The sequence below is a fragment of the Micromonospora jinlongensis genome (genome assembly GCF_013410645.1).
GTDB lineage: Bacteria > Actinomycetota > Actinomycetes > Mycobacteriales > Micromonosporaceae > Micromonospora > Micromonospora zamorensis.
This window is the reverse complement of sequence record NZ_JACCHK010000001.1, coordinates 1,140,275-1,196,865: the sequence shown is the minus strand read 5'-3', so window position 1 is coordinate 1,196,865 and position 56,591 is coordinate 1,140,275. Positions and strand designations below refer to the sequence as shown.

The following is a 56,591-nucleotide window of genomic DNA, read 5'->3' as shown; positions in this document are numbered from 1 at the left end:
AGGTGGCCATCCCCGAGTTCGACGGCCGGATCGTCAGCGTGCCGTTCTCGTTCAAGCGGATCGACGCCGACGGGCTCTCGGTCTATGCCGCCGACGCCGAGCGGGCCGCCCGGGTCGCCGGGATCGCCGTGCGCCACGCCCGGCTGCGGTACGTGCCCAACGCCGACAAGCGGGTCGCCGTCGTCCTCAGCTCGTACCCCACCAAGCACTCCCGGGTCGGCAACGCCGTCGGGCTGGACACCCCGGTCTCGGCGGTCCGACTGTTCGCCGCACTCGCCGAGGCGGGTTACGACCTGGGTGACGCGCCGCCGCCCGAGGACGGCGACGCGCTGATCCACGCGCTGATCGCCGCCGGTGGTCACGACGTGGAATGGCTCACGCCGGAGCAGTTGGCCGCCGCCGAGGCCCGGATACCGGGACGGACGTACCGGCGCTGGTTCGACCAGGTCCCGGCCGAGCTGCGCGAGCGGATGCGGGAGCACTGGGGTGAGCCGCCCGGCCAGCTCTACACCGAGAGCGGCGACATCGTGCTCGCCGGTTTGCGCTTCGGCAACGTGGTGCTGCTGATCCAGCCGCCGCGCGGCTTCGGGGAGAACCCGATCGCCATCTACCACGACCCGGACCTGCCGCCGAGTCACCACTACCTGGCCGCGTACCGCTGGTTGGCCGCGCCGGTCGCCGACGGCGGCTTCGGCGCGGACGCCGTGGTGCACCTGGGCAAGCACGGGACCCTCGAATGGCTGCCCGGCAAGGGCCTCGGACTGGCCGCCGACTGCGCGCCCGACGCGGTCCTCGCCGACCTGCCGCTGGTCTACCCGTTCATCGTCAACGACCCCGGTGAGGGCACCCAGGCCAAGCGCCGGGCGCACGCCGTGGTGATCGACCACCTGGTGCCGCCGATGGCCCGCGCCGAGACCTACGGTGATCTGGCCAAACTGGAACAACTGCTCGACGAGTACGCCACAGTGCAGGCCCTCGATCCGGCCAAGGTGCCCACCGTGCGAGCGCAGATCTGGGACCTCGTACGCGCCGCCGAGCTGCACCACGACCTGCACGCCGAGGCGATGCCCGACGCCGACGACTTCGACGAGTTCGTGCTGCACCTCGACGGGTACCTCTGCGAGGTCAAGGACGTGCAGATCCGCGACGGGCTGCACATCCTCGCCGACGCGCCCACCGGTGAGCCCCGGGTCAACCTGGTCCTCGCGGTGCTGCGCGCCCCCCAGATCTGGGGCGGTGCCCGCGCCCTGCCCGGCCTGCGGCAGGCGCTCGCCGTCGCGTACTCCCTCGACGAGCAGGCGCTGCTCGCGACACCGGGTGAACGACTGGCGGTGCCCACGGCGCTGACCGACGTGGTGGACGGGCCGGCCGGCACCGCCGCCGACGCCGTCGACCTGATCGAGGCGCTCGCCCGACGGTTGGTCATCGGCATGGAGACGCTCGGCTGGGATGCCGAGGCCGTCGGCGCGGTGGTCGCGGAGGTGACCGGCCAGCCGATCCCGGACGTCGCCGCCGTGCTGCACTTCGCCGCCACCGAGCTGGTGCCCCGGCTGGATCGCACCACCGACGAGCTGACCAACACCCTCGGCGCGCTCGACGGCCGGTTCGTGCCGCCCGGCCCGTCCGGTTCACCCACCCGGGGCCTGGTCAACGTGCTGCCCACCGGCCGCAACTTCTACTCCGTCGACCCCAAGGCCATCCCCAGCCGCAACGCCTGGGACGTCGGGGTGGCCCTCGCGGACTCGCTGCTGGCCCGGCACCTCGCGGACACCGGGGCGTACCCCCGCTCGGTGGGTTTGACCGTGTGGGGCACCAGCGCGATGCGCACCCAGGGTGACGACATCGCCGAGGTGCTCGCGCTGCTGGGTTGCCGGCCGGTGTGGGACGAGCGGTCCCGGCGGGTCACCGGCATCGAGGTGGTGCCGACCGCCGAGTTGGGCCGGCCGCGCGTCGACGTGACAGTGCGCATCTCCGGGTTCTTCCGCGACGCGTTTCCGCACGTGGTGGCGCTCCTCGACGATGCCGTGCGGCTGGTCGCCGCCCTGGACGAGCCGGACGAGGAGAACTACCTGCGGGCGCACGTCGCCGCCGACCTCGCCGAGCACGGTGACGAGCGGAGGGCGACAGCCCGGATCTTCGGCTCGAAGCCCGGGGCGTACGGCGCGGGCCTGCTGCCTCTGATCGACGCCCGGACGTGGCGCAGCGACGCGGACCTGGCCGAGGTGTACGCGGTGTGGGGCGGCTACGCCTACGGCCGGGGCCTGGACGGGCGGGAGGCGCGCGTCGACATGGAACGCTCCTTCGCCCGGATCGCGGTGGCGGTGAAGAACCAGGACACCCGCGAGCACGACATCGTCGACTCGGACGACTACTTCCAGTACCACGGCGGCATGGTGGCGATGGTCCGCCACCTCACCGGCACGTCACCGCAGGCGTACGTGGGTGACTCGGCGATGCCGCACGACGTGCGCACCCGCACGCTGGGCGAGGAGACCCGGCGGGTGTTCCGGGCCCGGGTGGTCAACCCGAAGTGGATCGCCGCGATGCGCCGACACGGCTACAAGGGCGCGTTCGAGCTGGCCGCCACGGTGGACTACCTGTTCGGCTACGACGCCACCGCCGGCGTGGTCGACGACTGGATGTACGAGCACCTGGCCGCCGCGTACCTGTTCGACGACACCACCCGGGAGTTCCTGGAGCAGTCCAACCCGTGGGCGTTGCGCGGCATCACCGAACGGCTGTTGGAGGCCGCCGACCGGGGGCTGTGGGCCAAACCCGAACTGGCCACCCTGGACCGGCTGCGCGACACGTACCTGGCCAGTGAGGGCGACCTGGAGGACCGGGCATGACCGTTTTCCCGTTCAGTGCGGTGCTCGGCATGGCGGACATGCGGCTGGCGCTGCTGCTCAACGCGGTGTCCCCGGCGATCGGCGGTGTCCTGGTCCGGGGGGAGAAGGGGACCGCGAAGTCCACCGCCGTTCGGGCACTCGCCGCGCTGCTGCCCCCGGTCCGCCGGGTGGCCGGCTGCCGCTTCGGCTGTGACCCGGCCGAGCCGGACCCGGCCTGCCCGGACGGGCCGCATCCGGCCGGTGCTGCCGCCGAGACGCGTCCCGCCCGGCTCGTCGAGCTGCCGGTCGGCGCCGCCGAGGACCGGGTGGTCGGCTCGCTGGACCTGGAGAAGGCCCTCGGTGAGGGCGTACGCGCCTTCGAGCCGGGTCTGCTCGCCGCCGCCCACCGGGGGGTGCTCTACGTCGACGAGGTCAACCTGCTGCACGACCACCTCGTGGACCTGCTGCTGGACGCGGCGGCGATGGGCCGCAGTCACGTCGAGCGCGAAGGCGTCTCGGTCAGCCACGCGGCCCGATTCCTGCTTGTCGGCACGATGAACCCGGAGGAGGGGGAGCTGCGTCCGCAGTTGCTCGACCGGTTCGGGCTCACCGTCGAGGTGGGCGCCAGCCGGGACCCGGAGGTCCGGGTCGAGGTGGTCCGCCGTCGGCTCGCCGCCGACGCCGACCCGGCCGGGTTCGCCGCCCGGTGGGCCGACGCCGACGCGGAGATCGCCGGCCAGGTGGCCGCCGCCCGACGCCGGCTTCCCGGGGTACGACTTCCGGACGCCGCGCTGCGGCAGATCGCCGACGTGTGCGCCGCGTTCGATGTGGACGGGATGCGCGCCGACATCGTCACCGCCCGTACCGCCCTGGCCCACGCCGCGTGGCACGGCCGGGATCGGGTGAGCATCGACGACGTCCGGGTGGCCGCCCGACTGGCCCTGCCGCACCGCCGCCGCCGCGACCCGTTCGACACCCCCGGGCTGGACGAGAAGCGCCTGGACGAGGCGTTGCAGCGTGCCCAGGACGCCCACCCGGACGAGCCGGACGACAGTGGACCCGACGATGGCCCGAACGGCGGTGGCCCGCAGGGCGGTGGTGGTCCGGCTGGCGGTGGTGGCCCGCAGGGCGGCCCCGACGGGAGCGGCTCTGCCGGCGGCGATCCCGGCGTCAGCGGCGACGGAGCCGACCAGGGTGAAGCCGGTTCGGCCGAGCACTCGGCGGCCCGCGACGACGCCGGCCCGGCCGGGAGCGCCGAGGGACCAGGCAGCATTGACGACGGGTGGCCGCAGGGCCCGGCCGATGATCGGGACGGACACGGTCAGAACGCGGGCCGGCCAGCGGGCGACGGTGGCGACGACGACCCGCACCGGCGGCGCAACAGCGATCAGAACGCGCAGCCGGTGGCCGTACCCCGAGGTGGTCTGAAGGCGCGGGTGCTCACCGCGCCCGGCGTCGGTGACGGCGTGCCGGGCCGGCGTTCGCGGGCCCGCACCGGGCGGGGGCGCACGACCGGGGCCCGGGTGCCGACCGGCCGGGTCGGGGCGTTGCACCTGCCGGCGACGGTCCGCGCCGCCGCGCCGCACCAGGCATCCCGGGGACGGCTGACCGGCCCGCTGCGGTTGCGCCCGGACGACGTGCGGGAGGCGGTCCGGGAGGGGCGGGAGGGCAACCTGGTGCTGTTCGTGGTGGACGCCAGCGGCTCGATGGGTGCCCGGCAGCGGATGACCACCGTGAAGGACGCGGTGCTCGCCCTGCTCACCGACGCGTACCAGCGGCGGGACAAGGTGGCGGTGATCGCCTTCCGGGGCGCCGAGGCGCAGACGTTGCTGCCGGCCACGTCGTCGGTGCTGGCCGCCTCGACCCGGCTGGCCGAGTTGCCCACCGGTGGGCGTACGCCGCTGGCCGAGGGGCTGCTCGCGGCCGCCGACCTGCTGCGGGTGGAGCGCCTGCGCGACCCGAGGAGGCGTCCGCTCGTCCTTGTCGTCACCGACGGCCGGGCCACTGCGGGCACCCGCCCGCTGGACCGCGCCGCGGCAGCCGCGGCAGTGCTCGCGGCGACCGGTGCGCCCTGCGTCGTCGTCGACTGCGAGACCGGCCCCGTACGCCTCAACCTGGCGCGTCGACTGGCCACCCAGCTGGGTGCCCCGCACCACCCGCTGGCCGCCCTCACCCACCCCGACACCCGCGGCAGCGCGCTTCCCGTCGCGGCCTGACGACGGGCACCGATGACCGACCGCAACCGCAGGACCGCCCGAAGGGAACAGTGCTGATGCCGCAGGGACAGCCGAGCGTGGTGCCCGCCGACGGGTTGACGACCCGGCAGCGGCGGCACCGCCCACTGCTGATCGTCCACACCGGACAGATGAAGGGAAAGTCGACGGCCGCCTTCGGGTTGGCGTTGCGAGCCTGGACGGCCGGTCTGCCGATCGGCGTGTTCCAGTTCGTCAAGAGCGCCAAGTGGCGGGTGGGGGAGGAGAACGCCTTCCGGGCGCTCGGCGAGGTGCACGAGCGCACCGGCCAGGGCGCGCCGGTCGCCTGGCACAAGATGGGTGAGGGCTGGTCCTGGATCCAGCGCGGCGGCGACGCCGACCACGCCGCCGACGCCCTGGAGGGCTGGCGGCAGATCCAGCGCGACCTGGCCGCCGAACGCTACGGGCTGTACGTGCTGGACGAGTTCACCTACCCGATGAAGTGGGGCTGGGTGGACGTCGACGAGGTGGTCGCCGCCCTGGCCGACCGGCCCGGCTTCCAGCACGTCGTCATCACCGGACGGGACGCCGACCCGCGCCTGGTCGCCGCCGCCGACCTGGTGGCCGAGCTGACCAAGGTCAAGCACCCGATGGACGCCGGCCAGAAGGGCCAGAAGGGCATCGAGTGGTGACCACAACCACCGACCCGTGGCCGCTGCCCCGGGTCGTCGTCGCCGCACCGGCCAGTGGCCACGGCAAGACGACCATCGCCACCGGGCTGCTCGCCGCGCTGCGCCGTCGTGGCCTGATGGTCAGCCCGCACAAGGTCGGCCCCGACTACATCGATCCCGGCTACCACGCCCTCGCCGCCGGCCGGCCCGGGCGCAACCTCGACCCGTTCCTGGTCGGGGCGGAACGGATCGCCGGTCTGCTGCGCCACGGAGCGAGCGTCCCCACGCCCGCCGACATCGCCGTGGTGGAGGGCGTCATGGGCCTGCACGACGGCGCCGTCGGCCGCCGGGACTACGCCTCCACCGCGCACGTCGCCCGGCTGATCGAGGCACCCGTCCTGCTGGTGCTGGACACCACGGCGCAGGGTCGGTCGGCCGCCGCCCTCACCCTCGGCATGGCCGCGTTCGACAGGGCGGTCCGGATCGGCGGGGTGATCCTCAACCGGGTCGGTTCACCCCGGCACGAGACCCTGCTGCGCGATGCCCTCGCCGAGGTGGGCGTACCGGTGCTCGGGGCGGTCACCCGCGCCGCCGAGGTGGCCGCGCCCGCCCGGCACCTCGGGCTGGTGCCGGTCGCCGAGCGGGCTCCCGAGTCCCTGGCGATCGTCACCGCGCTCGCCGAGCTGGTCGAGGCCACAGTGGACCTCGACGCCGTGCTCGACCTGGCCCGGACCGCCGCGCCGCTGACCGCCCCCGCGTGGGACCCGGTCACCGCCGTCGGTGGGCCGGCCGGCGTCGAGCGGCCAGTGGTCGCGCTCGCCGGTGGTCCGGCCTTCACCTTCTCCTACGCGGAGACCGCCGAGCTGCTCACCGCGGCCGGCGCGGACGTGGTGACCGTCGACCCGCTGCGCGACCCGGCGCTGCCCGCCGGCACCCGCGCGCTGGTCATCGGCGGCGGCTTCCCCGAGGCGTACGCCCAGGCGCTGGCCGGCAACGCCACGCTCCGCGCCGAGCTGGCCGACTTCGACGGGCCGATCGTGGCCGAGTGCGCCGGGCTGCTCTATCTCGGGCGGTCCCTGGACGGCGTACCGATGTGCGGACGGCTGGACCTGACCGCCCGGATGACCGGCCGGCTCACCCTCGGCTACCGCGAGGCCGTGGCGGTGACCGACTCCCCGGTGGCCCGCGCCGGCGAGCCGGTACGCGGACACGAGTTCCACCGCACCACCACCGACCCGGGGCACGGCGACCGGCCGGCGTGGCGCTGGGACGACACCCCGCACGGCTTCGTGAGCGGTCGGGTGCACGCCTCCTACCTGCACACCCACTGGGCCGGTCAGCCCGACGCGGCCCGCCGGCTCGTCGAGGCGTGCCGATGAGCGCCGACGCCACGCTGACCGGGGTGGGTGTCGGCCCCGGCGACCCGGAACTGCTCACCGTCAAGGCGGTGCGGGTGCTGCGCGAGGCCGACGTCGTCTTCGTACCCGTGATGGCGGACCGGGTCGAACCCACGGTGACCGTCGCCGCGACGCCGCCGGGTGCGGACGCCGGGCGGGCCGAGGCGACTGTTCGGTCTCACGTCGCTGTGGACCGGCTGCGCCGGCTGCCGTTCGCCCTGGACGACAGGGGCGGGGTGACCGCCCGCCGGGCGGCCGCGTGGGACGACGCGGCCCGGGTGGTGGTCGAGGCGATCGACGCGGGCGCGCGGTCCTTGGCGTTCGCCACCATCGGTGACCCCAACGTCTACTCCACCTTCGGTTACCTGGCTCAGAGCGTGCGCGCCCTGCGCCCGGCCGTGTGGGTGACCACCGTTCCCGGCATCACCGCGATGCAGGAGCTCGCGGCGCGCAGCGGCACCCCGCTCTGTGAGGGACGCGAACCGCTGACCCTGCTGCCCGCCACCGCGGGTCTGGCGTTGTTCGCCGACGCCCTCGCCGGGCCGGGCACCGTGGTCGCCTACAAGGGCTGGCGGCGGCACCCGGAGCTGCTCGCCGAGCTGCGCCGACAGGGCCGGCTTTCCGACGCGGTGCTCGGGCGCAGCCTGGGGTTGCCCGGTGAACGGATCGGCCCGGTCGACGACGCCGAGCACGACCTGCCGTACCTGTCGACGCTGCTGGTCCCGGCCCGCCGCGACCACCGAGGAGGAAAGCTGTGACCAGCGACGGAACTGTGTGGTTCGTCGGTGCCGGGCCGGGGGCGGCGGACCTGCTGACCCTGCGGGCCGCCCGGGTGATCGCCGAGGCGGACATCGTGATCTGGGCGGCCAGCCTGGTGCACGCCGACGTGCTCGACCACGCCCGCCCCGACGCGGAGGTGATCGACTCGTCGCAGCTGCCCATCGAGGGGGTGCTGCCGCTCTACCAGCGTGCCGCCGAGCAGGGGCTGACCGTGGCGCGGATCCACTCCGGCGACCCGGCGCTGTGGGGTGCGGTGCAGGAGCAACTGGAGCTGTGCCGGGCGCTCGGCCTGGCCGTCCAGATCGTGCCCGGGGTCTCCTCGTTCACCGCCGTCGCGGCGATCGTCGGGCGGGAGCTGACAGTGCCCGAGGTGGCCCAGTCGGTGATCCTCACCCGCCTGGAGGGTGGCAAGACCCCGATGCCGCCCGGCGAGCGGGTGCGGGACTTCGCCCGGCACGGCACCACGATGGCGCTGTTCCTCTCCGCCGCCCGTTCCGGGCAGGTGCAGGCCGAGCTGCTGGCCGGCGGCTACACCGACGACACCCCGGCCGTGGTCGCGTACCAGGCGACCTGGCCCGACGAGCTGGTGGTGCGCTGCACTGTCGGCACCCTGGAGGCGACGGTCAAACAGCACAAGCTGTGGAAGCACACCCTGTTCCTCGTCGGGCCGGCCCTCGCCGCCGAGGGCACCCGCTCGCACCTGTACCACCCCGGGCACTTCCACACCTTCCGGCGGGCGGAGCCGGCCGCCCGCGCCGAGCTGCGCCGCCAGGCCGGCGGTCGCGCCGGAGGAACAGGCACACCTTGACGTACGCCGAGCCGCCGCTGCGTGAGCCGGACCTGCCACGGACCGCGAAGGTGCGGCCCACCGCGCTGCGTACCGGCTGGACCACCGGCGCCTGCGCGACGGCGGCGGCCAAGGCCGCGGTCACCGCGCTGGTCACCGGGGAGATTCAGCCGGACGTGGAGATCGGTCTGCCGGCCGGGCGGCGGGTGCGCTTCGGAGTGGAACGCTGCGAGGTGACCGGCACCCCACCGGTGCGCGCCGAGGCGGTGGTGGTCAAGGACGCCGGCGACGACCCGGACGTCACCCACGGGGCCGAGCTGACCGCCACCGTGGACTGGACCGACGTCCCCGGCCTGCGGCTCGCCGGTGGTGCCGGCGTCGGCACTGTCACCAAACCCGGTCTGGGGCTCGCGGTCGGCGGCCCGGCGATCAACGACACTCCCCGCCGGATGATCGGCGACGCGGTGGCCGAGGTGGTCGACCTCAGCGAGGTCGGCGTACGCGTGGTGATCAGCGTGCCCCGGGGCGAGATCATGGCCCGCAAGACCACCAACCGGCGGCTCGGCATCCTCGGTGGGATCTCGATCCTCGGCACCACCGGCATCGTCCGCCCGTTCTCCACCGCGTCCTGGCGGGCCAGCGTCGTGCAGGCCGTGCACGTGATGGCCGCCCAGGGCGAGCCGACGGTGGTGCTCTGCACCGGTGGGCGTACCGAGCGGGCCGCCCGGGCGCTGCTGCCCGAACTGCCCGAGGTCTGCTTCGTCGAGGTCGGCGACTTCACCGGCGCCGCGGTGACCGCCGCGGTGGGTGACGGCATGACTGGGGTGGTCTTCGTCGGCATGGCCGGCAAGCTGGCCAAACTCGCCGCCGGGGTGCTGATGACGCACTACACGCGCTCCACTGTGGACCTGTCCCTGCTCGGGTCCGTGACTGCCGAGGCCGGTGGCGACGCGTCGCTCGTCGCCGCCGTGACCGAGGCGAACACCGGACGGCACGCGTACGAGCTGTGGGAGGCCGCCGGGCTGCTCGCCCCGGCCGGTGACCTGCTCTGCCAGCGGGTCCGCCAGGTGCTGCGGCGCTTCGGCGGCCCGACGGTCACCGTCGACGTGGCGATGGTCGACTTCGCTGGTGCGCGCGTCGTCGCGTCGTCCGGCCGGTGGCCCCGATGACCCCGGTGAGCGTGGTCGGTCTGGACGCCGCGGGTGCTCCCGCGCACCCCGCGCTCGCGCCGGTGCTGGCGGCCGCCGGGCTGGTCGTCGGGGCCGCCCGGCACCTGGCGGCGGTGCCCGTACCGGCCGGTGCGCAGACCGTCACCCTCGGACCGCTCGCCCCCGCCGTGCGCCGATTGGCCGACGCGGTCGCCGCCGGGGTGCCGGCCGTCGTGCTGGCCAGCGGCGACCCCGGCCTGTTCGGCATCGTCCGGCGGCTGCGCGCGGCCGGGCTGCCGCTGCGGGTGGTGCCGGCGGTGTCCAGTGTGGCCGCCGCGTTCGCCCGTGCCGGCGTGCCCTGGGACGGCGCCGCAGTGGTCACCGCGCACGGCCGTGACCTCCGACCGGCCCTGAACGCCTGTCGGGCGCTGCCGCTGGTCGCGGTGCTCACCGCACCCGGCGCGGGCGCGGCCGAGGTGGGCGCCGGCCTGGTCGGATGGTCCCGCCGCCTGCTGGTGGCCGAGCACCTCGGCACCGACGCCGAACGGATCCGCGAGGTGACCCCCGCGCAGGCCGCCGCCGCAGCGTGGGCCGACCCGCACGTTCTGCTCAGCCTCGCCGACGCCGAGACCGTCCCCGACGCCGAGACGGCCTCCGACGCCGCGCCCGATCCGGTCACCGCTGCCGGAATGCGCGCGGACAACCAGCCGGCCGCCGCGCCGCCCGGCGGATGGGCCCTGCCGGAGACCCGGTACGTCCACCGCGACTCCATGATCACCAAGTCGGAGGTGCGGGCCCTCGTCATCGCCCGGCTGCGACCCCGACTGGGCCGGCTGGTGTGGGACGTCGGCGCGGGCAGCGGCTCGGTCGGCATCGAGTGCGCGCTGCTCGGCGCGGCCGTGCTCGCCGTCGAACAGGACCCCGCAGCCGGCGCGGCGATCCGGGCCAACGCCGCCGCGCACGCCGTGCACGTCCGGCTCGTCACCGGGCGAGCCCCGCAGGCGCTGGCCGGCCTCCCCGAGCCGGACGCGGTCTTCGTCGGCGGTGGCGGCGCCGACACCCTCGCCGCCGTGGTGGCCCGCCAACCCGAGCGGGTGGTGCTGACCCTGGCCGCACTGGACCGGGTCGCACCGGCCGTTGGCCTGCTGCGCGCCGCCGGTTACACGGTCGAGGGCAGCCAGCTCTCCGCCGCCCGCCTCGCCGACCTGCCCGGCGGGTCGATCCGCCTCGCGGCCACCAACCCGGTGGTCGTCCTCACCGGGGAGCGCCCGTGACCGACCAGAACCCGCCCGCCCGGATCGGCCTGGTGGCGGCCACCGCCGCCGGCCGACGGCACGCCGACACCCTGGCCACCGCCTGGCCACACGCCCGACTGGTCGAGGGGGAGAGCGCGGCCGACGCGCTGCGCGGCGCCTGGGCCGAGTGCGACGCGGTGGTCGCGTTCCTGGCCACCGGCGCGGTGGTGCGGATCCTCGCGCCGCTGCTCACCGACAAGCGCAGCGACCCTGCCGTGGTGGTCGTCGACGAGGCCGCCCGGCACGCCGTGGCGCTGCTCGGCGGGCACGCCGGCGGCGGCAACGACCTCGCCGAGCAGGTAGGCGCGATGCTGGACGCCCGACCCGTGATCACCACCGCCACCGATGCGGTCGGCCTGCCGGGGCTGGACACCCTCGGCTGGCCCGTGCAGGGCGCGGTCGCCGCGGTGTCCCGGGCCATCCTGGACGGTGAGCCGGTCCGGCTGGTCGCCGACGCCGACTGGCCGCTGCCCGCCCTGCCCCCGAACGTCCGGACCACCGACGAGGACGCCGTGGACGGCCGCTACCGGCTGCTGGTCACCGACCGGGTGGTGCCACTCGACGCGCGGACCGCCGTGCTGCGGCCACCGTCGCTGGTCGCCGGGGTGGGCGCGAGTCGGGGCGTACCGGCCGCCGAGGTGACCGAGCTGCTGCACCGGGTGCTGGCCGAGGCCGGCCTCGACCCGGCGAGCCTGCGCTGCCTGGCCAGCGCCGACGTCAAAGCCGACGAGGCGGGCATCCTGAGCACCGCCGACGCGCTCGGCGTACCCCTGGTGACCTGGCCGGCGACGCGGCTGGCCACTGTCGACGTGCCGCATCCCAGCGAGGTGGTCCGCGCCGCGGTCGGCACGCCGAGCGTGTCGGAGGCGGCGGCGCTGCTCGGCCCGGACGGCCGGGCCGACGACTCGACGCTCCTGGTGGGAAAGACCGCGACGGCGATGGCCACTGTGGCGGTGGCCCGGCACGCGCCGCGTGGCCGCCTCGCCGTGGTCGGTCTCGGACCGGGTGCCGCCGACCTGCGTACCCCCCGCGCGGTGGCCGAGCTGCGGCGCGCGGCCGTGGTGGTCGGGCTGGACCAGTACCTCGACCAGGTCCGCGACGTGCTCCGCCCCGGCACCCGGGTGCTGTCCAGCGGCCTGGGCGCGGAGGAGGAACGGGCCCGCGCCGCCGTCGCCGAGGCCGTCGCCGGCCGGGCGGTCGCGCTGGTCGGGTCCGGCGACGCCGGGGTGTACGCGATGGCCAGCCCCGCCCTGGAGTACGCCGACGAGCGGATCGACGTGGTGGGTGTGCCCGGGGTGACCGCCGCGCTGGCCGCCGGGGCGCTGCTCGGTGCCCCGCTCGGCCACGACCACGCCTACCTGAGCCTGTCCGACCTGCACACGCCGTGGGAGGTCATCGAGCGGCGGGTGACCGCGGCCGCCGAGGGTGACTTCGTGACGGTGTTCTACAACCCGCGCAGCCGGGCACGCGACTGGCAGCTCGGCAAGGCGCTCGGCATCCTCGCCGCGCACCGGCCACCGGACACCCCCGTCGGGGTGGTACGCAACGCCAGCCGCCCCGGCGAGCGGCTGCACCTGGCCACGTTGACCACAGTGGACCCGACAGTGGTCGACATGTACAGCGTCGTGGTGGTCGGCAACAGCGACACGAGGCTGGTCGCCGGCCGGATGGTCACACCCCGGGGGTACCGGTGGCGCTCGTGACGATCGGCGCCTGCCAGGGCTGCGGCGCCTGCCTGCTCACCTGCCCCACACACGCGATCCGGCCGGTCCCCGGCGGCCTGACGGTCCGCGCCGACCGCTGCACCGGCTGCCTGGAGTGCCTGGAGATCTGCCCGGTCGACGCGATCCGCGTCGTTGAGCCCGACCCTTGCAAAGGAGCCCGATGAGCCGGGTGGTGCATCCCATCGAGGTCGAGTCGTACCGCATCCTGCGCGAGCGCGTCGACCTGTCGCACCTGCCGCCGCTGAGCCGGGCGGTCACCGAACGGGTGGTGCACGCCAGCGCCGACCTCGCGTACGTCGACGAGCTGGTCTGCGACGAGGCGGCACTGGAGTCGGGGCTGGCGGCGCTGCGCGCCGGGGCGCCCGTGGTCACCGACGTGGCGATGGTCGCCGCCGGCATCACCCGGGCCGGCCTGCAGCTGGTCTGCCCGGTCGCCGAGCCGGCCACCGCCGAGCTGGGCCGCTCGGCCGGCATCACCCGCTCGGCGGCGGCCGTGCGGATCGCACTGACCCGGGTCGGCCCGGGCGCGGTCTGGGTGGTCGGCTGCGCGCCGACCGCGCTTGTGGAACTACTCACAGTGGACGCCGCCCCAGCGCTGGTCGTCGGCCTGCCGGTCGGCTTCGTGGGTGCCGCCGAGTCGAAGGCGGCGCTGCGGGCCAGCGGCCTGCCCGGGGTGTCCAACGTGGGCGAGAAGGGCGGGTCGGCGGTCGCCGCCGCCGCCCTCAACGCCCTGCTCTACGTCGAGGAGAAGTCATGACCGGGTTGGTCATCGTCGGGCACGGCACGCGCAGCGCGGCAGGAGTCGACCAGTTCGCCGCGCTCGTCGAGCGGGTCCGCCGTCACGGGGACGTCGGGGACGTCGAGGGCGGCTTCATCGAGCTGTCCCGCCCGCCGCTCACCGAGGCGGTCGGCGCACTCGTCGCGCGCGGGCACCGGGCCCTCGTCGCGCTGCCGCTGGTGCTCACCGCCGCCGGACACGGCAAGGGCGACATCCCCGCCGCCATGGCCCGTGAGCAGGAGCGTCACCCCGGGCTGAGCTACCGCTACGGCCGCCCACTCGGCCCGCACCCGCTGCTGCACACCGCCCTCGAAGAGCGCATCGACGCCGCGCTGGCCGACGCCAACCGGGTCGGCACTGGGCCGACCGACGCCGACCGGGCCGGCACGTGGGTCGCGTTGATCGGGCGGGGTTCCACCGACCCGGACGCCAACGCCGAGGTCGCGAAGGTCGCCCGGCTGCTCTGGGAGGGGCGCGGTTACGCGGGCGTCGAGCCGGGGTTCATCTCCCTCGCCCAGCCGTCGGTCCCGGCGGTGCTGGAGCGGCTGCGCCGCCTCGGCGCGCGGCGGATCGTCGTCGCGCCGTACTTCCTGTTCGCCGGGGTGCTGCCGGACCGCATCGTGGCCCAGTCGGCGGAGTTCGCCGCCGCCCACCCGGACCTGGACGTGCGGGTGGCCGAGGTGATCGGCGACTGCGACGCCCTCGCCGACCTGGTGCGGGAACGCTACGCCGAGGCGCTGGGCGGCGACATCCGGATGAACTGCGACACCTGCGCGTACCGGGTGCTGATGCCCGGCTTCGCCGACAAGGTCGGCCGCCCGCAACGCCCGCACGACCACCCCGACGACCCGGTCGGCCACCACCATCACCACCACGGGCACGACCACGACCACGGTTCCGTCGCTGTGGTCGGCGGCGGGCCGGGCCCCGACGACCTGATCACGGTACGCGGAAAGGCGCTGCTCGACGCCGCGGACGTCGTGGTCGTCGACCGGTTGGCCCCGCAGGGGCTGCTCGCCGGGCTGCGCCCCGACGTGCTGGTGGTCGACGCCGCCAAGGTGCCCCGCGGCCCGTCGATGGCCCAGGAGGCGATCAACGCGGCCCTGGTGTCGCACGCCAGAGCCGGTCGCCGGGTGGTCCGGCTCAAGGGCGGCGACCCGTACGTCTTCGGGCGCGGCCACGAGGAGGTGCAGGCCTGTACGGCGGCCGGGGTGCCGGTGACAGTGGTCCCGGGGGTGAGCAGCGCCATCGCCGCACCGGCCCTCGCCGGTGTACCGGTGACGCACCGCGGCGTGGCGCACGACGTCACCGTCGCGTCCGGACACCTGCCGCCCGGGCACCCCGACTCGCTTGTCGACTGGGCGGCGCTGGCTCGGGCCCGGGGCACCGTCGTGTTGCTGATGGCCGTCGACACCATCGCCAAGATCGCGTCAGTGTTGATCGAGCACGGCCGTGCCCCGGAGACTCCGGTGCTCGCCGTGCAGGACGCCGGGCAGGCCGACCAGCGGTCGGTGCCCGCCCGGCTGGACGAGATCGGCGCGGTCGCCGCCCGCGAGGACATTCGTCCGCCCGCCGTCTTCGTCCTCGGCCCGGTGGTCGCGCTGCCGACCACCGGGCCCACGGCCTGACGATCACTCGCTGCGGGCGGTCTCCGGACCGGTGATCCGGTCCAGCAGCGGCAGGGTGGAGGCGATGACACCGAGGCAGGCGGCCAACCCGACGACGACGATCACGTAGAAGCGTGGCTCCGGCGCGATCAACGTGTAGCCCATCTGTGCCCGCAAGAACAGGTGGGCGGCGAGGAGGCCCATCCCGATGGCGACGGCGGCGACGGCGAGCATCGGCACGGCACTCTCCAGCGCCACCACCCGGCGCAGGACCCGCACCGGCGCGCCGCTGAGGCGCAGCAGGCTGAACGGGCGGCGGCGTTCGGTGAGACCGCCGATCACGCTGACCGCGAGACTGCACCCGCCGAGCGCCAGGCTGGCGACGATGATGACGTTCGCCAGCTGTTCCCAGCCGCGCAGCGTGTCGGCGAAGTCCGACTCGAAGTCACCGGGCACGTTCGGCGCCACCTGGAAGGCCGGCAGGGCGGTCTCGAGCATGGTGCGCGAGCGCTCGATGGTGGCGGCGGAACCGTCCGTGTCGACGAGGATCGACATCACCGGCAGCTGGTGGAGTTCACCGAGTGGAACCGATGCGGCGGGCCAGACCCTGGTGGACGACGCCGATTCCCGGAAGGGGATGAGACCCGTCGCCACCTCGGCGACGGTGGCGCCCTCGGCGCACCGGCCGTACGCGCTCGGGATCTCGGCGCACGAGATCAGCCCGGGCTCGCTGGCGCTCATCCAGTCCGGGTTCTCACGCACCGCAAACGCGGACCGCACGCCGTTGATCGAGCGCAGCTCGGTGAAGAGCGAGTCGGGCGTCGCCGGTGCATCCTCAGGAAGGTAGAGCGACACCTGTCCCGCCTCGGTCGAGCCGACCGGTGCCGGGCCGCGGTTGGCGACGATCGTGGTGATCACGCCGACGGCCACGCTCGTCACGAAGAGCGCGAGCATGATGCCGCTGATCGCCCGGAAGCCGGCCTTCGGGTTGTCAGCGAGGCGTCGCGCGGCGATGAGGGTGGCGGGGCGGCTGGCGTACCGGGCCATGACCCGGGCGCCGACCATCGTCAGCCAGGGGCCGGCGAGGATCAGGCCGGCCATGATGAGCAGCAGGCCGGGTAGGAACACTGCGGCCTGGCCATCGGATGTCGGGGGCCGGAACCCGATGGCGAAGAACAGCACGGCGACACCGAGCAGGATCGGAATCAGCCGGTACGCCCGCGGGGCGCGGGGAGTGACCCGCCGGGTGACGCCCAGCGGCGAGATCCGTACGCGGCGCAGCGAGACCTGGGCCGCCACCGCCGCGCCGGCCGGAACGCCGAGCGCCACCAGCAGGACGTCCAGCACGCCCAGCGACATGTCGCTGGGGAAGAACGGCATGCCCGTGAACGGGATGCCCGCCATCGGGCCGCGGAAGGCGTAGAACAGGCCGAAGCCGAGGGCGGTGCCGGCGACGGCGGCGGTAGCCGCCTCCACCGCAGCGACCACCGAGATCTGCTTCGGGGTGGCGCCAACCAGGCGCATCGCGGCGAAGCGCTGCTCCCGGCGGGCCGCGTTGAGCCGAGTGGCGGTGCCCACGAAGATCAGCAACGGGAACAGCAGCCCGCCGGCGATCACGCCCAGGATGAGGTTCATCGTCGTCTCGGGCAGCGCGGGAGTGTCGCCGACGGTGGTGAGCTGCTTGGCGAGGGGCAACGTGGCCACCTCGTCGGGGGTGCCGCCCCGGATGACGAGCAGGGTGTCCGGTGAGGTCAATCCGGCCGGACCGACGGTGCCGATGTCGCGCCCCGGGTAGCGGTCACCCAATTGGTCGGCCGGGTGGGCGGCCAGCAGCTTCCGCAACGCGGGCGAGGCGTAGTACTCCCCGGGCCCCGGCGTGCTCGGGACGCCGGTCGGGGTGGGCGCGTCCGGGCCGGTCGCGGCGACGTCGATCCGAATGATCTGCTTGCCGTGGAAGTAATCCTCGCGCGTCGACCACCACAGGGGATCGGCGTCGCCGCCCGTGGAGGCGTTGGGATAGACCGACGCGTACCGGGTGAGCTGGGCGTTGACCGCGTTGACCCCGGCGAGGGTGGTCAGCAGCAGCCCACTGCCGACCGCGACGGCGGCGGCGATGACGAGCAGGCGGGTGAGCGCCTCGCGACCGCCGGCCACGGCGAGGCGGAGCCCGAGGCGGATCATGAGGCGATCCGGTCCGGCGCGTTCACGCGCCCGTCGCGGACCATGACCTCACGGTCCGCGTACGCGGCGATCCTGGCCTCATGGGTGACGAGGATGACCGTGGTGCCCAGCTCGCGGGCCGCGCTGACCAGCAGGTCCATCACCTGCTCGCCGGTGAGCGAGTCGAGCGCGCCGGTCGGCTCGTCGGCGAAGAGCACCTGCGGCTCGGCGACCAGGCCCCGGGCCAGGGCCACACGTTGCGCCTGCCCGCCGGACAGCTCACCCGAGCGACGCTGCTCCAGGCCGTCCAGGCCGAGGCGCGTGAACCAGGCACTCGCCTTCGGCAGTGCCTGCTTCCGGTGTACGCCGCTGAGCAGGAGCGGCAGCGCGACGTTCTCCACGGCGGTGAGCTCGGGGACGAGCTGGCCGAACTGGAACACGAAGCCGAAGCGGTCCCTGCGCAGGCTGCTGCGCTGGGTCTCGGCCATGGCGTCGACCCGAGCCCCGTCGAAGAGGATCTCGCCGGAGTCGGGCACGAGGATGCCGGCCAGGCAGTGCAACAGGGTGGACTTGCCCGAGCCGCTGGGGCCCATCACGGCGAGGATCTCGCCCGCGTCCACGGCCACGCTCGCGCCGCGCAGGGCGGGGGTCTGGCCGAAGGAGAACTCCACGTCGCGTGCTTCGATCACGACGCTCATGGCCGCACCTCTTTCCGTAGGGCGTCCAGCCGGGCGCCGGTCATCTCGATCCACCGGAGGTCCGCCTCCAGGTGGTAGAGGCCGTGGTCGGCGAGCAGCGCGTCGACCAGGCCGCCGGCGCGCTTGATCTCGGTGAGCTCACGCATCCGGTGCAGGTGCGCGCTGCGTTGGGTGTCGAGGTATTCGGCGGCCGGCCGGTCCAGCATCAGCGCGAGCACGACCTTGGCGAAGAGCACCGTCTGCAGGTGCGGTTCCGGGTCGACCGGCTGGGTCAGCCACTGCTCGACCTCGGTCGCGCCGACGTCGGTGATGATGTAGCGCTTGCGGTCGGGGCCGGAGCCGGGAGCGACGTCGCTGATCACCACCTTGCCGTCGCGGGCCAGTCGGCTGAGGGTGGAGTAGACCTGGCCGAACGGCAGTGGCTTGCCCCGGCCGAAGAAGGCGTCGTAGTCACGCTTCAGGTCGTAGCCGTGGCTGGGCTCTCGTTCGAGGAGGCCGAGAAGGGTCAGTGGCACGCTCATGGGAGGAGACTACACCGAGGGTATACCTCGCGTATATACCCTCGGTGTCTTCTCGGTTGGTCCCCTGGTCGGGGGCGGCGTTCGGAGGTCAGCCCAGCAGGACGCGGGTGAGGGCGTAGCCGGCGGCGGCCGCGGCGAGCCCGACGGCGACGCTGCCCACGACGTTCGCCAGCGCGAGGAGCCGGTGACCGCCCTGCGCCAGCCGCAACGTCTCGTAGCTGAAGGTGGAGTAGGTGGTCAGCGCGCCGCAGAACCCGGTGCCGAGCAGCGCGGTGACCGCCGGGCCGGCCGGCCACCCGACGAGCACGCCGAGCAGCAGCGAGCCGACCACGTTGACGGTGAACGTGCCCCAGGGAAACGCCGAGTCGTGCCGGGACTGGACCGCCCGGTCGGTGAGGTAACGCAACGGCGCGCCGACGGCCGCGCCCAGGGCGATGAGCAGCACGGTCATCGGGCCACCCGCCGCCTCAGCAGCGAGGCGGTGACGGCGTCGCCCAGCCCGACCGCGACGAGTGCCCCGAGCAGCGTCGCCGCCAGGTACGCCAGCGCGGTGCCCGGCGCGCCCGCGACCAGCGCCTGCTGGATGTCGACCGCGTAGGCGGAGAACGTGGTGAACCCGCCGAGCACCCCGACCCCGAAGAACGGACGAGCCAGGGGGTGCCCACCGCCGAGGTGCCCGAGCACCGCCATCAGCACGCCGATCAGCAGGCAGCCGGACGTGTTGATGGCGAACGTCGCCCAGGGGAAGCCGGTTGGCGGGTGCGGGGCGGCGTGTTGCAGGCCGGCCCGGGCCAGCGCACCGAGCACCCCGCCGGCCGCGATCGCGGCGAGGATCGTCGCGGGGCGCACGGTCAGCTCGCGGCGGTCGGCGGGGACGCGCAGGTCGACGTCGGGGTCGCTACGCGGCTCGGATGGTTCTGGCACGGCTTTTCAGCGTAGTGCCGGCGACGGCGGCGTCAGCGTACTGCCGCGACGGCGGCGTCCGGGCCGCCGCGCCACACCGTGCCGACCTCGGTGAACCCGGCGGCGGTGAGTGCGGCGAGGTGCCAGGAGACCGGCGGATTCCACTCCGGGCTGTGCCCGGTCGGGTAGATGTCCTGCCGCTGGGTGACCAGTGGCGCCAGCGCCGGGTCCGCCCCGGCCTGCTTCCACCAGTCCGACCAGGACAGCAACGAGCCGGCCGCGTACCGGGCGTTGCGCCGGTCCCTCGCCCGGTCCATCAGCCGCTTGGTCAGCTCCGGCAGGCCGTCGTCCGGCATGTGGTCGGCGTTGACGAAGACCCCGCCCGGTCGCAGCACGTCCCGCAGCTCGGCGTAGAGCTGCCCGAGCCGGTCGGCCGGCAGCCAGTGCAGGGCGGTGGCGGTGAGGACGGCGTCGTACTCGCGGTGGGGGAGCGCGTCGCGCCAGTCGGGGGTGCCGAGGTCGGCCGTGACGATGGTGGCCCGGTCGGCCAGCGACGAGCGGGCGATGGCGAGCAGCGCCGGGTCGAGGTCCAGCAGTGTCGCCTCGGCGCCGGGGAAGCGGGCCAGCGTGCGCAGCGAGATGCTGCCGGTGCCGCCGGCCAGGTCGAGCACGCGTGGCGGCCGACCGTCGAGGACCGCGTCGACGGTGTCGAGCATGGCGGTGAACCGGTGTTCCCGGTCCGGTAGGTAGGCCTCCTGCTGACGGTCCCAGCTCTCCTGCCAGGCCCACGCATCCGTGATGTAAGGACTCATGACGGGAAGGCTAGTTACCGCTCGGCCACGCTGTCCAGACCTTGTTGCACATTATTTGCAATAGCTGCCGCCTGTTTGATCAGATGCGAATAGGCGGTCGCTGGCGCGCCGACCGGGGCCTTGCCGAGCGGACGACGCTTGCGCTGATCGGCTGGTCCGGCATCGATGCACCGAACGTGAGGATCAAGGGCGCGGCCGCTCTCGATGCGGCTGTCCACGCCAGTCGTGTGGCTCTCATTTGGCCTGCGCGCCGGGCCTCGCTCCAGAGCGGGGAGAGGCTCAAGAGGGGTTTGCTCGGCTCGAAGTTGCGCTGCCCTCCCATGCTCGACGGCCCAGGTGGATCGAGCATGGGAGGGCCTGTTGAGCGTCATGTCGGCTCGCGTGATCACCGGTGTGGAACCGCACAAGCGTTCCGCCGCGCACCTCGCCACCCGGCTGCTCGCCGCTGGCGAACAGGTCGTCGACGTGGTCGGCCCCCGCATGGCTGGCCTGCGCCCGCTGGTCAACGAGGAACACCTCGCCCTGCTGCGGGATCCTGCTCGACCGCCGCCGTTCACTCGCGTCGACTCCCACGCTTCGCGGCTCGGTGGCGAACGTTTCCGACTCTGGGCCATGACTGCCGGGGCCGCATCACCGAGGTACGTGACGTTCAAGCCAGGGGAGATCCGGCGACCGCGGAGATCTTGACGCATGCTCGGCGTTGCGCGGTGGTGCTACGCCCCTGTGCCGGCTGCCTTGGAGGCCTCGATTGCCGAGTTGAAGTCGGGGTTGGCCCCGATTTGAGCGAGCAGCACGTTCGCTGCGTTGTAACAGTTGAACCTTTCGATTTTTCCGTCACGGAGATACCAGAGATCCGCCGTCGGCACGTCGATCCGGTTACCGGTCGGCGGAATTTCGCCGACCGCGGTCGGGAACCCGCCGAGATGCGTTCCCTGAATCCGGAGTTCGACGGCAACGACATCACCGAGCGCATGCACTTCGAGTAGCTCACGGTGGACGTCGGGAAAAACGCTGGCGAAACCCGTCAGCGCCAGAGGAATCTGGTCCCCGCGGAAGGTTAGCGAATTCGGCATGTCGTTGAACGCCCCATTCTCGGTGAACAAGGCGCGAAAACCGTCTCCATCGAGGACGTTCCCCTCCGCAAGCCGGTATGCCTCGCGAACAACCTCTTCGTTACTTTTCACTTCTGCTCTTCCTTGGTGCTTGGTGTCGACGGCAGTTGAGTTGCTGCCGCACGGCAGGAGTCAATTGGCGACGGGTCTCCCGGGTCGACGACGGCTCCGTCGTGGTCTCACTGAGGCGCGCTCCACGAAGCTAGCAGGTTTTTGACCATATGGTCAATAACGTAGGCTTGCTCACATGCCTCGTCCCCGCAAGTTCCTCGAGAGCGATGTCGTCAGCAGCGCCAGCGAGGTGTTCGCCGTGCACGGCCTTGCCGCTGCGACACTGGATGACCTGGTGCGGGCGACTGGTCTGGGGAAGCAGAGCTTGTACAACGCGTTCGGCGGCAAGCGGGAATTGTTTCTCCGGGCGCTCTCCGAGGATCGGGACGAAGCGACGCGGGCCGTCTCGGAAGCGCTGGGACACGATGACGCTTCGCCGCTGGAACGCATTCGGGGTCACATGCTCGTGATGGCGATCGAGTTCAGTGGCAGTGATCGGCGGGTCTCGCTTACCACGCGTGCGCTGGTCGAATCGACCGGTGCGGAGGATCCACTCTCGACGTCCGCGAAGGCCGGCATCGAACAGCTCGCCGGGGTCTACGCTCAATGCCTGGAACATGCGCGGGAAAGCGGGGAGATCCCGGAGGACGCGAACGTGCAATCGCTGGCGGTCTACTTCGTCGCCATCACTCGAGGGATGGAGCTGCTCGGCCGCGCCGGTGTCGGTCGAGGCGTTCTCACCGCGGTCGCACTCGACTCGCTTCGCGTGCTCCACCGTCAGCCGATGGAAGAGGCCGATGATCGACCGTCGGTGCGGGATTGACTGCCCGACGTCTGGACACTGCCAGGGCGGACTCTCCTCAGTAGGTCCGCACATCCGCACCCGGGGCGCGACCACTGCGGGCGTACGGTACCCGCAGCCCCATTGGGACCGCCGCGCCAAGGAGGCACGCGATGCAGGACCGCACCCCTCGCGCGGAGGAGCTGGAGCCGATCGAGCGCGCCGGCATCGACGAGCTGCGCGACCTGCAACGCGAACGGCTGCGCTGGTCGTTGCGGCACGCGTACGACAACGTGCCGCACTACCGCCGGGCGTTCGACGCGGCCGGGGTGCACCCCGACGACTGCCGGGACCTCGACGACCTGGCCCGCTTCCCGTTCACCGGCAAGGCGGAGCTGCGGGAGAACTACCCGTTCGGCATGTTCGCCGTCCCCCGCGAGCGGGTGGCCCGGTTGCATGCCTCCTCCGGCACCACCGGCCGACCGACGGTGGTCGGCTACACCCGCGACGACCTGCGCACCTGGGCGCGACTGATGGCCCGGTCGATCCGCGCCTCGGGGGGCCGTCCCGGCGACCGGGTGCACGTCGCGTACGGCTACGGGCTCTTCACCGGGGGTCTGGGCGCGCACTACGGCGCCGAGGAGCTGGGCTGCACCGTCATCCCGGTCTCCGGCGGCATGACCGAGCGTCAGGTCATGCTGATCCGCGACTTCGAACCCGAGGTCATCATGGTCACGCCCAGCTACATGCTCGCCATCGCCGACGAGATGCAGCGCCAGGGCGTCGACCCGCGCGCCACGTCGCTGCGGGTGGGCATCTTCGGGGCGGAGCCGTGGACCGAGGACATGCGCCGGGAGATGGAACAGCGACTGGACATCCACGCGGTGGACATCTACGGGCTCTCCGAGGTGATGGGTCCCGGCGTGGCCACCGAGTGCGTCGAGACCAAGGACGGGCTGCACGTCTGGGAGGACCACTTCTACCCCGAGATCATCGACCCGGTCAGCGGGGCGGTGCTGCCCGACGGTGAGCGGGGTGAGCTGGTGTTGACCTCGCTGACCAAGGAGGCGATGCCGGTCGTGCGCTACCGCACCCGCGACCTGACCCGGCTGCTGCCCGGCACCGCCCGGCCGATGCGCCGGATCGAGAAGATCACCGGTCGGACGGACGACATGATGATCGTGCGCGGGGTGAACATCTTCCCCACCCAGATCGAGGAGCTGATCCTGCGGACGCCGCAGTTGTCGCCGCACTTCCAGTGCGTACTCGATCGGCAGGGCCGGTTGGACACCCTGACCGTGCGGGTGGAACGACGGGCCGGCGTTGGTGTGGACGCCGCCGAACGGGCCGGGGCGACACTGGTCCAGCTGGTGAAGAACACCATCGGTGTGAGCGTGGCGGTCGACGTGCTCGCCCCGGACGCCGTGGAGCGGTCGATGGGCAAGATGCGCCGCATCGTCGACCAGCGGGCGGCCGGCTGACCCACGGCCGACACTCGGTCTCGTCCTGGACCGGGCCGCAGTTCTGTCTCCTGTAGAGCTGCCCCGGTTGTGGGGCAACTGGTGTGGTCAGAGGGCGTCGCGGGTTCTGTCGGCGGTTCCCGGGGCGTCGTGGACATAAGATCCTGCCCATGCGTGTGCTGGTGGTCTCCGCGCCCCTGGTCGGGCACGTCTTCCCGCTGGTGCCGCTCGCCGTCGCGTTACGCGACGCTGGCCACGACGTGCTGCTGGCCACCGGCGGCGGTGGCCTGGCCGCCGCCGGCGCCGGTCTGCCCGTGCACGACATCGCACCCGGCTTCGACTTCGGCCGGATCGCGCTTCGGGTCTTCCCCCGCCATCCGCTGATCGCGCGCGCCGAGCTGGCCGGCACCGCCGGCACCCGGGGCGCCGGTCTGCTGTTCGGCGCGCTCAACGACCAGCTCACCGACCCGGTGGTCGCGCTTGCCACCCGGTGGCGGCCGGGTCTGGTGCTGCACGAACCGTTCGCGGTGGCTGGCGCGGTGGCCGCCGCGCGGCTCGACGTGCCTGCCGTACGCCAGGAAAACGCCCTGTTCGACGGCCGGGACCTGGTCCGCGCCACAGTGGCCCGACTCGGCGGCGCACTGCGCCGGCACGGCCTGAGTGAGCTGCCGCCACCCGCCGCCGCCCTCGCCGTGGCCCCGCCCAGCGTGGCCGCACAGGGCGGTTGGCCGATGCGCTACACGTCCTACGTCGGCGGTGGCGAGCTGCCGGCCTGGCTGCGCGAGCCGGGTGACCGGCCCCGGATCCTGGTCACCCGCAGCACCCTGACCGGCCCCGGTGACCGGGGGCCGATGCCCGCCGTGGTGGCCGCCGCCGACGACGTGGACGCCGAGATCGTGCTCGTCCGCCCGGACGAGCGGTCGGCGCGTTCACTGCCCGCGAACGTGCGGGTGGTCGACTGGATTCCGCTCGACGAGGCGCTGCCGGCGAGCGCGGCACTGATCCACCACGGAGGGGCGGGCAGCGCACTCGGAGCCCTCGCCGCCGGCCTGCCCCAACTGGCCACTGTGGGTCCGGGGGACCGACGGCACAACGCCGAGCTGGTGGCCCGGCGGGGCGCCGGCCTGGCCCTGCGCCCCCGGGACATCACCGCGCAGGCGCTGACCCAGCTGCTCACCGACGACAGCCTGCGTGCCGCCGCCGGGCAGGTCAGCCGGGAGATCGCCGCGATGCCTCCACCCGCCGACCTCGTCGCGCGCCTGGCGGCACTGGTCTGAGACTCGCCCCGCGTGGCCACACCGGGTGCGCGGTCGGCTACGGCAGGATGACGTGATGCGACACGTCGTGCTGTTCCACTCCGTGTACGGCCTGCGGCCCGCCGTGCGCGCCGCCGCCGACCGGATGCGCGCCGCCGGCCATCAGGTCACCATCCCCGACCTCTACGGCGTACCGGCCACCGACACCGTCGAGGAGGGCTTCGCGCTGCTCGACAAGATCGGCCAGGAGGTGGTGCTCGACCGGGCCCGGGCAGCGCTGCGCGACCTTCCACCGGAGACGGTGCTCGCCGGCCTCTCGATGGGCGCCGGTGTGGCCGGGGCGCTGCTGACCGAGCGCCCCGACGCCGCGGGTCTGCTCCTGTTGCACGGCACCGGCGGCGCGCCCCACGCGGTCCGGCCCGGGTTGCCGGTGCAGCTGCACCTCGCCGACCCGGACCCGTACGACTCGCCGGACGAGGTCGAGGAGTGGCAGCAGGCGCTCACCGACGCTGGGGCCGACCTGATGGTCTTCCGCTACCCCGGGGTGGGGCACCTGTTCACCGACCCGGGCCTGGCGGAGCACTCCCCGGACGCCACCGCGGCGACCTGGCCCCGCGTGCTGGCCTTCCTGGCCGCCTGCTGAGGGTCAGGTCCAGCCACGGTCAGTGGTTGTGTCGCCGCCGTAGCGTGAGGACAGGCGGACTCTCGCAATCGAAAGGCGTGCCGGCGTGAACGAAACGGTCCTGAGCGTCGTTGGTCTGGTGCTGGTCGCGGTGTCGCTGTGTTTCTCCGCGCTACAGACCCGGGAGGTGGCGAGGCAGAGCCGTATCAACAACGGCATCGGTTCGGCTACCGCGCTTGTCGAGGTCAACAACCTCATTCGGTCCTGGCACGAACGTCTGCTCCAGGACCCGTCGGCGCGGCCGTACTTCTTCGAGGGGAAGCCCTGCACGCCGGACGACGCGGAGCGGGCGAAGCTGTTGACCTTTGCGGAACTGCTCGGCGACGTGCTGGAGTGCAATCTTCAGATGGCCTCGCTGCTGCCGGCCTTCAACTTCGCCCACTCGTGGCATCACTGGCCGGCCGAGATGCTGCGGCACAGCCCGATCCTCGACGAGGTGGTGGAGAGCCACCCCGAGTGGTGGCCGACGCTGCACCTGCTTCAGCAGCAGATCCGCGCCGGCGCACCGCAGGCCCATCCCCTCGTCACGGGGCACAGAGCCCGATGGCGGCCGTCGCGCTCCAGCGTCGGGGGAGAGGTTCGCCCCAAGCCCGACGCCGACGCCGAGACGACGACCTCGGCAGGCGACAGGGCGGCGATCCCTCCGCAGCGATGAGGCCCTGGGCCGTTTCCTGCGGGTTGTGCGACCGCAGCCCTCAGACGCACCTTGTTCGATATCGTGGCGCCACCTCAAGATCCGTGAGCGGGGGTGTGGCGATGACGACGACGGCGTTCGACGATCACGAGCGGTCGCGCTGGGCGGGGCGCGCGGCGGCGTACGACCGTAGCCTCGCCGCGCTCTGTGCCCATCCCGCGCCGTCGTTGCTGGACGCCGCGAACGTCGGCGCGGGCACCCGCGTACTCGACGCCGGCACCGGCTCCGGGACGGTGGCCAGGTTGGCGAGCGCCCGCGGCGCCACCGTCGTGGCCGTCGATGCCGAGCCCAGCATGGTGGAGCTGGCACGCAGCCGCGTCCCGTCCGCCGAGGAGGTCCGCCTCGCCGCCCTGCCCCGGCTGCCGTTCTCCTCGGGGTCCTTCGACGCGGCCGTGGCGAACTTCGTGATCAATCACGTGGGCGACCCGCTCGCCGCGATCGGCGAGCTCCGACGGGTCGTCCGGCCGGGCGGACGGATCGCGGTGACGATCTGGCCCGACCCGCCGCCCGAGGCGCAGAGCCTCTGGGGCGAGGTCTTCGACGCCGCCGGGGTCGACCGTCCGACGTCGGTGCCGAGGGTGGACGCGGAGAGGGACTTTCCCCGTACCCCCGAGGGGTTCGCCGGGTTGCTCGACGCCGCCGGTCTCGTCGACGTGCGCTGCGACACGATCACCTGGGCGCATCGCACCGACCCCGAGGCGTGGTGGGGCGGCCCCGCCAACGGCATCAGCAGGCCGGGCCTGCTGATGGAGACCCAACCAGCGGCCATGATCGTGCGGATCCGTGCCGCGTACAACGAGCTGACCGCCCCCTACCGCGACCCGGACGGCCTGCTCGCGCGGCCCACCGCGGCGCTGCTGGCCTCGGCGTCCGTGCCGTAGGACGACCCGGCTGCGCCCGGCCCGCTGCGGGTGCACCGCTGGCAGTTCGGCGGGCGACCGTCCTGACTCGCTCCCGAGACCTGCTGGGGACGGTTGTGCCGATCGGTGGCAGCTCAGCAGGCGGGTGCTCGGCGTGTCGAGTTGCTCAGCTGCCAACGTCACGGGACGAGTGACGACGCCGGTCCCTCAGGCGGAGGCGGCCAGGCCAGTCGGCCAGCGGATCAACGGCAGGCGCCCTCCGGTGCGCACCACGTCCGGTGGAGCCCCGGCACCGGCAGCCGCCGCGCGTCCGGGTGGCCCCGGCACGGCAGGCACCGCGCGGATCGTTGTCGGGGACCGGTCGGGGGCCGCAGGCCAGTGACCGCCCGCATTGTTCGGTGTCGCGGACGCCCGGGTCGGCGGCACGTCACCAGCCGGCGCAACGGCCCGGAGCCGGCGGAAGCCCAACGGTCGGTTGGCTCCGCGGGTCGGCGCGGTCGGTGAGGTGGCCATTGTCGGGCTGGCGAGGCCTCGGCGCAGCGGGTCGGTGGCGCCGGAGGGCGGCACCGCGAGGACGCCGTCGAGGCGGCCGTCCCGGGCGCGAACGACGTCGAGGGGCACGACCTCGGCGCGCCGCACACCCGAGCTGCTGACGGCAGCTCGATCGGACCCAGCTCGGTCGGCCGCAGCGCGGTCACGGGCAAGGACGGCGTCCGGGCGGACGGGGTCGAGGCGCGGTGCTTCGGCGGCTCGGCGGCCGAAGACGGCCCGCAACGCGCGGGGCAACCGTTCGGCGGCGACCTGGCGCAGCGCGGGCGTGACGAACGCGTACCCGTCGGCGCGCCGGGGGAGCAGCAGCCCGGCCGCGACCAGCCCGCGTAGGGCCGGCGCGGACCGGCCCGGCGCCCAACCGAGGGCCCGGTCGACGGCAGCACTGGCGACCACACCGCCGATGGTGGCAGCGGCCATCAGCACCGCCCGCCGTTCACCGTCGAGGTGGTCCAGCTCCGCGCAGACGGCCCGGCGGACCGCGTCGGGCAGCGGGAGCGTCACCCGGTCGGCACCGTCCACGATCGACCGCACGTACGCCGCCGCGTGCCCGGGACGGCCCCCCACCAGGGGCAGCAGCCGGTCGGCCAGGGTCACGGGTTGCCCGGCGCGGGTGAGCAGGTGGCGCAGCAGCCGCCCGGACTGCACCGTGGCCAGCGGCCCGATCGTCACCCGTCGGGCCGGGCTCGGCCGCGTGTCGGCCCACTGCGGCTGGTGCAGGGTGATCAGGGCCAGTGGCAACCCGCGCGCCGTCGCCGTGCTGAACAGCGCGTGCAGGAAACGGCTCATCGCCGGCGCCGCCCGGTCCACGTCGTCCACGGCGACGATCAGCGGCTGGTGCGCGGCCAGACGCAGCAGGACGTCCCGGCAGATCGCCGCCCCCGCCAGCGCCGCCGAGGAGCCGTCCGGGGTGGTCAGGAACCGCTGCAGGGCCGGGATCGCCGCCGCGACGCGCTCCGGCGGGAACAGCGACGCCAGGGCGGCCACCAACCGGTCGTGGACCACCGCCGGGCCGTCACCGTGCCGTACCCCGGCGAGGCCGCGGAGCAGCTCGGCTGCCGGCGCCATGACCTGATCGGGGTACGGCTGGCAGGTCGCCACACACCAGCGCACCGGCATCCCGTCCACCGTGGTCAGCCCACGGGTCAACTCGTGCAGCAGCCGGCTTCGCCCACTGCCGGTGGGGCCGACCAGGGAGATCCAGCGCGGGTCGTGCTCGCGGATGGCCCGGCTCAACTGGTCGCGGATCGTGGCCAGCTCGCGGCGGCGACCGATCAGCGGACCGTCGTGCCGGTCGTTGCCCGGACGGACCGGACCGACGGCGTGCCAGACCGGCATCGGCGGCACCCGGCCAGCGACCGGCACCGGCGTCAGCTGACGCTGGGTGATCAGGCCGGCGGTGGCACGGGCGGTGGCCGCGCAGAGCGCGACGGCGCCGGGTGGCGCGTACTCTTGCAGGCGGGCCGCGGTGGTGATCACCGCGCCGCTGGCCACGCCGTGCCCGCCACTGACGGCGCTGCCCAGGTCGACCACGACCTCGCCGGTGGCGACGCCGACGCGGACCCGCAGTCTGCTGTCGCCGACCATCGGTCGGCGGTCCAGCGCGGCCTGGATCTCAAGCCCGGCGCGCACCGCCCGGTACGCGTCGAAGCCGTCCGAGTGCCGGGCGCCGAAGAGCGCCATCACCGCGTCGCCGACGTACTTCTCCACCACCCCCTGCCAGCGGTGCAGCACACCGGCCACGGTGTCGAAGTAGGCCCGTTGCAACGCGCGGACGTCCTCCGGGTCGAGTCGGTCCACCAACGCGGTGGAGCCGACGATGTCCGCGAAGAGCACCGTGACTGTGCGTCTCTCCTGGGGCACCGGCCAGTGCGGGGTCGAGGTCCGCTGCGCGTCGACGATGGTGGTGGTCATGGGTATCGCACCGGCCCTTCTCCCCGCTCATGCCTGATGACCTCCGGAGATTGGCATTCCTGGGCTCACGGGGGATCTGCCGAACGACGTATGTCGGCCACCCGCAACCTTTAGTCGCAAAGTCGACGCGAGGAGTACCACAAGCGACGTATGGCCGTAGAACGGTGAGGGGCCCTGTGATTAGGCTGCGTGCCATGGCCAGCGATGTGGACACCGCACCGCTCGTGGGTCGGGCCGAGCTGGTGCAGACGGTTCGGTCCGCGTTGCTCGGTGACGGCGCGCACGGGCAGACCGCCGCCGTCTTCCTGACCGGCGAGAGCGGTGTGGGCAAGACCCGGCTGCTGGGCGAGATCGGCGACCGGCTGCGTGAGCAGGGCGCCGTGGTGCTCACCGGCAGTTGTCTGGACATCGGCGACGCGTCGCCTCTGCACCCGCTGTTGCAGGCGCTGCGGCGTTTCGACGCTGATCTGTCCACGCGCGCCCGCACATCCTCGGCGGTGCGGGGGCTTTTGCAGATGTTCGCCGACGAGACCGCCGGCCCGGACGGCGCGGGAGCGCTGCTGGAGCGGGTCTCGCGCGGGCTGCACCTGATCGCCGAGGGTCGACCGCTGGTGCTGATCCTCGACGACCTGCAGTGGGTCGACCGCAGCACCCGGCAGCTGCTGCTCTACCTGTTGGCCGGGCTCGGTGACCTCCAGCTCTCGGTGCTGGCGGCGGTGCGCGCCGAGTCGTTGCAGGGCGCACACCCGCTGCGTCGGGTGCTCACCGAGTTGCGCCGGCTGCGCACGGTGCGGGTGCTCGACCTGGCGCCGCTGGACCGGGCCGACACCGAGGAGCTCGCCGCCGCCGTGGTCGGCCGGACACTGTCCGCCGAGGCGGCCGAGCAGGTGTGGCAGCGCAGCGGCGGCAACCCGTTCGTCATCGAGGAGCTGGCCCGCGACCTGCGCGACGGCCGCGACGGTCTGTCCGAGACGCTGCGGGAGATCTTCCTCGACCGGGTCGACGCGCTGCCCCAGCACGCGCACGCGGTGGTGCACGCGGTGGCCGCCGGTGTCGAGCCAGTGCAGCACTGGCTGCTGGCCCAGGTGCTGCGCCTGCCGGAGGACGAGCTGATCGACGCCGCCCGCGCCGCTGTGGCACACCGGCTGCTGGTCGGCGCCGACGACGGCTACCGCCTGCGGCACCGCCTCGTGGCCGAGGTGCTGGCCCACGAGTTGCTGCCGGCCGAGCGTTCCGGGCTGCACCGCCGCTACGCCGAGGCGTTGACCGCCGCGCCGGGTGAGCTGCACCAGGCGCGACTGGCACACCACTGGCGGCTGGCCGGTGAGCCAGCGCGCGCGTTGCCGGCGGCGGTCGCCGCCGCGCAGGAGGCCGAGCGGCTGCACGGTTACGCCGAGGCGCACCGGCACTGGTCGGCGGCGTTGCAACTGGCCGCCGACCCGGGCCCGCTGACGGTGGACCGCGTCGAGCTGCTGGAGAACGCCGCCGAGGCCGCCCACCACTGCGGGGAGCACGCCCGCGCGTTGGCCCTGCTGGAGGAGTTGGCCGCGCTGCGGGGCGGCGAGCCGAGCTGCGCGCTGCACATCCGTCGGGCCCGTTACCTGGCCGCCGCCGGCCGCTCGGCGCTGGCCGAGGAGGAATACCAGCGGGCGCTGAAGGCGGCGGACTGTTCCCCGCGTGACCGCGCCGCCGCGGCCGCGCGCCTGGCCGAGCTGCTGCTGCACCTGGGCCGCTACGCCGACGCCGGCGAGCGGGCACGCGAGGCGCTGGCGCTGGCCGAGGACGTGGAGGGCTCCGCCACCGAGGTCGTGCTGGCCAGCTCGGCGCTGGGCTTCAGCGACGCCTGTCTGGAAGACCCGGACGCCGGTCTGGCGGTCATGCGCGACGCCCTCGACACCGCCGAGCGCGCCGGCCAACCGGAGGACGTGGCCTGCGCCTACCTGCACCTGGCGGAGCTGCTGACCGGGCCGCTGAACATCCTCGAAGAGGGCGTGGTGGTGGCGCGGCGCGGCGCCGAGCGGGTGGCCGAGCTGGGGCTGGGCCGCACCTGGGGCACCCGGTTGCTGGCCATCGCCATCAACGGGCTGTTCCGGGTGGGCCAGTGGGCCGAGGCCGAGAAGGTGGTCGCCGCGGCCCTGCGGCACCGACCCTCCGGCGCGGACGCCGTCGAGTTGCTGCTCGCCCGGTGCCGGCTCTCGGTGGGCTACGGGGACATCGAGGCCGCCGGTCGGGACCTCGACGCGGTGGCGACCCTGCTCGCCGGCGGCGGGGCGCGCCACGTCATCCCGCTGCTCACCCTGCGGTCCGGGCTGGCCATGTGGGAGGGCCGGCACGACGTGGCGCGGCTGGCGGTCCAGCGCGGCCTCACCGAGAGTCGCTCCGACGACGTGATGATCCTGTCCGCCCTGGTCTGGCACGGGCTGCGCGCCGAGGCGGAGGCGCACGCCAGCCGCACCGTGGACGTGGACCCGACCGCCGTACGCCGGTTGCGGGACGTCGCCGACCGGGTGGCGCGCAAGAGCGCCGGCGCGGCCCGACCGGTGCGCTCGGTGGTGGAGGGCTTCCTTGCGCTCTGTGCCGCCGAGGTGAGCCGCCTCGACGGCAGCGACCCGGAGCTGTGGGCCGTGTCGGCCGCCGAGTGGGACCGACGTCATCACCCCTACCCGGCGGCGTACTCCCGGCTGCGGCAGGCCGAGGCGCTGCTGGCTCGTCGCAGCCGGGTGGCCACCGCCGGCAAGCTGTTGCGGGAGGCGTACCACGTGGCGCAGGGGCTGGGCGCGGTGCCGTTGACCTCGGAGATCCGCGAGCTGGCCGGGCGGGCCCGGGTGTCGCTGGAGGAGCGGGAGCCCAACGGCGCCACCCGCGGGGTGCCCACCGAGGAGTCCGACGACGAGTTGGCCGCGCTCACCGCACGGGAGCGGGAGGTGCTCGCGCTGGTCGCCGAGGGGCTGACCAACAAGGAGATCGGTCAGCGGCTGTTCATCAGCGAGCGGACCATCGGGGTGCACGTGTCGCACATCTTCGACAAGCTCCAGGTCCGCACCCGCGTCCAGGCCAGCGCGATCCAGCTGCGCAACCACCGGGGCTGATCGACCCCGTCGTACGTAGGCCCGTGCGCGCGCCGGGATACGTCGTTCTACTGATCCGTCGCACGGGTGTCGGCTGAGAGGCTGGGCCGCGTCGACGACGGCACGGGGGATGCCGCCGACCACCATGGAGGAGAGATGACCGAACCGGTCTGGGGGCCCGTGCACCGGGACATCGTCGACCTGCTCGCCGACCATCCCGCGGACGTGCCGGCCGTGGTCGATCACCTCACCAAGCTTCAGGACATGCTGGTGCGGCTGCCTCCGTTGGAGGCCAGCTGCCCACTGGCCGACTTCAACAGGCTCTACCTGACCATCACCAGCAGTGTGCTGGACGGGCTGTACGACGACCGCTTCGTCGACCCGGCGTTCCTCTCCCGGCTCGACGTCGAGTTCGCGGCGCGCTATTTCGACGCGATGCGGATGTGGACCGACTCCAGCCCGGGCACGCCGAAGGCGTGGTCGTGTCTCTTCGAGCGGATGCGGGGGCCGGACGCCCGCCCGTTGCCCTCGGCGGCGGCCGGGGTCAACGCGCACATCAACTTCGACCTGCCGTTCGCCCTGGTGACCACGTTCGACCACCTGGAGTCGGAGCCGGTCGACGGCAGCGACCAGCACCACGACTACCTGGAGATCAACAAGATCTTCGCGGACAAGATCCCCGGCCTGCGCCGCGGCTATCTGGAGCGGTGGCAGCTGCTCATCGACATGCTCAACGGCGACATCGACGACTGGTACCAGGGGGAACTGGTCGAGTACACCCGCGATGTCGCCTGGCGTAACGCGCAGAAGATCTGGCGGTGCCGGCACGACCCGGACGCCCGCGAGTGTGAGCGCATGCGGTTGGACGACAACGCCGCGGCGCTCGGCCGGCTGCTGCTCTCGCCCCTCGGGGCGTTCCTGCAGTAGTCGGGACGGGGGGTCCCCGCGCTCCGCCCCGTGGGGGGCGGCGGAGCGCGGGGACGCGTTCCACCAGCTCCACCCACCTCGCGTGGTCGCCCGACGTTCGGTCGGCCCCCGGGGAGAACAGCCGGTCGGCCCGGGGGGTGTCGACCGTCTGCCACCGTCGGCCGGCCCGGGGGGTGCCGGCCGGCGGTGGGGGAGGGGCGGCGACGGTGCGAGATTCGGGGGTGTCGGCGGGCGCGCAACGGGTACGCCCGCGCCATGACCGTCCTGGCCCGGCACCGTCCCGCCGCCCGACCCCGGCCGGCGCGGCCCGGGCCCCTGCGGCCGGGTGGCCCGGTGTCGCGACCCACCGCCCGGCCCGGTGCGCGATGACCGAGGCCGCGACGCGGTTTCCGTTCCGCTTCGATCCGGCGTTCCGCCCGGCGCTGGCGCTGCTGGGGATCCGCCCGGCGACGGCCTGGGTGGCCGTGACCGACCGGGACCTGACGATCCGGTACGGGCCGTGGCGGCTGCGGACCCGCCGGGACAACGTGACCGGCGTCGAGTTGAGCGGCCCGTACCGCTGGTGGCGGGTGATCGGGCCGCACCTGTCCTTGGCCGACGGGGGCGCGAGCTTCGGCACCAGCACGGCTGGCGGGATCTGTCTGCGCTTCGGCGAACCGGTGCCGGCCCTGGTGCCCGGCGGGCGCCCACGGCACCCGGCGGTCACGGTGACCATCACCGACCCGCCGGCGCTGGCCCGGCTGCTCGCCGTCCCGGACCTGTCCTGAGCAGGCCGTCCACGTCCCCGTTTCCGCCGGCCGGGCCCCCGGCCACCGCCTACCGTCGGATCAGGACCTGTGAGGGTGGGACGGACGATGGGTGACGAGCACCGGGCGAAACCACGACGCTGGAGTGGACGCCGGCACACACCGAACGGGCCCGACCCGGCGCTGCGGGCGGCCCGCGACCCGGCCCGCCCGCACCGGAGCGGCCGGCAGGGCGTCGTGGTGCCCGAACGCGTGCCCACCCCGGTCCGTTCGGGGCCGCCGGCGAGCCGACTGCGCCGGTGGCTCTTCCAGCACCAGGTGCAGCCCCCCGGCCCGGAGGCGACCGAGGGGCAGGAGCGCAGGCACGCCTGGTGGCAGGTGATGTGCCTGACCGGCGTGGACTACTTCTCCACCCTGTCGTACCTGCCGGGCATCGCGGCGGTGGCGGCCGGCGCGCTCTCCCCGCTGGCGACCCTCCTGATCGTCGCGCTCACCCTGTTCGGCATGCTGCCGATGTACCGGCGGGTGGCCCACGAGAGCCCGCACGGCCAGGGGTCGGTGGCGATGCTGGAACGGCTGCTGCCGTTCTGGCGGGGCAAGATCTTCGTCCTGGTGCTGCTCGGCTTCGTGGCCACCTCCTGGATCATCACGATCACCCTCTCCTCGGCCGACGCCACAGTGCACCTGCTGGAGAACCCGTACCTGCCGGACGCCCTGCACGGCCCCCTGGTGCCGGTCGTGGTCACCGTCGTGCTGCTGCTCATCCTCGGCGGGGTGTTCCTGCTCGGGTTCCGCGAGGCGGTGGTTGTCGCCATCCCGCTGGTCGCGGTCTTCCTGGTGCTCAACGCGGTGATCGTCGTGGTCGCGGTCGTCCGGATCGTCGGCGACCCGAACATCGTGTCGGACTGGACCGCCGCGTTGACCGAGACCGGTGGCGGGCCCGGCGGTGTGCTGCTCACCGCCGTGCTGGCGTTCCCGCTGCTGGTGCTGGGGCTGTCCGGTTTCGAGACCGGGGTCAGCATGATGCCCCTGGTCTCGGCCGACGGTCCGGACAAGCAGGCCCGACTCGCCGCACGGATCCGCAACACCCGCCGGCTGCTCACCACCGCCGCCCTGATCATGTCGGTGTACCTGATCTCGACGACCTTCGTGACCACGGCGCTCATCCCGGAGGAGGAGTTCCGCCCGGGTGGCGCCGCGAACGGGCGGGCGCTGGCGTTCCTGGCGCACACCTACCTGGGGGAGGTGTTCGGCACCGTCTACGACGTGAGCAGCGTGCTCATCCTCTGGTTCGCCGGCGCCTCGGCGATGGCCGGGCTGATCAACATCGTGCCGCGCTATCTGCCCTCGTACGGCATGGCGCCGGAGTGGGCGCGGGCGGTGCGCCCGGTGGTGATCGTCTACACCGTGGTCAGCGTGGCCATCACCATCGCCTTCCGGGCCGACGTCAACGCCCAGGCCGGGGCGTACGCCACCGGCATCCTGGCGATGATGGTCTCCGGCGCGGTGGCGGTGACGATCTCCGCGGCCCGCAGCCACCAGCGTGCCGCCGCGATCGGCTTCACGGTGCTCACCCTGGTGCTGCTGTACGCGCTGCTGGAGAACGTCGTCGAGCAGCCGGACGGGATCACCATCTCCGCGCTGTTCATCCTCGGCATCATCGCGGTCTCGCTGGTCTCCCGGGTCACCCGGACCACCGAGTTGCGTGCCGAGCGGATCGAGTTCGACGAGCCGGCCCGTCGGTTCATCACCGAGTCGCTGGCCCACGACGGGCAGCTGCACCTGATCGCGAACAAGCGGCAGCAGGGCTCGGTGAAGGAGTACACGGTCAAGGAACGGGCGCAGCGGGGGATGAACCCGGTGCCCGGGGCCGCGGACGTGCTGTTCCTGGAGATCGACGTGGTCGACCCGTCGGGGTTCAGTCAGGTGCTGCGGGTGCACGGGATCGAGGTGGGGGGCTTTCGCGTGTTGCGGGCCAGCAGCCCGGCCGCGCCCAACGCGATCGCCGCGATCCTCCTGGCCCTGCGCGACGCCACCGGGGTACGTCCGCACGCGCACTTCGAGTGGTCGGAGGGGAGCCCGATCGCGCACCTGGCGCGCTATCTCATCCTCGGTCGTGGAGACACCCCACCGGTGGTACGGGAGATCATCCGTCGGACCGAGCGGGACCCGCTGCGTCGGCCGGGGATCCACGTCGGCGGGTGATCGGGTGCCCTTTTGGTGGGTTCCAAAGATGAATAAGGGCACTATTCACGTTCACACCTTCTTGTCCGTATTACGGACTTATCGTGACGTCTGGTGGTCGGCGGTACGTCGAGCGCCCCGCGCCCGGATCGGCGCGCGGTCACGGTAGGCAGGCAGGAAGGTAGGCATTCTTGATGTCCACGTACCCAGGAGGAGACCGCGCGACCCGACCCAGACGGCGGTCCCGATGGTTCCTCGCCAGCGGCTTCCTGGCGGGGAGCCTGGTCGTGGGAGCGGCCGGAGTGGCCGGCGTGGCCGCCGCCGCGGACCGGGCCCTCTCGCTCCCCGGTCTGGGCCGGCTGAGCGCGACGGCCGGAAGCGACGACGACCGCCGAGCCGACGACCAGCGTGGGGAGGGGCGCGACAAGGACGGTGCCGAGCGGGCCCGTCCGGCCACCCCGGGCACCGGCAAGCGCGGTGTGGTGTCGGTGCCCTGCGACGCCGCGAAGCTGGTGGCGGCGCTGGTGGCGGCCAACGCCGAGGGCGGCGCGGAACTCCGCCTCGCGCCCAAGTGCCGCTACACCCTGACCGAGGCGTTCCACGAGACCGACCAGTACGACGGCGGGATCCGCGACGCACGGGAAGCGGCCGACGCCGCGGAGACCCCTGGTGACGCCGAGGCGCCGCCGCACAACCCGGCCGACGACACCGCCGGCCTGCCGGTGATCTACCAGCCCATCACGATCGACGGCGCCGGAGCCACCATCGCCCGGGACGCCCAGGCCGCCGCGTTCCGGTTCTTCACCGTCCGCGACGGCGGCGAGCTGACCCTGCGCGACGTGGAACTGCACAACGGCCGCTCGGCCATCGAGGGCGGCAGCGTGCACGTGGTGCACGGCGCGACCGCGGTGGTGGAGCGGGTCACCGTCTCCCAGAGCACCTCGCTGTCCCCCGAGGGCGGCGGCGGAGGCATCTTCAACGACGGCAACATGGTGGTCAGCGACTCCACGTTCATCGGCAACAGCGCCTCCGGCGCCGCGGGCAAGGGCGGGGGCCTGCTCAACGGTGGCGTGCTGACGCTGAAGCGCTCCGAGTTCCACCGCAACAGCGCCAACGGGTACGGCGGCGGGCTCGGCAACTACCGTGGCGCGGCCGACGTGGAGAGCGTCTCCTTCACCCAGAACAGCGCCAGCCAGGGCGGTGGGCTGGCCAGCTTCTCGGCCCGGACGAAGGTCTCCGACACCGAGCTGCTGAACAACACCGCGCAGGTCGGCGGCGGCGCCGCGAACTCCGACGCGGTGCTGGTGATGCGCACGATGACCATCCGCGGCAACACGTCCACCGTCAACGGCGGCGGCATCTCGACAGTGAAGGGCCTGACGCCACTCGACGACAGCGTGGTCGACGGCAACACCACCCACGGGCTCGGCGCCGGCATCTACGCCGAGAAGGCGAACCTACTGGTACGCGGCAGCGACGTGACCCGCAACGAGGCCGTCGGCGCCGCCTCCACCGGCGGCGGCATCTACGCGACGGCGGGTTCGGTGGCCATCTACACCAGCAAGGTCACCCACAACGCGTCGACGGTGAAGCCCGGCGGCGTCTTCGCCTCGCACGCCCAGGTCAAGATCGACGATGAGAGCGTGGTCGTCGAGAACGAGCCGACCAACTGCGAGGGCAGCCAGGTGCCGATCGCGCACTGCTTCCGCTGAGCGGTTCAGCGCTGAGCGGACCCGCGCACCCGTCTTCACTGCGCAACCGGCCGCCCCGACGATCAGTCGGGGCGGCTCGGCGCGTCCCGCTCGCCGTGCGGCGCTTGGTGCGGTCGCGGTGTCAGGTGCGGCGGCCGTCAGCCCATCGCCCGGAGACGGCCGGCGAGGTCGCCGGCGAAGAAGTCGAGGAAGCCGTCCGGGTCGGGGCCGGCGTTCTGCAGCACGATGTGGTCGAAGCCGGCGTCGACGTACGACCGGACCTTGGCGACGTGCGGCTCCGGGTCGGGGCCGATCGCGAAGAGCTGGCGGATGTGCTTCTCCTCGACGTACGCGCTGGCCGCGTCGAAGTTGACCGGGTTCGGCAGCTCGCTCATCACCTTCCAGCCGGTGACCATCCATCGGCTGGTCTGCAACACCGCCTGCACCGCCTGCTGCTCGTCGGTGGCCCAGGCCAGCGGAACCTCGGCGTAGCGCGGGCCCGACCCGTGCGCGCGTCGGTAGTGCTCGACGATCGACGCCTCCGGCTCGGTGGCGAACAACCCGTCGCCCAGTTCGGCGGCGAGCCGGGCCGACGCCTCGCCGCTGGCCGCGACCGCGATCACCGGCGGGGTGTCCGGCAGATCGAAGATCCGGGCGTCCTCCAGTTGCAGGTGCCGGCCCTCGTACGACTGGTATCCGCCCTGCCAGAGCAGCCGGATGATTTCCAGTGCCTCGCGCAGCCGTTCGTGTCGGCCCCGCACGCTGGGGAAGCCCTGGCCGACGACGTGCTCGTTGAGTCGCTCGCCGGCGCCCACCCCGAGGGTGAACCGCCCGTCGGAGACCAGTGCCATGGTCGCCGCGGCCTGCGCGATGATCGCCGGGTGGTAGCGCACGGTCGGGCAGGTGACCCCGGTGGCCAGGCGTAGCGTGCTGGTCCTGGCCGCGATGGCGCCGAGCACGCTCCAGGTGAACGACGAGTGGCCCTGCGTGTCGAGCCAGGGGTGGAAGTGGTCGCTCATCTCGACGAAGTCGAAACCGGCCTGCTCGGCCATGACGGCCTGCCGGATGATCTCCTGGGGGCCGTAGCCCTCCGAGGCCAGCTTGTAGCCGATCTGCATGGCACGCTCCGATTCCGTCCGCCGGTCGACGCCGGGTGGGCTTCCCGCCGCTGGCGTCGACAAACGCCGCGGCCCAGGCCTGCAGACCAGCCTCCTAGGACGCCGTACGGGCTGTGTGGTCTCCGCCGCCCATGATCCACTCGGGTTTCCGGAAATCGGGCTGTCGCCGAGCCTCGGACACCGCGGCTTCCAGGAACCCGAGTGGATCAGCGCTCGGAACCCGCGCGTCACAAACGTCGGCGCGGGGGCGGCGAACCGTCCGTCGAACAACTCCGAACACGCCGCTGACCAGGTTGAACCATCGATCGCCTGTTCGGAACCGGAGTCGTCTCTTTCGTCGGTCGCCGTCGGGCCCCGAGACTCTTGTCGGCACAGGGCGCGTGCACCTCGCCGCGACCTCACCCAGCGCGGTGCGACGGGGGACCAGCGGCTGGGCGGAACAGGTACCGATCGATGTTGGCGGCCGGACTGGTCGCGACAGTGAGCTCCTGGAGGTAGGGGAATGACCAACCGACTGTCTCGCCGAGCCAGCGCCCTCGCGGTGGCTGCCGTCCTCGGGGGCGGCGCAGCCCTCGCCGTCGCGTCACCGGCCCACGCGGAGGGCTGCCTCACCGGCACCGGCAACGTGCCGAGCCCGACGGGCGGGGCGGGAGCCAGCGCGACGGCAACCCTCTGCGTCAACAGCGCCGGCTACGCCTGGCTGGACACGAACCGCACCAACACCGTCACCGACAAGAGGGCGGACGGGTACGCCGCCCGCGTGTACGTCTACTGGGCGCAGCAGTACACCGGTGCGATCGCCGTCGACGACACCAGCAACGCCGGAAGCGTGCGGCTGCGGTGGGAGTCCGGCGTGGGCACCTCGTATCGCTGGACCGAGGTCTTCGTCTGCTTGGGCTACGCGAGGCCTGAGGACTACAACGGCCGCTGCGCCTCGGTCGTCTACAACAACTGAACCCGTTCCTACCGAACGTGCGCCGGCCCGTGCCCCGGTCAGGGGGCACGGGCCGGAGTGCGTTCGACCTACTTCGAGGGTTCGGGCAGCTTGCAGTCGACCTTGGGGTTGGCGCCGATGTAGTTCAAGGGCCCGGCCACGATGGTGACCAGGATCGTGCCGGCCTCGGCGCAGTTGGTGTCGTCGCCGCTGTAATAGCCTCGCTGGCCACCGGCGATCGCGCCGATCACCAACCAGATCACGACGATGACTCCGAGTATCGAGGTGCCGCGCATCGCTGCCTCCTGGGGGAATGTGGTGGATCTGAGGTGCAGGCGTTGTACCCAATCGGGTCGCGCGGCTAACGGTCGCCCGCCACGACCCCCGGGGGATCGGCCGTCCGGCCGATGCCGTCCGCCGTTGAGTACCGCCCGCGCATCGGCCGCCCGCACCGGGTCACACTAATCGGCTATCGGATCGCCGACCGACCTCGCCGTCGTACGGGCCGGTGGACGTAGAACTGCCTCAGCGCCCCGCCGAGGAGGACTCATGGACGCCCCGTCACCGCCCCTGTACATCGACCGCCCCGAGGACGTCGCGGTCGCGGCCCGCGCGCTGGCTGGCGGCGCGGTCGTCGCGGCGGCGTTCGCCAACTTCTACGTCATCGTCACGCGTCCCGACGCGGACACCGTGGGCCGGGTCAACCTCGCCAAGGGGCGTCCGGTCCACCAGGTCGGCAGCGTCACCACCGCGATCGGACGGATCCCGGGGATGTTCGACTGGACCCGGATCTCACCCCGGTTGCCGGTCGGTCGGGTGCGGGCGTTGATGGACGCCCTCTACGGGGCCGGGCCGTTCGGCTTCCGGGGCCCGGCGGCGGAACGGCTCCCCGAGCACCTCGTCCAGGTCGACCAGGGAATACGAACCACCCAGGTGATCGCCCCGGGCCTGACCTGCCCGTCCAACACCTTCTTCGAGCGGGCGCTCGCCGAGACCGGGTCGGACCACCTCTACATCACCTCGGCGAACCGGTCCCGCCATCTCACCGGCGCGGCCGAGGAACCGGCGCACTGGAAGGCCGGAGCCCTCGCCGCCGACTTCGCCCACCTCGACGACCTGGTGGTGCTCCTGCACCGGAACGAGGCGGCGGCCCGCGCGGCGTACCCGGGCTACCTCACCACCTCGGTCACCCTGCTCTCCTTCCACGCGCCGGAGGGTGAGCTGGAGGAGCCGCCCGTGCTCACCGTGGACCGGCACGGGTCGCTGCACCTCGACGACGTCCGCCGCGCGGCCGCGCCGCTCGGCCTGCAGGTGCGCCTGGGCGGCACTGCCCGGCAGCGGTTGCGGGTCCGGGGGTACGCCGGGGCGCTGGTGTGAGCGACTACCGGGTCGGCCTGGTGGTGCCCAGTTCGAACACCACCATGGAGGCCGAGATCCCGGCGATGCTGCGCCGACGCGAGATCGTCGACCCGACGGTCCGTTTCACCACGCACTCCAGCCGCGTACGGCTGCGCCAGGTGACCCTCGACGAGCTGGTCCGGATGAACCGCTCCGCCGTCCGGTGCGCCGCCGAGCTGGCCGACGCCCGCTGCGACGTCCTCGCGTACGCCTGCCTGGTGGCGGTGATGTGCGAGGGCGCCGGGGCGCACGAGCGGGCCGAACGGCGGTTGGGCCGCGCGGCCGGTCGTGCCGGGCACGACATGCCGGTGGTGACCAGCGCGGGCGCACTGGTCACCGGGCTACGGGCGCTGGGTGCCCGGCGGGTGGCCCTGATCGCGCCGTACCTGCCACCGTTGACCGCGACCGTCGCCGGCTACCTTGCCGCGCACGGGGTGCAGGTGACCGACGCGGTGAGCCTGAGCGAGCCGGACAACGTGGCGGTGGGGCGCATCCCCACGTCCCGCCTGGTCGAGCTGGCCGACCGGCTGGACGTGACCGACGTGGACGCGGTGGTCCTCTCCGCCTGCGTCCAACTGCCGTCGCTGGCGGCGGTGCCGCAGGTGGAGGCCCGCCTCGGCCGCCCGGTGCTCACCGCGGCCACCGCCACGGTGCACCAACTGCTGACCGGTCTGGGCGTCGAGCCGTACGTACCGGACGCCGGCCTCCTGCTGGCCGGGACGACCCGCTGACCCGCCGACGCCGCGGTGCGCCGGCTCAGTGCGGCGGGCTGGCTCAGTGCGGTGGGCTGGGAGCCTCCGGCGGCTTCCCGTAACTGCGTCGGAAGTCCGCGTACGCCACGCCGGCCAGCACCAGGAGGGCGCTGAGGGAGGCGAACACCGGTGGCAGGTACAGCACGGCGGGCGCGACGGTGAGCAGCGCCAGCACCCCGCCGGGGCGGGACCACGACACCCGGCTGAACACCTCGTACTCGAAGGAGGCCCGTCCGGCCAGGAAGAGTGCCGGACCGCCGAGGATCACCGCCGCCCAGGCCGGTGGCGTCCGTCCGCTCGGTTCGAGCAGCACGAGGTGGAACCCGGAGGCCGTGGTCACCACCCCGGCGACCATCAGCAGATGGGTGTACGGCGCGGTGAACAGGAACTTGCTCGGCGACGCCGATCCCTTGATGGCCATCGGTAGGAGCTGGCCGGACTTGTGCACGTAGATTCGCCAGAGCAGCAGGGTGGTCAGGAACGCCACCGCGAACGCGCCGATGTTCTCCGTCTCGCTGTGCTGTGCACTGAACATGGTGCCAATGGTCAGGATCGCGTCGCCGAGGGCGATGATGAAGAACTGCTGGTAGCGCTCGGAGAGGTGCTCCGCCGTCACGTTGCGCTGGGGTTCCGGCACCATCCCGAGTCCGGGCACCGGGTACGCGAGCCGGAAACCGATGTAGTCGATGGCGAGCGCGACGACCCAGCACACCAGCCGGGCGTCGTCGCTGACGAACCCGCCGGTGATCCACGGGATCGCGGACACCGCGAACCAGATGAAGATGCGTGCCGCCCGACGCTGGGTCTGCGGTTCTCGGCGTACCGCCGGCATCAGGAACAGCCCGCGTCCCAGGTGGATCGCCACGTAGGTGCCGGCGAAGACGAGCCCACGGTCCTTGAACGCCTCCGGGATCGCCGTGGTCATCAGCAGCGCGCCGAACATCACGGCGCTGATCAGCAGCTTGATCTCGGTGCGTTCCGGGTTGTACAGGTCGGTGACCAGGGTCGTGATCACCCAGGTCCACCAGACGGCCGCCAGGATGATCAGTGCCTGACCGGCCCGGTGCCAGTCGAGCTGGTCGACCAGTCCCCGGGAGATGAGGGCCAACGCGACCACGTACACCAGGTCGAAGAAGAGTTCGAGAAGGGTCACCCGGCGCGGGGCCGCCGGATCACGCACCGGAGGGCGGCGGGGCCCAGGTGACCCGGGCTCCGGCGCGGCGAGGTTCACGGGATTCTCCTGCGGAACCGGTCGACTCGACGGACCGGTCCGGTCCACCTCCCCGGACGGTAACGATCGGTCGACGGCACGGCCCCGGATTCGTCGGCCCTTCCCCCGACCGGGGGTGATCGACTCGGGTTCCTGGAAGTCGGGGTGTCCGGGTCGGTCGGATGGCGCGGATTCCTGTAAGGCGAGTCGATCACCGTGCGCCTTGTCGGTCTGTTCCGCGCCTGGCCCTGCGGGTCTTCCGACCAGCACGGACGAGCCCCCGGCCTACCGTCGCGCTGGACGGTGGGCCGGGGGCTCAGTGTCGGGCGTCAGGCCTGGTTGCTGTTCGGCAGCATCGCGGCCATCTCCGCACCAGCTCCGGCGAGCACGCGGGCCTGCTGCGGCCAGCTGGCCAGCCCGGGTGCGGCGCGCAGACCGGCGGCACGGATCAGGTCGCGCAGCGCCGGCTCGTCCAAATCGCCGAGCTGGCCGTACGTGCGCACGCCGGCGTCCTGCAACGCCGCCGCCATCTTCGGCCCGATCCCCTGGATGCGGCGGAAGTCGTCGGCCGGGCCCGTCGGGTCGCCCTCGTAGGTGCTGATCGCGGTGTCGGCGGTCGAACGGACCGGAGGGGTCGCGCTGACGGTAGGCCGGACCGGAGGCGTGGCCACCGCCGCCCGCTCCGACTCGGCGTCAGCGTCGGTGCTCACCGCGTTGGTGTGCACCGCGTCCGCGTCCGCCGACTCCGCGTCCGCTGAATCCGCGTCCACCCGGTGAGCGTCCACCGGGTCCACGTCCGCCGCGTCGGTGGTCACCGGTGCCTCCGCCGGATCGGCCACCGTGGCCCGGTTCTCCGCATCGTCGGCCGGGCTGGCCGCGAGCGGCTCGTCGGCCGAGGTGACCGCGACCGGCTCGTTGGCCGGGGTGACCGGGAGCGGCTCGTCGGCCGGAGCGCTGTCGAGCGGGGTGCTGTCAACGGACGGGAGGTCGTCCGCGGGCTGACGGGGGGCGACCACGGCCGCCGGGGCGGGCTGCTCGTCGACCGCCACCGGCTCGGGGGTCGACTCCACAACGGGCTCCGACCGCAACTCGGCCGGGTCGGACTGCTCGGCGGCCGGTACGGGCGGCGGGGGCTCGGTCAACGCCATGTCGGCCGGGTCGATCGTGCTCGGGGCTTCCGTCGGGACGGGTACCGGGGTGGGACCGTCCGCCGCGGTCACCGCGGCTGGTGCGCTGACCGTGTCCACCGGCACCGGCTCGTCCGCGACGGCGGTCGGGGCCGGGTCGACGGCGGCCGCGGGCTGGACCTCGTCGGTGGTGGCCGCCGGCGTCGGCGTGGAGATCACGGCCAGGCCGGCGACGGGGTCACCTTCCACAATCGACTTGCCCTGCACGCCCCGCCGGCCGCGCAGCAGCCATCCGGCGGCCAGTCCCAGCAACAGTGCCAGTACCACTATCAGCGAGTGTCCGATAGACCACGCCACGGCGAACCTCCCTCTCAGCTCGTTGGATAAGTCACGAGAAAAACTCGCCGCAGCTTCGCACACGCGTATTGCGGGCGACAGACAGGATCGGCCAGGGGCGTTGTGCGCCGGGCGGCCACCTCAGCCGGTGCCCGCCGAGTGACACAGCGTCGCGTCAGGCAGCACAAAAGGCCAGACCCGACGAGAGCCAGCGCCGCGGAGAAAGCCAGCGCGAAGCCAGTGCCGCGACGAAAGCCAGCGCGAAGCCAGCGCCGCGACGAAAGTCAGCGCGAAGGCCACCGACGCGACGAGGGCCAGCGACCCGACGAGATCAGCACGGACAGGACGAGACCCGGGCCCGGCGCGGAACGCCGAGCCCGGGTCTAGCGGGCTGTTGCCCGGGTCAGTCCTGATCGCCCTCGTAGGTGTGGAAGTCGTCGACGAACCGGCGGTGCAGTCGCGGCACCCGGCTGGTCACTCCGAAGTAGCCGCGCGCCCCGAGCAGCGCGAGTCGGCCCACCACCGGCCGGTACATCCGGTCGTCGCCGCTGGTGCCGCTGCGGTTCAACGATTCGGCCACCCGCGCGAAGCCGTACGGCGCCATGGCGGCCTCGTAGTCCGCCACCGCCTGGAGCAGCGTCTTGTCTCCGGCGGTGGCCCGGGTGAGCTGCTCGCAGAGCAGGCGGGCGTCGCGTAGGGCGGTGTTCGCGCCGACACCGCGACCAGGGGTCATGGTGTGGATGGCGTCCCCGAGCATGGTGACGGTGCTGCTCTTCCAGGGAGGAACCGGTTCGGACGTCGACACGTTGATCGGGAGGACGCTGGCCGGGTCCGCGCGGGTGAGCAGCTCCCGCAGGTTCGGGTGCCAGTTGGTGGTGAGGTCCAGGGCGACCCGTACGAGGTCCTCGCCTCGGCGTTCCATCACGTCGGCCGGGAACCGGCGGGCGGCACTCCAGATGATCAGGTTGATGTTGTCGGTGGTGGTGTCGTCGGACAGGCCGGGCCACCGCCGCAGCAGGGCGGCGTCCGCGTCGCTGACGCCGGGCTTGATCGCCCGCTCGGCGTCCCACTTGAAGTCCATGACGTGCAGCACGCCCATTATCCCGCCGATGCCGAAGATCAGTGAGATGCCCTGGCGGACGCGCTCCGGGACGAGGTCGCGGGTGTGCGCGGTCAGTGGGATGCGGGTGGCGATGTTGATGGTGCCGGCGTCGCGGGTGACGGCGTGCGGCAGGTACTGCCGGCGTACCGCCGAGTGTGTGCCGTCCGCCCCGACCAGCAGGTCGCCGGTGGCGCTGGTGCCGTCGGCGAAGTACGCGGTGACCGTGCCGTCGTCGCGCTGCTCGTAGCGGGTGAAGGTCTTGTCGAAGTGCACCACGTCGTCGAGGCCGGTCAGCAGCACGTGGCGCAGCACCATCCGGGCCACCGAGTGTTCGGTGTGCACCGGGTCGGCGCTGGGCCGTAGTGCGAACGACGCGGTCTGGCGCAGTCCCTGGGTGACCACGTTGAAGTAGTGCGGTGGCCGCGCGCAGGTGGCCAGGAAGGTGGCGAACAGCTCCGGCGGCAGGCACTCGCGCAGTGCGCGGCTACCGGTCGGGCCGATGCCGACGCGGTAGCCGAGCAGCCCGTCGGTGCGGTCGCGGTGCCGTTCGTAGACGGCGACGGTGACCCCGGCCCGGCGCAGGCCGTGCGCCAGGCACAGCCCGCCGGTGCCGGCGCCGATGATCAGTACGTGCGGTGGGGCGGCGGACATCTCAGCCAGCCGGGTGCGCGGCGGGTGTGTCGGTGGTGGCCGGGCGCGCTGCGGGCGCATCGGCGCTGGTCGGGCGCACGGTGGGCGCGTCCCACCGGTAGAAGCAGGCGGCGATGGCGTCGCGGGGGGAGCGCCAGGTCGGCAGGTACGGCGACGTGTGCGCGGAGAGCCGCTCGTTGACCTGCTGGAAGAGTGGGTGGTTGCGGGCCGCCGCGAGGGCGTCCGGGTCGACGTCCGAGGTCTCCATCAGGTGTACGCACAGGTCGTGCAGGCAGTAGAGGGATCGGTGCGTGACGCCGGTCAGACCGGGCAGTTCGGTGGCGTCGGATTCGGCGAAGATCTGCGCGACCCGCCCCTCCGCGCCCGGGATGATCCGGCTGACGATCAGTAGACGACTCATGGGACCCCTTCCGCCGGTGGCTTTCCGACCCTCGGACCGGCGCCACGTGCTCTGTGCGCCCACCGTGCCGCAGCGCCTGTCACGTCACCGTCACGTACGTCGGCCGGCCGGTGACGGGCGATCGGTGACGGCGTCCCGGCTGGCCTGGCGGATCGGGGCGAGCGTGTCGTCGAGCAGGGCGCACATCGCGGGGCTCGGCTCCAGGCGCAACTCCCTGCGCAGCAGGTCCCGGTAGACGTAGAAGGCGTGGACGGCTTCGAAGGCGTTGCCCTCGGCGAGGTGGATGCGCACGACCAACCGGTGTGGTGTCTCGCGCAGCGGTTCGGCGGCCATCGCCTCCAGCGCGGCTTCGAGGGCCTCGCCGTGTCGTCCCGCGGTCAGGTGGTGCCCGGCGACCTGTTCCAGCATGTGCAGGCGCAGTTGGCGCAGTCTTTCCCGGTCCAGCAACACCCAGTCGTCGTACCAACCGGGGAGCAGGTCGTGTCGACCGGCGGCGAGCGCGCCGGCGGCGGTGCGGGGGTCGTCGCCGTCCCGGACCCGGGCCGCGGTGCCGACCAGGTCGTCGACGTCGAGCCGGACCGCCGCGCCGAGTCGTACGGTGTCGCTGGCCACGGTCATCGGGCAGCACGGGTCCTGACGGAGTCGCCACAGCGCCGTGCGCAGGGAGGACAGCGCGCGTTCCTCGGAGGCGTCGGGCCAGAGCAGCCCGGCGAGCTGGCTGCGGGTGGCGCCGGGGCGCAGCCCGATCAGCGCGATCACCCGTTGCAGCCCGCGCGGCACCACGACCGGTACGGCGTCGCGCAGCAGGCGGAAGCCGCCGAGCAGGTGGAGTGAGACGCCCTCCTCGGGCGGTGCTCCGGCGGTCGGCACGGACGGATCAGCGGCCACGGCGGCACCCCCTGCGGGACGCTCGTCCCGACTGTCTGCTGTGTCCCGGATCGGTTGCCCGTGACGCCACTGTCGACCTCACCCCTGACGGCGGGCCGGGCGCGGCCCCGCCCGCTGAGGCCGCCGGGCTGACCACCGTGAAGATTATCAATAGCAGTAACGGTGAGTCAACGCCGACGTGGACCTCCTATTCGCGACAGTCAACCTGAGATCGGTTCTGAACTGGGCAAACATCCGATCGATGCGTCGCCTCGGGCCCGTTCGGCGCATAGCTGATACACAGGTTGCGTCAACGCAGCGTCACCGTCATGCGTAGCTGACCATCCCCTCGCGGTGACGCCACCGTGACGAGGATTGCCGCATCGTGTGGCCAGTCGTCCAGCGCGTCCGGGGCGACCCGTCGCCGGCCGGACGCCGTGGGGGGAGGCCCAGTATGGACCGATCGCTGATCGTCGCGAAGGTGGATCCGACCGCCGAGGAGCGGGTCGCCGAGATCTTCGCCGAGTCGGACGCGACGGAGCTGCCGCGCCTGGTCGGCGTTCGGCACCGTTCGCTGTACCGCCTGCACGACCTCTACGTGCACCTGCTCGAGACGGAGCAGCCGGCGGAGGGCGCTGTGGAGTCCGCCCGTGGTCACCCCGAGTTCATCCGGGTCAGCGACCGCCTGCGCCCGTACGTCTCGCCGTACCTGTCGACCTGGCGTTCGCCGCGCGACGCCATGGCGCAGTGCTTCTACCGCTTCGACGCCCCGGACCCGGGACGGCGGTCGTGACGGCCGTCGCGCGCCGCGAGGAGCAGCTCTGGTCCCGCTGCGCCGGCTGCGCGAGCCTGCTCTACCGCAAACGGTTGCGCCGCAACCTGGACGTCTGCCCCGAGTGCGGCGAGCACGCCCGACTCGGCGCACCGGAACGGCTGCGCCAACTCGTCGACCCGGGATCGTTGCGCCCACTGTCCGACCTGCTGCCGGAGGCGGACCCGATCGACTTCGTCGACGTGCTGCCGTACCCGCACCGGCTCACCGCCGCGCGGGCCAGCACCGGCCTGGCCGAGGCTGTCGTCTGTGCCACGGCCACCATCGGCGGGCACCCGGTCGCGTTGGCGGTGATGGACTTCCGTTTCCTCGGTGGCAGCCTGGGCTGCGCGGTGGGCGAGTTGATCACTCGGACCGCCGAGCGGGCGCTGGACGACCGCATCCCGCTCGTCCTGGTCACCGCCTCGGGCGGGGCGCGGATGCAGGAGGGCGCGCTGTCGTTGATGCAGATGGCCACCGTCAGCCAGGCCATCGCCGCGCTGCGGGAGGCGGGTCTGCTGACCGTGAGCGTCCTCACCGATCCGACCTACGGCGGGGTGGCCGCGTCGTTCGCCACCAACACCGACCTGGTGCTCGCCGAGAGCGGCGCGCGGATGGGCTTCGCCGGCCCCCGGGTGATCCGTCAGGTCACCGGCCGGGCGCTGCCGGAGGGTTTCCAGACCGCCGACTTCCTGCTCCGGCACGGTCAGGTCGACATGGTGGTGCAGCGTCGGTCGCTGCGCGGGCGGCTGGTGGCGCTGCTGGCCGCGACCCGCGCCGGCCGTGCGGCCCGCGCCGGCCACCCGCCCGTACCCCGGCAGGAGCCGGCGTCGCGCCGCGAGCGCCTCGCCGACGACGATGCCCTTCTGGCGCGGCCAGCGGGCCCGGCGGCGGCCGTGGCGCCGTCGCCCACCTCGGGAGCGGGCCAGACGCTGGCGGTACGCGACGCGTGGGACACCGTCCGGATGGCGCGTCACCCCGCTCGACCGACCACACTGGACTACCTCGACTCGGTCTTCGACGGGTTCGTGGAGCTGCACGGTGACCGCCTCGGCGGGGACTGCCCGGCCATCGTGGGCGGTGTGGCCCGGCTGGCCGGCCGGCACGTCATGGTCATCGGCCACCAGAAGGGGCACACCACCGCCGAACTGGTCGCCCGTAACTTCGGCATGGCCAGCCCGGCCGGGCACCGCAAGGCGTTGCGGCTGATGCGCCTGGCCGCCCGGCTCGGTCTGCCCGTGGTGACCCTCGTGGACACCCCCGGCGCAGACCCCGGCGTGAGCGCCGAGGAGCAGGGCCAGGCAGCGGCCATCGCGGAGAACATCCTGACCCTCACCGTGCTGCCCACCCCCGTGCTGGCGGTCATCACGGGTGAGGGCGGCAGTGGCGGCGCCCTGGCGTTGGCGGTCGCCGACCGGGTGCTGATGCTGGAGAACGCCGTCTACTCGGTGATCAGCCCGGAGGGCTGCGCCGCCATCCTCTGGCCGGACCGGTCCGCGGCGCCGCAGGCCGCCCGCGCGCTGCGACTGACCGCGCCCGACCTGTGCCGGCTCGGCGTGGTCGACGAGGTCGTGCCGGAGCCGTCGGCCGCCGCGCACGGCGACCCGGCGGAGACCGCCCACCGGTTGCGGGCCGCCCTGCTGGCCAACCTGCTGCCGCTGCTGGACGTGCCGCCCGCCATGCTGGTCCGCCTCCGTCGGCAGCGCTTCCGACGGTTCGGGACGACCCGTGGCGTCAACCGGGCAGGTGTCCGGTGACCGCCGGCGACGGGGCGGTGTCGACCGTCGAGGCGCCCGACGACACCGAGGTGGTCGGCGAGGAGGCACTGGCCGGGCTGCGCCGGCAGGCACAGCACCTGATCGCCGAGCTGGCCGGCCCGGTGCGCCGGGTCCGGCTGCGCAGCGGGCCGGCGGTGCTCGAAATTGAGTGGCACCCCGAAGAGGTGACCCGACCGGACGTACTCCCTGCTCCGGTGCAGGCGGCGGCGCCGCCGGTCGCGCCGGCGCCCGGCCCACCGGCGGCGCTGATCCGGCCGTCGGTGCCCGGGCGCGCCGTGGTGCGGGCGCCGATCGTCGGCACCTTCTACCGCTCGCCGGAGCCCGGCGCGAGGCCGTTCGTCGCGGTGGGTGACCTGGTCCGCCCGGGCCAGCCGGTCGCCATCGTCGAGGCGATGAAGCTGATGAACGAGGTGACCGCCGACCGCGCCGGCCGGGTGGTCGCGATCCTCGTCGAGGACGGTCAGCCGGTGGAGTACGACCAGCCGCTGGTCGAACTGGACCCGGCATGACGGCGCGGGGTGGCTGACCATGTTCGAGACCGTCCTGATCGCCAACCGGGGTGAGATCGCGCTGCGGGTGCTGCGCGCCTGCAAGGAGCTGGGCGTGCGGACGGCGGTGGTCTACTCCGCCGCGGACGCCGACTCGGTGGCGGTCCGCCTCGCCGACCAGGCCATCCGGATCGGGCCGGCGTCGAGTCGACGCAGCTACCTCAACGCCGCGGCGATAGTGGAGGCAGCCCGGCAGGTGGGCGCGCAGGCCGTGCACCCCGGCTACGGCTTCCTCTCCGAGGACGCCGACTTCGCCGAGATCTGCGCGGACAACGGCCTGATCTTCATCGGCCCACCGCCGGCGGTGATGGCCGCGCTGGCCGACAAGTCCTCGGCGCGGGCGCTGATGAGCCGCGCCGGCCTGCCCCTGTCGCCGGGCAGCATCGCGCCGGTGCCGAACGCCGCCGAGGCGGCCGAGGTGGCCGAGGCGGTCGGCTACCCGGTGATCGTGAAGGCCGCCGCCGGGGGTGGTGGCCGGGGGATGACAGTGGTGCACACCCCGGGCGAGCTGCGTCGGGCCTACGCCCGGACCCGGGCCGCCGCCCAGGCCGCCTTCGGCGACGACCGGGTGTACGTCGAGCGGTACCTCACCGAGGCGCGGCACGTCGAGGTGCAGGTGCTCTGCGACTCCCACGGCAACGGCGTGCACCTGGGCACCCGGGACTGCTCGGTGCAACGCCGGCACCAGAAGCTGGTGGAGGAGGCGCCCGCCCCGGCGCTGCCCGCCGCCGTTCTCGACACCATCGCCGAGACGGCGCTGCGGGGTGCCCTCGACGTCGGCTTCGTCGGTGCCGGCACGTTGGAGTTCCTGGTCGACGCCGAGGAACGGTTCCACTTTCTGGAGATCAACTGCCGGATCCAGGTGGAGCATCCGGTCACCGAGATGGTCACCGGGATCGACCTGGTGCACGAGCAGCTGCACATCGCCGCCGGGGTGCCGCTGCGCTGGCGGCAGGAGGAGATCCGCCTGCACGGTGTCGCTGTGGAGTGTCGGGTCAACACCGAGGACCCGGAGCGCGGTTTCGCTCCCACTCCCGGCCGGTTGGAGCGTTTCACCCCACCCGGTGGCCCGTTCACCCGGGTGGACACCCATGCCAGCGCCGGCTACCTGGTCGGCCCCTGGTACGACTCGCTGCTGGCGAAGGTGATCGTCTGGGCGCCCGACCGGGAGCTGGCCCTCAACCGGCTGGAGCGCGCCCTCGACGAGTTCGACATCGCGGGGCCGGGCGTGCACACCACCATCCCGTTCGTCCGGCGGGTGCTCGACGACGCCGCGTTCCGCAAGGGCCGCTACACCACCGGCCTGGTCGACCGCCTGCTCGGCGTGCCCGGCGCGGCGCCAGCGCAACGGCCGACGGCCACCCCCGCACCGCGCCCCGCGCCCGCCGCAAAGCCCGACGCAACCCACAGGAGGACCCGATGACCGTCACCCATGGTCGCCCGATGACCGCCGAGATCACCGACATCCTGGTGGCGCACTGCGGGCTGGACGCCGACGCCGCGGCCCGGGCGCCGGCCGCGTCGCTGGAGGAGCTGGGCATGGACTCCCTCGCCCTGCTGGAGCTCTCCGCAGTCGTCGCCGACCGGTGGCAGGTGACCATTCCCGAGCAGGCCGGGCAGCTCAGCATCCCTGCGGTGGCCGACCTGGTCACCCGCCGCGCCGACCCACCCGGGCACACCGAGAACAGCGTGGTCATCGACGCGCCGCTCGCGCTGGTCTGGGAGGTCACCAACGACGTGGCGAACTGGACGGAGCTGTTCACCGAGTACGCCGTGGTGGAGATCCTGCACCGCGACGGGCACACGGTGCGGTTCCGGCTCACCATGTACCCCGACGAGAACGGGGTCGCGTGGAGCTGGGTCAGTGAGCGCACCGCCGACCCGGTGAGCCGCCAGGTGCGGGCACACCGGGTGGAGACCGGGCCGTTCGAGTACATGCGCATCCACTGGCGCTACACCGAGGAAGCTGGCGGCACCCGGATGACCTGGACGCAGGACTTCGCGATGAAACCGACCGCACCTGTCGACAACGCCGCGATGACCGAGCGGATCAACACCAACAGCGTCATCCAACTCGCAGTGATCAAGGACCGGGTGGAGCGGATCGCCCGGCAGCGCGCCGACCAGGGTCACCCGGCGGCCACCGACGAGCCGACGGAGGCCGACGATGAGTGACCTGAGCACCCGGCCGATCGCCGCCCGGGACGTACCCGCCGACCGGCGTCGCGGCGGTGAGCTGCGGGTGCTGCTCGGCCCCCGCACCGTCGGCAGCACCTCGGGCTTCCTCGGGGTGGCCGCGCTCGCGCCGGGGGAGCGGATCGCCGAGCACTACCACCCGTACAGCGAGGAGTTCCTTTACCTGGTGCGTGGCGCGATCACCGTCGACCTGGACGACCAGCCGACGCTCCTGGCCGCCGGAGAGGGATTGTTCGTCCCGGTGAACGTGCGGCACCGACTGCGCAACACCGGCGTCGAACCGGCCGAGGTCGTCTTCCACCTGGGCCCCCTCGCCCCCCGCCCCGAGTTGGGGCACGTCGACACCGAGTTGGTCGAGCAGCGGGGCGGGTCATGACCGGTCGTCGCACGGTGGTGACCGGCGTCGGGGTGGTCGCTCCGGGCGGTGCGAGCCGGGACCGCTTCTGGAAGACCATCACCGAGGGGCGGACCGCCACCCGGCGGATCAGCTTCTTCGACCCGTCGCCGTTCCGGTCCCAGATCGCGGCGGAGTGCGACTTCGACCCGGTCGCGGCGGGGCTCACCGAGCAGGAGCGACGCCGGGCCGACCGGTACGTGCAGTTCGCGCTGGCCTGCGCCGCGGAGGCCGTCGCCGACGCCCAGTTGGTGCTCACCGACGCCGAGCGGAACCGGGCCGGGGTGGTGCTGGGCACCGCCGTGGGCGGGACGATGGCGCTGGAACAGGAGTACGTCACGGTCAGCGAGCACGGCAGCCGGTGGTTGGTCGACGCGGCGCGCGGAGGCCCGTACCTCTACCAGGCGTTGGTGCCCAGCAGCCTCGCCGCCGACGTGGCCTGCCGGTACGGGCTGCACGGCCCGGCGCAGGTCGTGTCGACCGGGTGCACCTCCGGCATCGACGCGATCGGCTACGCCCACCAGATGATCGTGGACGGTGAGGCGGACGTGATGCTGGCCGGGGCGGCCGACTCGCCGATCTCGCCGGTCACCGTCGCCTCGTTCGACGCGATCAAGGCGACCAGCCCGGACAACGACGACCCGGCGCACGCCTCCCGCCCGTTCGACGCCGACCGGCACGGGTTCGTGCTGGCCGAGGGTGGGGCGGTGCTGGTGCTGGAGGAGGCCGGGCACGCGCTGCGGCGGGGGGCGCACATCTACTGCGAGGTGGCCGGCTACTCCAGCCGCAGCAACGGCTTCCACATGACCGGGCTGCGCCCCGACGGGCTGGAGATGGGCCTCGCCGTCACCGACGCGCTCAAGCAGGGGCGGATCCTGCCCGAGCAGGTCTCCTACATCAGCGCGCACGGCTCGGGGACCCGGCAGAACGACCGGCACGAGACGGCCGCGTTCAAGCGGGCGCTGGGTCAGACCGCGTACCGGGTGCCGATCAGCTCGATCAAGTCGATGGTCGGGCACTCGCTCGGCGCGATCGGGTCGATCGAGATGGCCGCGTGCGCGTTGGCCATCGAGTTCGGCGTGGTGCCCCCGACGGCGAACTGGAGCACCCGGGACCCGGAGTGCGACCTGGACTACGTGCCGAACGAGGCACGGGAGGTCCCGGTGGACGTGGCCCTCTCGGTGGGCAGCGGGTTCGGCGGCTTCCAGTCGGCGATGGTGTTCCGCCGGCTGGCCGGAACGGTGGCGGCGTGAGCACCGCGCAGCACCGTGGCGCCCCACACACCGACGGCGTGAGCACCGCCCGCGCGGTGGTGACCGGCATCGGTGTGGTGGCGCCCAGCGGCATCGGCGCGGACGCCCACTGGCGTACGGTGCTGGCCGGCACCCGCCGGACCGGGCCGATCACGCTGTTCGACCCGTCCGGCTATCCCACCCGATTCGGCGGGGAGGTGCCCGGCTTCACCGCCGACTCCTACGCGGACAGCCGACAGTTGGTGCAGACCGACCGGTGGACGCACCTCGGCTTCGCCGCCACCCGGCTGGCGTTGGCCGACGCCGGGCTGCCCGAGCGGGCCCCCGACCCGTACGGCTACGCGGTGACCCTGGCCAGCTCGTCGGGGGGCAACCTGTTCGGCCAACGGGAGCTGCAACGGCTGTGGGGCGGGGCGTCGCGGACGGTCGGGGCGTACCAGTCGATCGCCTGGTTCTACGCGGCGAGTGTCGGGCAGCTCTCCATCCACCACCAGTTCAAGGGCCCGAGCGGGGTGTTGGTCGCGGAGGCGGCGGGAGGGCTGGACAGCCTCGCGCACGCGGCCCGCGCGGTGCGCCGGGGCACTCCGGTGGTGATCGCCGGGGCCACCGAGTGCCCGCTGAGCCCGTACGCGCTGGCGTGCCAGTTGCGCTCCGGGCTGCTCAGCGACGTCGCCGACCCCGAGCGGGCGTACCGGCCGTTCGACGCCACGGCCAGCGGTTACCTGCCGGCGGAGGGGGGAGCGGTGTTCGTGGTGGAGGAGTTGGGGCACGCGCTGGCCCGGGGAGCCCGGGTCTACGGCGAGGTGAGCGGTTGGGGCTCCACCCACGACGCCGCGCATACCACGGCGGACAGTGCCGGCGATCCGGCCCAGTACGCGCGGGCGATGCGGCTGGCCCTGGACCGGGCGGGCGTCGCGGCGGCCGGGGTCGACGTGGTGCTGCCCGACGCGCTCGGTGTGCCCCGCTACGACCGCAGCGAGGCCGAGGCGCTGCGGGCCGTGTTCGCCGACCGGCCACCTCCGGTGACCACCCAGAAGCCGCTGACCGGGCGGGCGTACCAGGGCGGCTCGGCGTTGGACGTGGCGACGGCGCTGCTCGCCTTCGCGCACGACACGCTGCCGGCGTCGGCGGGCCCGGACGAGGTGGCCGACGGGTGCGAGCTGGACTTCCTGCGGGAGCACCGCCGCCCGCGCAGCCGGCTCGCGTTGGTGTGCGCGCGGGGCTTCGACGGGTTCAACAGCGCGCTGGTCCTGCGGGGGGCCGCACCGACGAGGGGAGAGGCGTCATGAGTGAGCAGCGGGCCCGGGTGGTCTTTCTGGTGCGGGTGCCGGTGCCGCGCACCGAGCAGTTCCTTGCCGCGTACGAGCAGGTGCGGCATCTGGTGGCCGGCGGCGTGCCCGGGCACCTGGTCGACCAGGTGTGTCGCTCGTCGACCGACCC

51 protein-coding genes and 1 pseudogene (2 of these 52 running past the window's edge) are annotated in these 56,591 nt (G+C 73.3%); 36 read left to right on the top strand and 16 right to left on the bottom strand.

Going from position 1 to position 56,591, the window contains the following annotated elements:
* The 12 genes and pseudogenes from cobN to cobA form a co-directional block, all read left to right on the top strand.
* On the top strand, nt 1-2,849 hold the 3' portion of the coding sequence (gene cobN, locus HNR22_RS05040) for a cobaltochelatase subunit CobN (protein ID WP_179779300.1). It extends 820 nt beyond the left edge of the window; the window shows 2,849 of its 3,669 coding nt (coding positions 821-3,669); the start codon falls outside the window, past its left edge; the stop codon is at nt 2,847-2,849.
* Nucleotides 2,846-5,044 (top strand): VWA domain-containing protein, encoded by a 2,199-nt coding sequence (locus HNR22_RS05035; protein WP_179779299.1) that lies wholly within the window; start codon nt 2,846-2,848, stop codon nt 5,042-5,044. Before cobN ends, HNR22_RS05035 begins: the two co-directional genes overlap by 4 nt.
* Before the next feature lie 56 nt (nt 5,045-5,100).
* Nucleotides 5,101-5,712: a cob(I)yrinic acid a,c-diamide adenosyltransferase gene (gene cobO / locus HNR22_RS05030; protein ID WP_179779298.1), complete on the top strand. Its 612-nt coding sequence runs from the start codon at nt 5,101-5,103 to the stop codon at nt 5,710-5,712.
* The gene (locus HNR22_RS05025; RefSeq protein ID WP_179779297.1) at nt 5,709-7,070 is read left to right on the top strand and encodes a cobyrinic acid a,c-diamide synthase CobB; all 1,362 of its coding nucleotides are present in this window, start codon (nt 5,709-5,711) and stop codon (nt 7,068-7,070) included. The genes cobO and HNR22_RS05025 overlap by 4 nt, the downstream gene beginning before the upstream one ends.
* On the top strand, nt 7,067-7,846 hold the full coding sequence (gene cobI / locus HNR22_RS05020) for a precorrin-2 C(20)-methyltransferase (protein ID WP_179779296.1): 780 nt from the start codon (nt 7,067-7,069) through the stop codon (nt 7,844-7,846). The genes HNR22_RS05025 and cobI overlap by 4 nt, the downstream gene beginning before the upstream one ends.
* A complete protein-coding gene (gene cobM, locus HNR22_RS05015; protein WP_179779295.1) occupies nt 7,843-8,676 on the top strand; it encodes a precorrin-4 C(11)-methyltransferase in 834 nt (277 codons plus the stop codon). Before cobI ends, cobM begins: the two co-directional genes overlap by 4 nt.
* Before the next feature lie 50 nt (nt 8,677-8,726).
* Nucleotides 8,727-9,743 (top strand): annotated as a pseudogene (locus HNR22_RS05010) (cobalt-precorrin-5B (C(1))-methyltransferase); the annotation flags it as partial.
* Nucleotides 9,704-11,077 carry a precorrin-6y C5,15-methyltransferase (decarboxylating) subunit CbiE gene (gene cbiE, locus HNR22_RS05005; RefSeq protein WP_425488091.1) on the top strand — a complete coding sequence of 458 codons (1,374 nt, stop codon included), beginning with the start codon at nt 9,704-9,706 and terminating at the stop codon, nt 11,075-11,077. The pseudogene HNR22_RS05010 and the gene cbiE, both read left to right, overlap by 40 nt.
* Nucleotides 11,074-12,801, top strand: a complete 1,728-nt coding sequence (gene cobJ / locus HNR22_RS05000) for a precorrin-3B C(17)-methyltransferase (protein WP_179779292.1) — start codon at nt 11,074-11,076, stop codon at nt 12,799-12,801. The genes cbiE and cobJ overlap by 4 nt, the downstream gene beginning before the upstream one ends.
* A complete protein-coding gene (locus tag HNR22_RS04995) occupies nt 12,789-12,986 on the top strand; it encodes a 4Fe-4S binding protein (RefSeq protein WP_179779291.1) in 198 nt (65 codons plus the stop codon). The genes cobJ and HNR22_RS04995 overlap by 13 nt, the downstream gene beginning before the upstream one ends.
* Nucleotides 12,983-13,579 carry a precorrin-8X methylmutase gene (locus tag HNR22_RS04990; protein WP_179779290.1) on the top strand — a complete coding sequence of 199 codons (597 nt, stop codon included), beginning with the start codon at nt 12,983-12,985 and terminating at the stop codon, nt 13,577-13,579. The genes HNR22_RS04995 and HNR22_RS04990 overlap by 4 nt, the downstream gene beginning before the upstream one ends.
* On the top strand, nt 13,576-15,228 hold the full coding sequence (gene cobA / locus HNR22_RS04985; protein WP_179779289.1) for a uroporphyrinogen-III C-methyltransferase: 1,653 nt from the start codon (nt 13,576-13,578) through the stop codon (nt 15,226-15,228). Before HNR22_RS04990 ends, cobA begins: the two co-directional genes overlap by 4 nt.
* Before the next feature lie 3 nt (nt 15,229-15,231).
* Here the strand turns inward: cobA and HNR22_RS04980 are convergent, their stop codons facing one another.
* The 7 genes from HNR22_RS04980 to HNR22_RS04950 all read right to left on the bottom strand — a co-directional run bounded on the left by HNR22_RS04980 (nt 15,232) and on the right by HNR22_RS04950 (nt 20,519).
* Nucleotides 15,232-17,388 carry an ABC transporter permease gene (locus tag HNR22_RS04980; RefSeq protein ID WP_179779288.1) on the bottom strand — a complete coding sequence of 719 codons (2,157 nt, stop codon included), beginning with the start codon at nt 17,386-17,388 and terminating at the stop codon, nt 15,232-15,234.
* Nucleotides 17,385-18,065: an ABC transporter ATP-binding protein gene (locus tag HNR22_RS04975; RefSeq protein ID WP_179779287.1), complete on the bottom strand. Its 681-nt coding sequence runs from the start codon at nt 18,063-18,065 to the stop codon at nt 17,385-17,387. Before HNR22_RS04975 ends, HNR22_RS04980 begins: the two co-directional genes overlap by 4 nt.
* The gene (locus HNR22_RS04970) at nt 18,062-18,586 is read right to left on the bottom strand and encodes a PadR family transcriptional regulator (RefSeq protein ID WP_099853936.1); all 525 of its coding nucleotides are present in this window, start codon (nt 18,584-18,586) and stop codon (nt 18,062-18,064) included. The genes HNR22_RS04975 and HNR22_RS04970 overlap by 4 nt, the downstream gene beginning before the upstream one ends.
* An 88-nt stretch (nt 18,587-18,674) precedes the next feature.
* Complete coding sequence (gene crcB / locus HNR22_RS04965; RefSeq protein WP_179779286.1) at nt 18,675-19,037, bottom strand: fluoride efflux transporter CrcB; 363 nt, start codon at nt 19,035-19,037, stop codon at nt 18,675-18,677.
* Nucleotides 19,034-19,510, bottom strand: coding sequence for a CrcB family protein (locus HNR22_RS04960; protein ID WP_179779285.1), 477 nt, complete (start codon nt 19,508-19,510; stop codon nt 19,034-19,036). Before HNR22_RS04960 ends, crcB begins: the two co-directional genes overlap by 4 nt.
* Nucleotides 19,511-19,542: 32 nt before the next feature.
* Nucleotides 19,543-20,301 carry a class I SAM-dependent methyltransferase gene (locus tag HNR22_RS04955; RefSeq protein WP_179779284.1) on the bottom strand — a complete coding sequence of 253 codons (759 nt, stop codon included), beginning with the start codon at nt 20,299-20,301 and terminating at the stop codon, nt 19,543-19,545.
* Between the two features lie 14 nt (nt 20,302-20,315).
* The gene (locus tag HNR22_RS04950; RefSeq protein ID WP_179779283.1) at nt 20,316-20,519 is read right to left on the bottom strand and encodes a hypothetical protein; all 204 of its coding nucleotides are present in this window, start codon (nt 20,517-20,519) and stop codon (nt 20,316-20,318) included.
* 142 nt (nt 20,520-20,661) lie between these two features.
* Between HNR22_RS04950 and HNR22_RS04945 the strand changes: the two genes are divergently transcribed.
* Complete coding sequence (locus tag HNR22_RS04945) at nt 20,662-20,988, top strand: hypothetical protein (protein ID WP_179779282.1); 327 nt, start codon at nt 20,662-20,664, stop codon at nt 20,986-20,988.
* Between the two features lie 26 nt (nt 20,989-21,014).
* On the opposite strand, the gene HNR22_RS04940 is transcribed toward HNR22_RS04945, so the two are convergent.
* Complete coding sequence (locus HNR22_RS04940) at nt 21,015-21,485, bottom strand: nuclear transport factor 2 family protein (RefSeq protein WP_179779281.1); 471 nt, start codon at nt 21,483-21,485, stop codon at nt 21,015-21,017.
* Between the two features lie 175 nt (nt 21,486-21,660).
* Here HNR22_RS04940 and HNR22_RS04935 point away from each other — a divergent pair, with 175 nt between their 5' ends.
* From HNR22_RS04935 to HNR22_RS04910, 6 genes are all read left to right on the top strand, one after another.
* Nucleotides 21,661-22,287: a TetR/AcrR family transcriptional regulator gene (locus HNR22_RS04935; RefSeq protein WP_179779280.1), complete on the top strand. Its 627-nt coding sequence runs from the start codon at nt 21,661-21,663 to the stop codon at nt 22,285-22,287.
* Nucleotides 22,288-22,418: 131 nt separating this feature from the next.
* Complete coding sequence (gene paaK, locus HNR22_RS04930) at nt 22,419-23,726, top strand: phenylacetate--CoA ligase PaaK (RefSeq protein WP_179779279.1); 1,308 nt, start codon at nt 22,419-22,421, stop codon at nt 23,724-23,726.
* Nucleotides 23,727-23,875: 149 nt separating this feature from the next.
* The gene (locus HNR22_RS04925) at nt 23,876-24,982 is read left to right on the top strand and encodes a nucleotide disphospho-sugar-binding domain-containing protein (protein ID WP_179779278.1); all 1,107 of its coding nucleotides are present in this window, start codon (nt 23,876-23,878) and stop codon (nt 24,980-24,982) included.
* Nucleotides 24,983-25,037: 55 nt separating this feature from the next.
* Nucleotides 25,038-25,604, top strand: coding sequence for a dienelactone hydrolase family protein (locus tag HNR22_RS04920; protein ID WP_179779277.1), 567 nt, complete (start codon nt 25,038-25,040; stop codon nt 25,602-25,604).
* Between the two features lie 85 nt (nt 25,605-25,689).
* Nucleotides 25,690-26,298 carry a hypothetical protein gene (locus HNR22_RS04915; RefSeq protein WP_179779276.1) on the top strand — a complete coding sequence of 203 codons (609 nt, stop codon included), beginning with the start codon at nt 25,690-25,692 and terminating at the stop codon, nt 26,296-26,298.
* Nucleotides 26,299-26,399: 101 nt separating this feature from the next.
* Nucleotides 26,400-27,218 carry a class I SAM-dependent methyltransferase gene (locus HNR22_RS04910; RefSeq protein WP_179779275.1) on the top strand — a complete coding sequence of 273 codons (819 nt, stop codon included), beginning with the start codon at nt 26,400-26,402 and terminating at the stop codon, nt 27,216-27,218.
* A gap of 186 nt (nt 27,219-27,404) precedes the next feature.
* Here the strand turns inward: HNR22_RS04910 and HNR22_RS04905 are convergent, their stop codons facing one another.
* Nucleotides 27,405-29,660, bottom strand: a complete 2,256-nt coding sequence (locus HNR22_RS04905) for an AAA family ATPase (protein WP_179779274.1) — start codon at nt 29,658-29,660, stop codon at nt 27,405-27,407.
* Nucleotides 29,661-29,854: 194 nt separating this feature from the next.
* On the opposite strand from HNR22_RS04905, the gene HNR22_RS04900 reads away from it, so the two are divergent.
* The 5 genes from HNR22_RS04900 to HNR22_RS04880 all read left to right on the top strand — a co-directional run bounded on the left by HNR22_RS04900 (nt 29,855) and on the right by HNR22_RS04880 (nt 38,297).
* The gene (locus HNR22_RS04900; RefSeq protein WP_179779273.1) at nt 29,855-32,749 is read left to right on the top strand and encodes a helix-turn-helix transcriptional regulator; all 2,895 of its coding nucleotides are present in this window, start codon (nt 29,855-29,857) and stop codon (nt 32,747-32,749) included.
* Nucleotides 32,750-32,884: 135 nt separating this feature from the next.
* A complete protein-coding gene (locus tag HNR22_RS04895; protein ID WP_179779272.1) occupies nt 32,885-33,655 on the top strand; it encodes a DUF5995 family protein in 771 nt (256 codons plus the stop codon).
* Nucleotides 33,656-34,020: 365 nt separating this feature from the next.
* Nucleotides 34,021-34,422: a hypothetical protein gene (locus HNR22_RS04890; protein ID WP_179779271.1), complete on the top strand. Its 402-nt coding sequence runs from the start codon at nt 34,021-34,023 to the stop codon at nt 34,420-34,422.
* An 87-nt stretch (nt 34,423-34,509) separates the two neighbouring features.
* Nucleotides 34,510-36,606: an APC family permease gene (locus tag HNR22_RS04885; RefSeq protein WP_179779270.1), complete on the top strand. Its 2,097-nt coding sequence runs from the start codon at nt 34,510-34,512 to the stop codon at nt 36,604-36,606.
* A 173-nt stretch (nt 36,607-36,779) separates the two neighbouring features.
* A complete protein-coding gene (locus tag HNR22_RS04880; RefSeq protein ID WP_179779269.1) occupies nt 36,780-38,297 on the top strand; it encodes a right-handed parallel beta-helix repeat-containing protein in 1,518 nt (505 codons plus the stop codon).
* Nucleotides 38,298-38,434: 137 nt separating this feature from the next.
* Here the strand turns inward: HNR22_RS04880 and HNR22_RS04875 are convergent, their stop codons facing one another.
* Complete coding sequence (locus tag HNR22_RS04875) at nt 38,435-39,394, bottom strand: TIGR03557 family F420-dependent LLM class oxidoreductase (protein WP_179779268.1); 960 nt, start codon at nt 39,392-39,394, stop codon at nt 38,435-38,437.
* A gap of 502 nt (nt 39,395-39,896) precedes the next feature.
* On the opposite strand from HNR22_RS04875, the gene HNR22_RS04870 reads away from it, so the two are divergent.
* Nucleotides 39,897-40,349 (top strand): hypothetical protein, encoded by a 453-nt coding sequence (locus HNR22_RS04870; RefSeq protein WP_179779267.1) that lies wholly within the window; start codon nt 39,897-39,899, stop codon nt 40,347-40,349.
* A 68-nt stretch (nt 40,350-40,417) separates the two neighbouring features.
* Here HNR22_RS04870 and HNR22_RS04865 read toward each other — a convergent pair whose 3' ends face one another.
* Nucleotides 40,418-40,624, bottom strand: coding sequence for a hypothetical protein (locus HNR22_RS04865; RefSeq protein WP_007460667.1), 207 nt, complete (start codon nt 40,622-40,624; stop codon nt 40,418-40,420).
* A 253-nt stretch (nt 40,625-40,877) separates the two neighbouring features.
* On the opposite strand from HNR22_RS04865, the gene HNR22_RS04860 reads away from it, so the two are divergent.
* Nucleotides 40,878-41,705: a hypothetical protein gene (locus tag HNR22_RS04860; RefSeq protein ID WP_179779266.1), complete on the top strand. Its 828-nt coding sequence runs from the start codon at nt 40,878-40,880 to the stop codon at nt 41,703-41,705.
* Nucleotides 41,702-42,457 carry a maleate cis-trans isomerase family protein gene (locus HNR22_RS04855; RefSeq protein ID WP_343059684.1) on the top strand — a complete coding sequence of 252 codons (756 nt, stop codon included), beginning with the start codon at nt 41,702-41,704 and terminating at the stop codon, nt 42,455-42,457. The genes HNR22_RS04860 and HNR22_RS04855 overlap by 4 nt, the downstream gene beginning before the upstream one ends.
* 43 nt (nt 42,458-42,500) lie before the next feature.
* Here HNR22_RS04855 and HNR22_RS04850 read toward each other — a convergent pair whose 3' ends face one another.
* From HNR22_RS04850 to HNR22_RS04830, 5 genes are all read right to left on the bottom strand, one after another.
* Nucleotides 42,501-43,709 carry a low temperature requirement protein A gene (locus HNR22_RS04850; RefSeq protein ID WP_179779265.1) on the bottom strand — a complete coding sequence of 403 codons (1,209 nt, stop codon included), beginning with the start codon at nt 43,707-43,709 and terminating at the stop codon, nt 42,501-42,503.
* 308 nt (nt 43,710-44,017) lie between these two features.
* Complete coding sequence (locus HNR22_RS04845) at nt 44,018-45,142, bottom strand: hypothetical protein (protein WP_343059683.1); 1,125 nt, start codon at nt 45,140-45,142, stop codon at nt 44,018-44,020.
* A gap of 412 nt (nt 45,143-45,554) precedes the next feature.
* Nucleotides 45,555-46,904: an FAD-dependent oxidoreductase gene (locus HNR22_RS04840; protein WP_179779263.1), complete on the bottom strand. Its 1,350-nt coding sequence runs from the start codon at nt 46,902-46,904 to the stop codon at nt 45,555-45,557.
* Nucleotide 46,905: 1 nt separating this feature from the next.
* A complete protein-coding gene (locus HNR22_RS04835) occupies nt 46,906-47,304 on the bottom strand; it encodes a TcmI family type II polyketide cyclase (RefSeq protein ID WP_246380683.1) in 399 nt (132 codons plus the stop codon).
* Nucleotides 47,305-47,394: 90 nt separating this feature from the next.
* Nucleotides 47,395-48,192 carry a BTAD domain-containing putative transcriptional regulator gene (locus HNR22_RS04830; protein ID WP_179779262.1) on the bottom strand — a complete coding sequence of 266 codons (798 nt, stop codon included), beginning with the start codon at nt 48,190-48,192 and terminating at the stop codon, nt 47,395-47,397.
* A gap of 433 nt (nt 48,193-48,625) precedes the next feature.
* On the opposite strand from HNR22_RS04830, the gene HNR22_RS04825 reads away from it, so the two are divergent.
* The 9 genes in view from HNR22_RS04825 to HNR22_RS04785 are tightly spaced (at most 38 nt apart) and all read left to right on the top strand, a layout consistent with a single transcriptional unit that may run on beyond the window.
* Complete coding sequence (locus HNR22_RS04825) at nt 48,626-48,964, top strand: TcmI family type II polyketide cyclase (RefSeq protein WP_179779261.1); 339 nt, start codon at nt 48,626-48,628, stop codon at nt 48,962-48,964.
* Nucleotides 48,961-50,739, top strand: coding sequence for an acetyl-CoA carboxylase carboxyltransferase subunit alpha (locus tag HNR22_RS04820; protein ID WP_179779260.1), 1,779 nt, complete (start codon nt 48,961-48,963; stop codon nt 50,737-50,739). Before HNR22_RS04825 ends, HNR22_RS04820 begins: the two co-directional genes overlap by 4 nt.
* Entirely contained in the window at nt 50,736-51,269 is a 534-nt protein-coding gene (gene accB / locus HNR22_RS04815; RefSeq protein WP_179779259.1) for an acetyl-CoA carboxylase biotin carboxyl carrier protein, read from the top strand. Before HNR22_RS04820 ends, accB begins: the two co-directional genes overlap by 4 nt.
* A gap of 19 nt (nt 51,270-51,288) precedes the next feature.
* Nucleotides 51,289-52,731 carry an acetyl-CoA carboxylase biotin carboxylase subunit gene (locus HNR22_RS04810; protein WP_179779258.1) on the top strand — a complete coding sequence of 481 codons (1,443 nt, stop codon included), beginning with the start codon at nt 51,289-51,291 and terminating at the stop codon, nt 52,729-52,731.
* Complete coding sequence (locus HNR22_RS04805; RefSeq protein WP_179779257.1) at nt 52,728-53,483, top strand: SRPBCC family protein; 756 nt, start codon at nt 52,728-52,730, stop codon at nt 53,481-53,483. The genes HNR22_RS04810 and HNR22_RS04805 overlap by 4 nt, the downstream gene beginning before the upstream one ends.
* The gene (locus HNR22_RS04800; protein ID WP_179779256.1) at nt 53,476-53,880 is read left to right on the top strand and encodes a cupin domain-containing protein; all 405 of its coding nucleotides are present in this window, start codon (nt 53,476-53,478) and stop codon (nt 53,878-53,880) included. Before HNR22_RS04805 ends, HNR22_RS04800 begins: the two co-directional genes overlap by 8 nt.
* A complete protein-coding gene (locus tag HNR22_RS04795) occupies nt 53,877-55,151 on the top strand; it encodes a beta-ketoacyl-[acyl-carrier-protein] synthase family protein (protein WP_179779255.1) in 1,275 nt (424 codons plus the stop codon). The genes HNR22_RS04800 and HNR22_RS04795 overlap by 4 nt, the downstream gene beginning before the upstream one ends.
* A 38-nt stretch (nt 55,152-55,189) precedes the next feature.
* Nucleotides 55,190-56,440, top strand: a complete 1,251-nt coding sequence (locus HNR22_RS04790) for a beta-ketoacyl synthase N-terminal-like domain-containing protein (protein ID WP_179783406.1) — start codon at nt 55,190-55,192, stop codon at nt 56,438-56,440.
* Nucleotides 56,437-56,591 carry the 5' portion of an antibiotic biosynthesis monooxygenase family protein gene (locus HNR22_RS04785; RefSeq protein WP_088948353.1) on the top strand. The gene runs 163 nt beyond the window's last position, so 155 of the gene's 318 nt are visible here — the first part of the coding sequence; its start codon is at nt 56,437-56,439; its stop codon lies off the right edge, out of view. The genes HNR22_RS04790 and HNR22_RS04785 overlap by 4 nt, the downstream gene beginning before the upstream one ends.

What these genes read in the sequence shown, in the direction of transcription:
- crcB (WP_179779286.1), bottom strand. Translation starts at nt 19,037, where the DNA reads ATGACCGTGCTGCTCATCGCCCTGGGCGCGGCCGTCGGCGCGCCGTTG.
- HNR22_RS04885 (WP_179779270.1), top strand. Translation starts at nt 34,510, where the DNA reads ATGGGTGACGAGCACCGGGCGAAACCACGACGCTGGAGTGGACGCCGG.
- HNR22_RS04925 (WP_179779278.1), top strand. Translation starts at nt 23,876, where the DNA reads ATGCGTGTGCTGGTGGTCTCCGCGCCCCTGGTCGGGCACGTCTTCCCG.
- HNR22_RS04865 (WP_007460667.1), bottom strand. Translation starts at nt 40,624, where the DNA reads ATGCGCGGCACCTCGATACTCGGAGTCATCGTCGTGATCTGGTTGGTG.
- HNR22_RS05035 (WP_179779299.1), top strand. Translation starts at nt 2,846, where the DNA reads ATGACCGTTTTCCCGTTCAGTGCGGTGCTCGGCATGGCGGACATGCGG.
- HNR22_RS04805 (WP_179779257.1), top strand. Translation starts at nt 52,728, where the DNA reads ATGACCGTCACCCATGGTCGCCCGATGACCGCCGAGATCACCGACATC.
- HNR22_RS04870 (WP_179779267.1), top strand. Translation starts at nt 39,897, where the DNA reads ATGACCAACCGACTGTCTCGCCGAGCCAGCGCCCTCGCGGTGGCTGCC.
- cobO (WP_179779298.1), top strand. Translation starts at nt 5,101, where the DNA reads ATGCCGCAGGGACAGCCGAGCGTGGTGCCCGCCGACGGGTTGACGACC.
- HNR22_RS04835 (WP_246380683.1), bottom strand. Translation starts at nt 47,304, where the DNA reads ATGAGTCGTCTACTGATCGTCAGCCGGATCATCCCGGGCGCGGAGGGG.
- HNR22_RS04860 (WP_179779266.1), top strand. Translation starts at nt 40,878, where the DNA reads ATGGACGCCCCGTCACCGCCCCTGTACATCGACCGCCCCGAGGACGTC.
- HNR22_RS04900 (WP_179779273.1), top strand. Translation starts at nt 29,855, where the DNA reads ATGGCCAGCGATGTGGACACCGCACCGCTCGTGGGTCGGGCCGAGCTG.
- HNR22_RS04910 (WP_179779275.1), top strand. Translation starts at nt 26,400, where the DNA reads ATGACGACGACGGCGTTCGACGATCACGAGCGGTCGCGCTGGGCGGGG.
- HNR22_RS04825 (WP_179779261.1), top strand. Translation starts at nt 48,626, where the DNA reads ATGGACCGATCGCTGATCGTCGCGAAGGTGGATCCGACCGCCGAGGAG.
- HNR22_RS04880 (WP_179779269.1), top strand. Translation starts at nt 36,780, where the DNA reads ATGTCCACGTACCCAGGAGGAGACCGCGCGACCCGACCCAGACGGCGG.
- HNR22_RS04935 (WP_179779280.1), top strand. Translation starts at nt 21,661, where the DNA reads ATGCCTCGTCCCCGCAAGTTCCTCGAGAGCGATGTCGTCAGCAGCGCC.
- HNR22_RS04795 (WP_179779255.1), top strand. Translation starts at nt 53,877, where the DNA reads ATGACCGGTCGTCGCACGGTGGTGACCGGCGTCGGGGTGGTCGCTCCG.
- HNR22_RS04970 (WP_099853936.1), bottom strand. Translation starts at nt 18,586, where the DNA reads ATGAGCGTGCCACTGACCCTTCTCGGCCTCCTCGAACGAGAGCCCAGC.
- HNR22_RS04990 (WP_179779290.1), top strand. Translation starts at nt 12,983, where the DNA reads ATGAGCCGGGTGGTGCATCCCATCGAGGTCGAGTCGTACCGCATCCTG.
- HNR22_RS04905 (WP_179779274.1), bottom strand. Translation starts at nt 29,660, where the DNA reads ATGACCACCACCATCGTCGACGCGCAGCGGACCTCGACCCCGCACTGG.
- paaK (WP_179779279.1), top strand. Translation starts at nt 22,419, where the DNA reads ATGCAGGACCGCACCCCTCGCGCGGAGGAGCTGGAGCCGATCGAGCGC.
- HNR22_RS04895 (WP_179779272.1), top strand. Translation starts at nt 32,885, where the DNA reads ATGACCGAACCGGTCTGGGGGCCCGTGCACCGGGACATCGTCGACCTG.
- cobA (WP_179779289.1), top strand. Translation starts at nt 13,576, where the DNA reads ATGACCGGGTTGGTCATCGTCGGGCACGGCACGCGCAGCGCGGCAGGA.
- HNR22_RS04875 (WP_179779268.1), bottom strand. Translation starts at nt 39,394, where the DNA reads ATGCAGATCGGCTACAAGCTGGCCTCGGAGGGCTACGGCCCCCAGGAG.
- HNR22_RS04840 (WP_179779263.1), bottom strand. Translation starts at nt 46,904, where the DNA reads ATGTCCGCCGCCCCACCGCACGTACTGATCATCGGCGCCGGCACCGGC.
- HNR22_RS04975 (WP_179779287.1), bottom strand. Translation starts at nt 18,065, where the DNA reads ATGAGCGTCGTGATCGAAGCACGCGACGTGGAGTTCTCCTTCGGCCAG.
- cobI (WP_179779296.1), top strand. Translation starts at nt 7,067, where the DNA reads ATGAGCGCCGACGCCACGCTGACCGGGGTGGGTGTCGGCCCCGGCGAC.
- HNR22_RS04980 (WP_179779288.1), bottom strand. Translation starts at nt 17,388, where the DNA reads ATGATCCGCCTCGGGCTCCGCCTCGCCGTGGCCGGCGGTCGCGAGGCG.
- HNR22_RS04920 (WP_179779277.1), top strand. Translation starts at nt 25,038, where the DNA reads ATGCGACACGTCGTGCTGTTCCACTCCGTGTACGGCCTGCGGCCCGCC.
- HNR22_RS04890 (WP_179779271.1), top strand. Translation starts at nt 34,021, where the DNA reads ATGACCGAGGCCGCGACGCGGTTTCCGTTCCGCTTCGATCCGGCGTTC.
- HNR22_RS04800 (WP_179779256.1), top strand. Translation starts at nt 53,476, where the DNA reads ATGAGTGACCTGAGCACCCGGCCGATCGCCGCCCGGGACGTACCCGCC.
- HNR22_RS04810 (WP_179779258.1), top strand. Translation starts at nt 51,289, where the DNA reads ATGTTCGAGACCGTCCTGATCGCCAACCGGGGTGAGATCGCGCTGCGG.
- HNR22_RS04955 (WP_179779284.1), bottom strand. Translation starts at nt 20,301, where the DNA reads ATGAGTCCTTACATCACGGATGCGTGGGCCTGGCAGGAGAGCTGGGAC.